This is a genomic window from Komagataeibacter europaeus, from assembly GCF_002173515.1.
Classification (GTDB): Bacteria; Pseudomonadota; Alphaproteobacteria; order Acetobacterales; family Acetobacteraceae; genus Komagataeibacter; species Komagataeibacter europaeus.
On the sequence record NZ_CP021467.1, the window covers coordinates 756280 to 810860 of the forward strand.

The following is a 54581-nucleotide window of genomic DNA, read 5'->3' on the forward strand; positions in this document are numbered from 1 at the left end:
GCGGATGAATTCGTGATCGTCCTGACGGGTGAGCTGAATATCGGTGCGAATGTCCTTGGTCCGGACGCCTGCATTGTCATGCCAAGGGGCAGCGCCTTCAGCTGGGCCGCCGCACCGGGCACGCGGGCGATCGCCATGCGCTGCGACACCAGCACGCCGGGGGCGCAGACGCCGGTGGTGATTAATCCCGACCCGGTCATGGCGCCCTCTGCCGCGCCTTCGGCGGCGGTGCTGATTGGTCCGGCGCCCACCTGCCACAGCTTCAATGACTATAAATCCGCCAATGGCGAACTGCGCTGCGGCACATGGTCCTCCACCCCCTATGCCCGCCGCGCCGTGCGCTATGACCATGCCGAACTGATGTACCTGATCGAAGGTAGCGTGACGCTGGTTGATGGCGCGGGACGGGAAAAGACGTTTGTGAAGGGCGACATCTTCTTTGTCGAACGCGGTGCTGAATGCGCATGGGACAACCGGGAGATGGTAAAGAAAGTCTATGTGATCTTCCGCCCGGCCTGATGCGGGTCATAAAGAATCTTCTGGTGCAGGTTTTTCAGACAGCCTTGGAAAATGCCGCCCTTTTAAAAAAAGGCGGCACCCGGAAACTTTTATTCTGATTTTCCAGATCATGACGGCACTGGTTTTTCCCACAATTACCATGGCTGCGGACACACCCCCGGCAGACGTCACGGCTTTTATCCATGATGCGGAAATCTGCCAGTACCTGGCCGGGGAATGGGATGGCACGCTACCCGATGCCCGGAAAAAAGACCTGACGGCAGAAACCGGCGCACATTGCGCCACCGTTGATGCACAGTAGAAAATCCTGCGCAGGAAATACAGGCATAGTAAAAACATACTGCCAAAAATAAACGCTTATGATTTCGGGTAATTAAACCCGTCCGTGACGTGAATGATACCCGTGGGGCCAATATGCCCCATATGCCACCCTTTACCCGTTCCGCGCCCCGTCATGCCGCGCGGAACCGGCAAGGGGCCTGTGACCGGTCGTACGCGCCGCGCCCCTGATCCAATCCACCCGGCCCCTTCATGGCGCAGCCCGCCATGGCCACCCCTGCCGCCGCCAGTGCATTCCCTGCATGGCGGCTTTTTTCGTTTTTTCAAGGAAATGAAATTCATGGCCATCGCCAATTTCCCCGCCGCCCTGCAGCCGGTCATCCAGCAGGGTTTCCTGTCGCGCGCGTTCCAAGACGCCCTGCAGTCGCGGCTGGGTTTCCGCTCGATCGCGGACCAGATGGAATTCCCCGCCCGCATCGGCCAGACCATTACCGACACCCGCGCGGGCCTGCTGCCACCGGCGACAACCCCGCTCAACCCCACCGCCAACACCAGCTTCGACAACGGCATGACCCCCGCCGAATGGTCGGTCGAACAGTACACGCTGACCATCAACCAGTACGGCAACACCATGGACCTAAACCAGGTGACCGAGGGTGTCGGCATCGCCAACCAGTTCCTGGCCAATGCGTCGCGCCTGGGCATCAACGCACGCCAGACGCTGGACCGCCTGGCGCGCAACGCGCTGTTTGGCGGGGCGCAGAACGGGGTGGGCGGCTACCTTGGCGGCAATACCCGCGTCACCGCCACGCTGGGGGCGGCTGGCGGCACGGTGGCGGTGGATGACATCCGCGGGTTCCAGACCATCCTGTCGGATGAGGGACAGGCCGTGTCCGTTGGCGCGTCGGCCGGCATGACCGTCACCGTCGGGGCCGGGTCGTACACGCTGGTGGGCACGACGGCGGACGCCACCAATACCTCCACCGCGCCCGACGGGATTTCGGGCACGCTGACGTTCTCGGCGTCCGTCAAGGTGGCGGATGGCACGGCAGGCAACGCGGTCATCGCCGCCACGGCCCCGCTGGTGCTGCGGCCCAACGCGCGCGCCACCACGGCGGCGCTGGCGGCGGGCGACCTGCTGAGCGTGCAGTCCATCCTTGGCGCGCTGGCCACCCTGCGTGACAACAACGTGCCGACGCCCGATGGCGGGGTGTACCACTGCTATCTGGACAATGCGCAGCTTCTGGGCCTGTTCCGGGACGAGGACTTCAAACTGCTGTATCGCGGGCAGTACGGGTCCGACACATACCAGAACGGCCAGATCTTTGACCTGCTGGGCGTGCGTTTCATCCCCACGACCGAGGCCCCGCAGCAGGCGTCCCTGGGCGCGGGCAACATCCACCGCGCCATCATCTGCGGGCAGGGCGCGCTGGTCGAAGGTGATTACGCCAATATCGGCACCCATTACGCGCCCCTGCTGGATGGCGGCGAACTGACGGATGTGGACGGCGTGTGCATGATCACCCGCCCCGCGCTGGACCGTCTGGCGCAGATCATCGCGCAGTCGTGGTCGTGGATCGGCGGCTTTGCCCTGCCGACCGACCTGACCGCCGATACCTCGGTCATTCCCACCGCGACCAACAGCTACCTCAAGCGTGGGGTGGTGATCGAAAGCCTGGGCGCCGGGGCGTAATCCCCCTGTGGGTGGCGGCACGCGTCCGCCACCTGCATCGTGCAAAACATCTAAGGACGTTTCTGGTGAAGCCTGTTTCAAAAAGCTTCGGAAAGCGCCGCCTTTGCGAAAGAAGGCGGCACCCGGAAACTTTCATCCATCCATGACAGGCGCAACCGGGGAGGCAACAGGCATGACCGATACGGATACAACCACGGCCGCCAGCGGGTCCGCCACGGATGCCGCGAATACGACGGGCGCCATCACGCCCACGCCGCCCCCCACCGCCGCAACGGTTGCCGATACGCCGCTTGTGGACGGCGAACTGGCGCAGGCGCGGCGTTACATGGGCTATCCCGCCATGGGCAGTCAGGACAGCGGCATGCAGTCGTGGCGGTTTTTCCGGGTCTACGGCTTCAACGAATGGCGGCTGCGCAACCTTGCCCCCGCCGAATGCGCGCAGGCGCGGGCGTTCATCATGCAGTGCCAGATGCTGGAAGGCGCGATCATGGCGGCGACCGCCAACCTTGACACCGATCGCGCGGCGGTATGGATCCGCAACCGCACCGAGGTCACGGACCGCTTCACCCTGTACACGCGCTGGCGGGTGCAGCTTTGCAACTTTCTGGGCATCCCGCCGGGTCCGGGCCTGCGTGGGGTGGGGGAGATCGTGATCTGATGGACCAGCCAGCCCTGTGCCACCTTGCCGCGCGTGGCTTTGCACTGGCGGCGGCCCGCGTGGGGGCGGCCACCATGCAGTACCGTCCCGCAACCGCCACCGCCCCGTGCGCCACGCCCCATGCCCGGACCATGGCGGCGTTCAGCAATGACCGGGCCTTCGGCTTTGCCGGGCCGGCGCTGTGGGACGTGCCCTTCGTCTATGCCCTGATGGATACGACGGACGTGCGGGCGGGGGACATCCTGACCTGCGGGGGCGAGACCTGGTTCATCGCCCGCGCCGAACCCTTCCGCCCGCCCCTGTGCGTGCTGTGCAACGCGGTGGTGGACATCACCACCACCGTGGCGCAGGCAGCCGACGTGGCCGCCCCCGGCGGCTATGCCACGTCAGGCGACATGACGGCGCAGGTGCCGTGCGCCACCGGCTGGCCCGCCATGATCCGTCCCGGCAGCGGGGCGGGCGTTCCCGGCCCGGCCCAGCCCGGCGCGATCCACGCGGGCGGGTTCGAGATGTTCCTGCCCGCCATTCCCGGCGTCACCATCCAGCCCGCCATGTGGGCGCGGGATGCGGGCGGCACGCGCTACACCATTGGCGGCGCACGCGCCGGGCCATGGGGCACGCGCTGCCAGCTGGGCCAGCAGCAGGTCTGACCCCATGCGGCGCGTCGTTCCATGCGGACACGGAACGCGCACCATCAGGCGAGCCGGCAGCGGGACCGGGCGCCAACCCATGACATCATGCCCCCGCCAGGGGGGAGGAGCAGGAGCCGATATGACATGGCCGACATCTCCACCATATCCACCACGATTGCGGCGGCCCTCGCCGCTGCGCTGTGCCCCGATGGCACGGCGTCGGGGGCGGTTACCGGGCGGCCGCTCGTCATCCGCCGTGGCGCGCTGACGCAGGCCGACCTGGGGGAGGCGGCCCGTACGCTGCAGCAGGGCTGTGACTTCATCACCATTGCCGACCTGGCCGAAAGCTGGGCGCGGGTGGATGAACCGCTGGGCCGCCCGTGGCGCATGGACGCGGCAGTGCCCGCCACCGTGCGCATTGCGGTCAGCAGCGTCACGGCCACCGTCACGGTGGATGCCGGGGCCACGCCATCGGGCACGGTGGGGCTGCGCGCCCGTGGCCTGCCGGGCGTTACGGGCGATGCGTGCAGCCTGCACGTGGCAACCGCGACGGATACGGCGGCCACCATCGCCGCCGCCATCGCCGCCGCCATGCCCGGCGCCACCTGCAGCGGGGCGGGCATCACGCTGCCCGCCACGGCCGTGGCGCGGGCCATCAACGCGGGCACGCTGTCGGCGCGCTGTGTCGCGCGCAGGCAGCAGCAGGTCTTTGTCATCACCGCATGGTCGGCCACCCCTGCCGGGCGCGACGCGCTGGGCTGCGCCCTGGCCGATGCGCTGGCGCTGACCGACTGGCTGACGGATGAAGGCGGCTCCACCTTCCGTATCGAGGCCCGCGCCACCACCAACGACGACACCGCCATGAACCGGGGCATCTTTTCCCGGCCCGCGCGCTTCCTCGTCACCTATGACACCGACCTGACCCGCGTGGTCCCGGCCATGCTGGCCGGTGGCACGGGCATTGGCCCCGATGTCACGCGCGGGGACGTGCTGCTGGATACCGGCGGCTGACCCGCCTGTATCCGCCATCATGACACGCGGCAGGCCGGATGCCCGCCCGTGGGAACACCGGCCAGGCGCATCATCGCGCAGGGCGCAGGCCAGGCGGAATGACACCGTGGCCCCGACATGGGCTGGCGCCTGCGGCAACGGCCTGCCTTTTGGCCACGCCATCCCGGCGGGACACCGCATGCGTGTCACCCCACACCCGTCTTTTCACGCGGCGACGCCGCGCAACAGGGAAATACAGATACCATGACCATTTACCAGTCCGGGCAGCTCAACACCAACAGCCTGAACGTGCCCGACCTGTATGTGCAGGTCCAGCGCCCGCAGACGCTGGCGCTGAACGGCGTGCCGTCGGGGCGGATCGGCCTGGTCGGCACCGCCGCGTGGGGGCCGGTGGGCACGCCGGTCATCGTGGGCGCGATGGGGGACTGCCTGTCCGCCTTTGGCCCCAAGCAGGCGCTGTCCAGCGACATCGGCACGGCGGTCAACATCGCGCTGCTGCAGGGGGCGGCGGATTTCCGCTGCGTGCGCGTGACCGATGGCACGGACGCCGCCGCCACCGGCACGCTGGACGGCGTCACCCTGACCGCGCTTCATACCGGCAGCGCGGGCAACGCCATCGCCGCCACCGTGACGCAGGATGGCATCATCACCACCAATTATACCCTGGCCATCACCCATGCGGTGCTGGGCAGCCGGACCTATCGCGGCGCCACGTGGGCCGTCCTGGCGGCGGCGGTGGCGGCCGACAGCACGGCGCTGGTGCGCGTCACGTTGCCCAGCACGGTCCCGGCGCTGGCGGCGGGCACGGTCACGCTGGCGGGTGGCGTCGATGGCGGCGTGCCGGGCACGGCGGCGTTCGTGGGCACGGATGGCGTGACGCGCACCGGGCTGTACGCCCTGCGCGGGCAGGGCTGCGCGCTGGGGCTGCTGCAGGGGGTGAGCGACAGCACGTCATGGACCACGCAGGCCGCCTTTGGCCTGTCGGAAGGGGTGTACATGATCGCCTGCGGCCCGGCGGGCGACACCATTGCCAACGCGGCGGCCATGAAGGCAGCGGCAGGCGTGGACAGCTATGCCATCAAGCTGATGTTTGGCGACTGGCTGTGGTGGGATGATGACACCAATGGCGACATGCTGGTGCCGCCGCAGGCGTTCGTCGCTGGTATCCTGGGCGGCCTGTCGCCCGAACAGTCCAGCCTGAACAGGGAACTGTCGGGCGTGATCGGCAGCCAGAAGGCGGGGCTGGTGTCCAGCGGGCAGGCCGCGACCTATTCCACGGCCGAGCTTTCGGCCCTGTTCGGCGCGGGCATCGACGTGATCTGCAACCCCGCGCCGGGCGGCAGCTACTGGGCGGTGCGCGGCGGGATCAACACCAGTTCGGATGGCGATACGGATGATGACAGCTATACCCGCCTGACCAACTACATTGCCGAAACCATCAGTTCGGGCATGGGCGCGTTTGTCGGCGCCGTCATCAGCACCACGCTGTTTGGCGATATCCGCGCCGTGCTGCTGGGCACGCTGTCCAACATGGTGGGCGGCGGCATACTGGGGGCGACAACGGATTACGCGGTGGTGTGCGACACGTCCAACAACCCGCAATCGGCCACGGCGCTGGGTTACGTGCGGGCCGACGTGCAGGTGCGCTACCAGGGCATCAACCGCTTCTTTGTCGTGAACCTGCAGGGCGGGGCGAGTGTCACGGTCAGCACCGCCACACCCGCCGCCTGATCAGCCTGCTTTCGCGCGCCGCCTTTCTTCCGACAGCACGCGACCGCACAGTTCCTTTATTTCCTCATGCGTCAGCGAGGCCGGGTGGCTCAGCCCCCGCGCGGCAATGGCGGCGAGGTCTTTTGTGGGTGGTTTTTCGGGTGTGGTGCCCATCGGGGTGCTCCATGCGGGATGAAGCAGCATGTTCACGCCCGCGTGACCCGCGCCGCCACATAAAAATACGCATGACATCCATGCACAACAATGATGGGCCACCCGCGCGGTGGCCCCTTTTTCATGGAGCAACGAATGTCCGCCAAACCCTTCAATATCGGCCGCGACTGCCGCGTGGTGCTGGTCTATGACGGTAGCCGCGTGGACCTGCCCACCGTCACGGGCTTCACCGCGCAGCAGCGCACCCACCAGCTTACATCCAACCCGCTGAACGACATGCCCATGTTCTATGACGTGCCGGGCGGGTGGGGCGGCCAGTTCACCTTCCAGCGCGACGGCGCGGGGGCGGATGACCTGTTTGCCGCCATCGAAAGCGGCTTCTGGTCGGCGGGCACGGTGGTGCTGGGCAGCATCTACCAGTACGTGACGGAATGCGACGGGTCGCTCAGCACGTATGAATTCGTGGGCGCGTCGCTGCAGTTGTCCGATGCGGGGCGTTACCAGTCCGAAACGCTGGTCAGCCAGACCATCACCTTCGCCGCCCGCGCGCGCAACCGCGTTTCCTGAAACGACCGGACGTTTCCGGGTACCGCCTTTTTTCAAAAAGGCGGCACATCCTGAACCTGCCTGAAAACGGTCACTGACAGCCAGAAGGCCCGCAGCATGAGCGAACACACCATAAAAACCAGCGATGGCCGTACCATCACCTACCGCGAACGCGGGCCGGGGGATGTGCTGGCGCTGCTGGAATTCGGCCCGGCCAGCCCGTCACCCGCATGGGTGGAATACGCGCTGATGGTGGCGTCGGTCGAGGCGATCGACGGCGTGCCCGCCATCCGTCCCACCAGCCGCGTACAACTGGAACAGCTGGCCAACCAGATCGGCAATGCCGGCATGACCGCCCTGTCAGACGCGCTGTATGGCGCGGACGGGGAAGACAGGGCCACGGCGGAAAGCACCGCGGCAAAAAACTGAGCCGGCACCCCGCCCTGATCGAGGTCGCGGCCCTGGTCAGGAACGGGGTGCCGTGGGACGTGGCCATGACCATGCCGCGCGTGCGGCGCATGGCCTTTCTTGTAGCGTTTGGCGAACTGGCGGGCGGGCGATATGACTGGACTGCGCAACAATGGGACGACCCCCATGGCTGAAATCTCCCGCATCATCGCGCGCCTGCCGCGTAACGGGCGACCGGGCATGCCGGGGCGGCTGGCGATGGTCGTGGGGCGCATCATCCGCCATGCCCGCGCGGGACGGCGCAACATGGCGTTTGCGCCACGTCCCGGCGGGCGGGGGGCGACGGCGGCCCCGGTCCCCATGATGCCGCCCGTGTCAATGGCCATGCCAATGTCCATGCCTGTATCGATGCCTGTATCCATGCCGGTGTCCATGCACGCGTCCATGCCCGCGTCCGTATCCGTGCCCGGCCGGCCTGTCCGCGCCCCGGCGGGGCATGGTCCGCCCACATCCGCCCCGCATGGCGGGAACAGGGGCGGATACGCCGTGTTCCCTTCCATGCCACGCGGGGACGGGCAGGGGTTATCCGCCCCCCCGGCCATGACCCGTCCCGCGATCCCGCCATCGTCATCACGCCCTGTCCCTGGTCCCGTGCGAGGGACACAACGCGCGACGCCATGCCTGCCCGCGCGCGCCGCCGCCATGCCATGGACCGGACAGGTTGCATCGCGCGCCATGCCCGTCGGCGCGGCAATCCCGGCATCATGGAACAGGACGGCGGCCACGGCGGTGGCTGTCACGCCACGGGGGCGCACCGCGTCCCCGGCCGTCGCGTCCATCATGCCACGGGGACACATTGCATTCCCTGTCGCCATGTCCGCCGCGTCACGGGGACGCATTGCATCCCCTGTCGCCATGTCCGTCGCGCCACGGGATCACACACCCGCCACTCCTGCGCCGCACCGGGCGCGGGACGAGGGCAAGACAGCGGCCCCCGCCATGCCGTCCGGTCGGGCCATGCCCGTTCCCATACCGCCATGGCGTCACCAGCGGACGGGTGGGGCGCGCGCGGGCATGGCGTTCCCCGCCATCCGCGCCATGGCGGGAACAGGGGGCCACGCGACAACGGGACCAGCCATGCCGCGTGCCGTAACCATGCCCATGCCCCGCGCGCCATCACGCCGCATGACCCCGTTTCCGGCATTCGTGCCGCCACATGACAGGGCATGGGGCAGGCCGCCGTTCATCAGTCCCGGTCCCATTGAACGGACGGGGGCCAGCGCGCCATCCCGGCGTGATGGCGGGCGCGGCGACAGGCTGCCGGTCATGCAGGTCACCATTCCCGTCACCCTGGACCATCAGGCGGTGGGACAGGCCATGGCCCGGATCGACACCGCCGCCGCCCGGCACGAACTGCGCGCCACCGGCACCGCGCCCGACGTGATCCGCTATCCGCAGATGCCGGGGCGTGCGGTGGGCGTGTGAATGTCCGGCGCGGGTCGTAAGCCCCGGGATGTGCTGCCGACGACAGGCCAGGGTCAAGGCGGCCCGGCGTGTTGTCGTTCCTGAAAAAGTGATGCCGCACCGTGATTGCAACGGCCACCCGCGCCACAAATGCGGTGATCGCCAGCAGGGCGCGGCCAGACCCGGAAATTTTTACCAATCGGTTATTTTGCAATACTTTCATGGTGGCAGACGATACATGCGGCAATTTCCCTTCCGGCCTGCACGGTCTGGCGTTAGACAGGGGCAATGATGGCACGGCTGCGTAATACCGCGCGCGTCGTGGCCCTTTCCCCCATTTTCCTGTTTCCATTCCATCGCGCCCACGCGTCGCCTGCGGGCGGCGGCGGGCCAGCGTGGGGAGCGTGCGCATGTCCCTGACCCTCATGAACGCACAGACGGCCATCGGTTCGATCGGGCGGCTGTGGGCATCCGCCCCCGTGACAATCGGCGGGCTGACCCTGACCGGCATGGAGGTGCCGCACCTGATCCGCGATGGCGGCACCCAGCAGGTCGCCGTCCACCGCCTGCCCGGTGGCAACAGGATCATCGACGCGGTGGGCAACGACCCCGACCGGCTGGAACTGTCGGGCACGTTTGTCGGCCCGACCGCCATCGAACGGGCGTGGATGCTCAAGCAGATGCGCATTGCGGGGCAGCCCGTGGCCTTCTGCGGGGCGGGGCTGTCGCTGCTGGTGCGCATCGTGCAGTATTCGTACGACTACACGCAAAAGGGCATCGTCATTCCCTACCGGCTGGTGCTGGAACAGCCGCCGCAGGTGGCGGCCACGGGGGGCGTCGCCTCCGGCCTGTCGGCGCTGGTGGGGGATGACGCGGGGTCCGCCCTGTCGGACCTTTCGGGCGCGCTGGATGATGTCGCGACCATTGCGGGCGACATCACCGGCCAGCTTTCGACCGTGATGGCGCAGGTCACCCCCATTGCCGACATGACCGGCGCGGGCGGCGTGTTCGCGGGCGTGCAGGACCAGCTGGGCATGGTGGGTGGCCTGTCGGGGGCCGGGGTCAACCTGGCGTCCGCCCCCGACAGCGCCGCCAGCGTGGTGGCCGGGCTGGAGGCATCGGGCGCGGGCCTGGCCACCGGCATTGGCCAGACGGGCGCCAACCTGGGCGCGATCGCCCCCGCCAATGCCGCCAGCCTGTCCACCCTGACCCAGAATGCACAGTTGCATAGCGCCGCCATCACGTCCGGCGCGCTGGTCAACCGCGCCTATGCCAACACGCTGTCGGCCACCGGCGCAACACAGGACGGCCCGCTGGTCACCGCGTAACAGGAGCGCAGACATGCCAACCACGATCAGGGTCACGGCCAGTGATACCTCGCTTTACCACGTCGCGGCCCGGCAACTGGGGGACGCCACGCAGTGGTGGCGCATCGCGCGGCTGAACGGCATGGCCGACCCCGACCTGTCGGGTTTCACCACGCCGGTCACCCTGCTGCTGCCCGCGCCCGACACATCGCAGGACAGTGGCGTGCCGGGGGTGACGTCATGACTGTCGCCACGACATCCACGCCGCCCACGTGGCGCATGCCGCGCGCGCGGGTGCTGGTGGGCGGGGTGGAACGCGCGGAAACCGGGCTGGAACAGTTCACCCTGTCGCGCACGCGCTACAGCCGCGCCGATACGCTGGACATGACGCTGGCGGTGGACCGGACGCGCATTCCGTCGGGCGGGGCGTGGTTCGACCTGCAGCCGGCGGGGCAGGGCGAAACGCTGCCCGATATCGACATTACGCTGCAGATGCGCGATGCGGCGCAGGACGGCGCGCAATGGGTGACGATGTTCCGTGGCATCGTGGACCATGTGGGCCTCAGCCCCGCCGCGACGGCAGTGCAGGTGCAGTGCCGCGACTACCTGGCGAAGCTGCTGGACATGCGGGTGCGTGACGGGTGGATGAACATGACCGGGGCCGACGTGGTCCGCGCCATGGTCACGGCCGCCGGGCTGACGCCCGATGTCACCCTGACCGACGCCATGGTGGGGCAGTTCTGGCAGGTGGAGCACAAGCGCGCCGCCGCCGCCGCCCACAGCCGCTTCCAGACCGCGTTCGACCTGGCCTGCTATGTGGCCACCGGGGCGGGATGCGACCTGTATGCGGATGGCGCCACCATTGTCTGCGCGCCATACCCGACCGCCACCACGGCAAATACCCATGTGCTGGATTATGCCGATACCGGGCCGGACAGCCCCATCGCCATGGGGGCGCATGGCCTGCATTTCGCACGGGATTACCAGGTGGGGCGCGGCGTGGTCGTGCATGTCATGAGCTGGGACAGCCGCCAGCGCAGCCGGGTCGATTATTACTGGTCCGCGACGGGCGGCGCCACGACACCGGGCGGGGGCACGGGCACGCTGCACAGCTTTGCCATGCCCGGCGCGCGGCTGGATGACCTCAAGCGGATCGCACGGCAGAAATACAACCAGATCACGGCGCATGCGCGCACCGTGACCGGCACCATCCCCGGCTGCGTGACGCTGGCGCCGCGCGACTTCATGCGCCTGACCGGCACGGGCACGACATGGGATGGCACGCTGGATGTGGATGCCGTGACCAGCAGCTTTTCATGGCAGGGCGGCTTTTCCCAGCAGGTCACCCTGCGCGCGCGCAACACCACACGGGACGGAGGAACGGATGACTGACACGCGCATGATCGCGGCCAACATGGCTGGCGCACAGGCGCAGCCCGGTTTCGGGCTGGTCAGCGCGGTGGACCCGGTAAACCATGCCGTCAAGGTCATGGCCCAGCCAGCAGGCGTCGAAACCGGCTGGCTGCCCTGGGCCGCCATGCAGGTCGGCAGCCTGCGCATCGCCTGCCCGCCCGATATCGGCACGCATGTGCTGGTCGTGCATGTGGAGGCGGACGCGGAACACGGCGTGGCCGCCATGCCGGTGTATGACGCGGTGGTCATGCCGCCCGCATCCCCCGCCACCGGCAGGCCGGCACAGCCCGGCGAGATGCTGATCGTGGCCGGGTGCGGCGCGCCGCCGGGCAATGGCGAAACCACGCCGGGAAACGCCACGCAGAACGCCCCGTGGTGGCACATCACCAAGGACACGATCTACAGCGGGGCCGGGAACGCCACGGAAACCCTGACCAATGGCGGCAAGGCGTGGAAGGTCGGCGGCGTGGCCATGACGCTGGATGGTAACGGCCTGTCCGTCACCGGCGGCCCCATCGCCACGGATAAGGACATGACCGCGCAGGGCACCGTGACGGGCCAGAAGGACGTGATCGCGAACGGCACGTCCGGCCACAGCCACACCCACCCGGTCACCGATGCGCCGGGCACCACGGGCGCGCCGTCATGAGCGCGCTGTCCCACACCATGGGCGGCGACCTTGACCTGTCGGGCGCTGGCGGCGTGGCCGTGGTCACGGGCGCGGACCAGACCCGGCAGGCGCTGCTGCGCAGGCTGTGCACCAATGCGGGCGCGTATATCTGGCAGCCCGATTACGGCGCGGGCCTGCCCGCCCGGGTTGGCACGGTGATGGATGAGGCGGGCATCCGCGCCCTTGTGCTGCAACAGATGCAGGCCGAGGCAGGCGTGGACCAGACCCAACCCGTCACCGTGACCATAACCAGCCCGAAAATCGGGGCTTATCTTCTGGCCATAGCCTACACCGACGCCACGACCGGCACGGTGCAGGAACTGACACTGAGCACCTGACAGGCGGTTCCCCGGAGCCGCCTTTTTTTATGGGAGGCCCGCTTGGCCATAACCTTCCAGTCATTCAAGACGACGCTGGGCAACATGGTGGCCGCGGCGCAGGGCGCGTGTCCTGCGCTGCTGGACCTGAATGTCGGGTCCGCCGGTCGCGCCATGCTTGAAGCCGTGGCGGGGCTGGGGCTGTGGTTTCAGTTCATTGCCCTGCAGATCCTTTCGCGCACGCGGCTTGCGACCTCCATCGGGTCGGACGTGGACAGTTTCGTGCAGGATTTCGGCCTGTCGCGCGAACCGGGGACGGCGGCGACCGGCACCGTCACCTTTACATCCTTCACGCCATCCAGCCAGTCGGCCACCATTGCGGTGGGTGCTACGGTCAAGACGGCGTCGAACCTGATCTATGACGTGGTGGCGGACAGCACGAATGCCGCATGGTCGGCAGCCGACAGCGCCTATGTCCGGCCTGCGGGCACGGCGTCCATCACCGTGCCGGTACAGTGCGAGACCACCGGCAGCACGGGCAACGTGGCGGCAGGTGCCATCTGCCTGCTGGGCACGGCCATTGCGGGCATTGACACCGTCACCAACGCCGCAGCCCTGACCAATGGCGGCGACGGGGAGACGGATGCCGCCCTGCGCGCGCGGTTCGTGGCCTACATCAACAGCCGGTCCAAGGCGACGGTGGCGGCGATCGAGAACGCAGTGACCGATGTCTCCGCCGACCTGATCTACCAGGTGGTGGAGAACGTGGACACGTCCGGCGCCTTCCTGCCCGGCAATGTCGTTGTGTTTGTCGATGACGGGTCGGGCGACGTGTCCGACAGCGTGATTGATGCTGTCTATACGGCAGTCGATGCCGTGCGCCCGGCGGCCGTATCCATCATGGTGGTGCGGCCCAATGTGGTCCGTCCGCCCGTGACCATGACGGTCAGTGTGGACAGCACCGGCAACCTCGCCACGATCGAGGCCACGATCAGCACCAACATCGCGACCTACCTCAACGGCCTCGCCATCGGGGCGGCGGCCAGTTACTCGCGCCTGATCCAGATCGCCTATGCCGCCAGCACGTCCGTCACCAACGTGACCGGCGTGACACTGGCCGGTGGGGTGGTGGACCTGCCCGCGACAACCGGCACGGCCTATCGTGCGGGGACGGTGTCCTTTGGCTGACGTGACGCAGAACGGTTTTGCCCTGCGCATCCGCAAACTGCTGCCGACCGGGTGGTTCCCGGCGGCTCCTGCAGCGGGGGAGGCGGAGCAGGCCCCGGTGCTGAACGCGCTGCTGCAGGGCTTTGGCAGCATGTTCGCATGGATATGGGCCATGCTGTCGGGAACGGCGGACCAGACCCGGCTGGCGACCATGAGTGGCGCGTTCCTGGACATGTTCGCCGCCGACTTCTTCGGCACGCTGCTGCCCCGCAACCCCGGCGAAAGTGACGACGCCTACCGCGCCCGGATCGAGGAAGCACTGTTCCCCTCGCTGGGCACGCGGCCCGACGTGGTGGACGTGATTGCCGATGAAGTCGGGACCGCCGGGCGCGTGATCGAACCGCGCAATGCATCCGACTGCAAGGGCATCGCCAGCATGGCTGCCCCCGCCATTGGCGGTGGCTACGGCTATGGCGTGTCGGCCCTGCGCTATGGCTCGCGCGCGGCACCCTTCCAGCTATTCGCCCAGTTGCCGACCGGTGACACCAGCCCGCCCGCAACGCAGACACTGGACCGCATTGCCGATGTGATGCCCGCAGGCACCATCGCGTGGGTTCAGGACGTGGAGAACCCTGAATAATGGACAGACAGATCGTCTACCCCGCGCAGATTCCGCTGGACAGCGACCAGCTGAACGCCCAGCGCAATGCGTATGTGGGTCTGGGCCAGCTTGCGGCCATGGCTTACGGCTGGTCCACCGTGGCCGCCAGCGGCTTTGCCTGCGCGCCCGGAACGGGGCTGGCCGTGACCGTCGCGCCCGGATCCCTTCTGGCGCCCGGCGTGGTGGATGCATCCGCCTACGGTACGCTTGCCGCCATCTCCAGCGCACTGGTGCGCCAGTACGCCAGCCGCGACCCCGTCACGCTGGCGGTGCCGGGGGCAGGGGCGACCTATACCGTTTATGTCACGCCCGCCACGGTCGATACGGATGATACCGTGCTGCCGTTCTACAACGCCGCCGACCCGTCCGTGACCTATGCCGGTGCCGATAACAGCGGAAAGACCGCGCCCACCGTGCGGCAGGACATGGCGCAGATCGGCATTGGCGCGTCCGTGCCGGATGGCGCCTATCCGCTGTGGACCATAACCGTTCCCGCCGGGGCCACGTCCATCACGGCGGACATGATCGCGCAGGCGGCCGGTGCGCCGTTTTACGACACCATCCCGCAGCTACAGGCGGCCAAGCAGGATGCGCTGGGCTTTACCCCCGTGCAGCAGGGCGGCGGCCCCGGCCAGACCACTGACAAGATCAACCTGGGGCAGGACGCAACCTATTCCGGCCTGCTGCGCATAGCGATTGATGGCGTGGACAAGGGCACCCTGCTGTCCGGCACGTATCTGGCCACCATCACGGGTACGACCGGCGACCTGCCGGGCATGGGGCTGTGGTTCCAGAACGCGACGCAGCGCCCGGCGTTCACCTATCAGGACGCCACGGGCGCGCCCAAAATTATCGACCTGCCCAACCAGGCGGACGTGCAGCAGGTCCAGACCAACCTGACGGCTGCGACCGCCAATCAGGCCAATGTAAATGCCACCCTGTCCGCTGATATCAGCGACTGCGTATCCGGCATTTACGGTAAGGGGGCGGGTGATTATCAGATACAGGGTCTGTACCAGCAGGAGTCCACAGGTCGCCCCATTGCGGTCTACAACAACGGAACCGCATACGTTTTCGAAGGGATCGCGATTACAGCGGACATCACAACGGTCCAATCCAACCTGACTGCATTCCAGACTTCGCAGGCAAACACCAACGGGACGTTCACCAGCGAAATCGCTGCACGCGTTCCAACGAACGCCGCGAACGATGGGGTAAATGCCCCTATCACGCTGTTCAACTACTACCTGGGCAACGGCACGCCGTGGGCTTCAGCAGATGGAGTATCCTTCAATCTGGTAAAATCCAGCCCCGCGTCCGGATGGAATTATTCGGTAAATATAACGTCCGGGAATAATGGGGGTCTGTATGTCACCGACAGCACGGGCACCCAGAACGTATATTACCCAGCATCATCCCAGAACGTAAGCGGGTCTTATAAAACGTATGTCGTTGATGGCATGCGCTTTCTGTCATTCAAGATCATGGCTTCCGATGGGCAGCAGATTGCGTTCCCGGTCGCGTTCAGCGAAGCACCTGATGTTGCCGTATCGTCAAGTGAAACCCGGGACGGCAAGGGTAACTCGGTAACCGCCAACGTTTATTACGGCACAACCACACAATCTCAGTTCAGCGTCCATCTGGCACAGTATGGCGCGGCCATCCCCTCTACAGCCCCGGTCGAAGTGACCGTTATGGCTATGGGTGCAGCATAAGGATACTGACGCATGACCGTCACAGCACAGAACTACATCCTGTACCGCACGACCGCCCTTACATACCAGCCTGCATCCTATACCGGGATTGATGGAAAAACCGTCACGCCAGCCGCCGTGACAACGCAGGCCGTCGGTTACGTAGTGGGCACGCAGATGCTGTTTTCCCTGACAGGCATTACCGTTCCAGCGGGTTTTGCCTACGCGCTGGATGCCGACGGGAAATACCCGGTGGGCAGCATCTATACGCCGCCTGCCGCGTCCTGACCGGACCCGCAATCCGCGCCTGCCCGACCGCCGTTGAGGCGGTTTTTTTATGAGAAGATGAATGAGCGAAACCACCACAATGCCACCACCCGCGCCGCAGCCATCCGCGCGCTGCGCCACGGTCGAGGATCTGGCGCGGGTGCGCGAACGGCTGGCGAAGGTCGAGGGCGGGCACGACAACCTGCGCGAAGGGCTGAATACCTTGTCCGTGCAGTTTTCCGACCTCAGGCGCGACCTGACCCGCACCGTAGCCGACAACGCAGCCCGGACGCGGCGGGAAATCATGGGACGCGTGGACGACATGACCGACACCGCCACCGCCCGCGACAGCGAAATATCCGGCAGGCTGGCCCGGATCGAGGGCGGGCTGAAGCTGACATCATGGATGACCATGACCTTCATCGTGCTGGCCACCGGCCTGCTGGGCTGGGGGCAGATTGGCGATGCCGCGTGGTCGCTGTGCAGACGCGCCTTCGGTTACGGACCATGACGGACACAGGACATGACAGCATGAATGCAGGAACCCCGCGTGGCATCCGCAACAACAATCCTGGCAACCTTGATTTCGTGGGGCAGGCCGGGGCGCATCTGGAAACCGGCGTGCCCGACCCGCGCTTTGCCGCGTTCCCGACCATGGGTGACGGCATCCGGGCGCTGCGCGACCAGCTTGCGCGCTACGGCGCGCGCGGGCTGGACACGGTCGCCGCGATCATTGGGGTCTATGCCCCGGCCCGTGAAAACGCCACGGCCACGTACATCGCCGCCCTGTGCGCGCAGCTTCACGTGGCCGCCGATACGGCTTTGGACCTGAATGACCCGGCCATCATGCGGCAGATGATCTGCGGCATTACGCGGATGGAGAACGGGCCGGGCCATGTCGGCATGGCGCAGATCGACCGCGCGCTGGATGCCCCGCCCACATGACCGGCACGGCGAGCGGCCGGGTTTTCGCCCCCCGCGTCATGACACGGCGCGGGGGGCCGGTTTTTTCAATCCCGGGACAGGCGACACGGGCCGCTGGCCCGTCGCCGGGTTCCGGCAAGGCCAGTGGGGCATGACATGACCAACAACCAGAAACCACGCGCCGCGCTGGTGGCATTCAATCAGGTCCTGTCGGGCAATACGGCCAGACTGGGCGGCCTCGGGGCCTTCGTCGTGTTCGTGCTGGACGCGGTGCCGGCGCAATACACACTGTACGCCGCGGTTTTCGTGCTGGCCTGTTCGGCCGTGTCCGCGCTGGTTCCGCCACCGCATGCAGGCAGCCGGTGGGCCGTGGCGTATCAGGTCATCACGACGATCGGCCTGAACATCGGCTGGGCGGAAAACCACTTCAAGCCGGGACAGTCGGGGGTGCGGGTGCCGCTGGTGGACAAGCCCGCCGCGAAACATGCCGTGGCCTCGGCCGGTATTCCGGTCCTGGACCGCAGGGGCCAGCCCGAAAAAACGCCAGCGAAATAGGGAAGACAGCCCCGGCGCTAGGTGGATGGCCGATGCAATCCGGGGCTGCTTTCATGATCATATGCAACTTCAAGGCAGAAATATGTCGCGAAGTGCAAACAATGCCCGCCGCGTGCGTAACCGGCGCCACGCAACTGCCCGAATGGAGGTTATTCATGCATATCAGTCTTTCCCGCCGGTCCCTGCTGCGCGCCGGGGCCGGAACGCTGGCGGCCGGCTTTCTGTCCGCCTGCACGGCCACGAAGTCCGGCACGGTCACGACCATCACCCTGAACGTGGCCGAGGTCGTGGATTACGGCAATGCCATCCTGTCCTTCGCCAGCACGGCCATCAACGTGTCGTTCATCGCAAGCGCCATGGGCACGGCGAACCTGGCGCTGGCCAGCACGGTCATTGCATCGCTGAAATCCGCGCTGGCCGCGTTCCAGTCCGCCGCCGGGTCCGGCACATCCGTCAGCTATGACAGCGCCAGCGTCAGGGCGGCGTTCGACAGCATCCTTGCCGACGTGGAGAAGGTGGATACCCTGATCATCGCGGTCATCACCGGCACGGCGGCCAACCTGTCCAGCAATGTGGTGTCGGAAGCCAGGACGGCGGCCGGGGCGGCGGAAACACTGATTTCCCTGCTGAAAGCCATGGTCGACCTGTCCGGTCCGCGCCTGCGGGGCGCATCACCACAGGCCGGGCAGGCCGCGATCGGGCGGATCGCCATTTTCGTGGCGGCACGACCATGACCACCCATGCGCTGGCGGGCGTGGGGCTGTTTGTCAGCGGAGCCGCGTTTTCGCAGGTGCTGGCGCTGGGAATCGCGGCATGGCGGGTGGTGCGGCGCAGGCGGCAGGTTGTCCGGACACTCGGCCCGCCCGCGCCGGACCCGTCCGGCACCGGGCCATCATGCCGGCCATAGCAAAGTTTCTGGCACGGCTTTTTTCAGAAAGCTTCGAAAGAACGCTGTCTTTTTGAAAAAGGCGACGCCCGGAAACCTGCATTTATCAACAAGTTATCTTCAACCGCGTCAGGATGTGGCGTCAGGCCCGCGTTTGCGCGCGGGCAGCCGCAATTCGCTGGCCAGCACGCCCGCCACGATGCACGCGGCCCCCGCCACGGATGTCGCGGGCAGCACGTCGCCCGCGATCCAGCCAACAAGGCCGCCCCATACCGGCTCGCCCGCGTAAATGATGGTGGCGCGGGTGGGGGAAACCGCTTTCTGCGCCCAGTTCATAGTCAGCTGGATCAGCACGCTGGCCGCACCCAGCCCCACGCCGCCCGCGACCCATGCCCAGGAAAAGGCGGGCAGGCTTTCACCCATGACCGGCATGGCCGCCAGCGCCAGCACGCCCGTCACCACCAGCTGCACCACCGTGATGCGCCGGCTGTCGCCACGACCGGCAAACCGCCCGATCAGGATGATTTCCCCCGTCGTGGCCAGCGCCCCCAGCAGGGTGGCGGCCTCACCGGGGCCAAAGGCGCCCGACACCGCCCCCGTGCCCGACAGCAGCATGAGGCCACAGAAGGCCAGGCCGATGCCCACCCAGCTCATCACATGGGGGGGACGGCGCAGCACGACCCATTGCAGCAGCGGCACCATGGGCACGTACAACGCGGTCAGGAAGGCGGAGCGGCTGCTGCTGATGGTCCGCAGCCCATAGGTCTGGCTGACATAGGCCACGCACATGCACAGCCCGATGGCCGTGCCTGCGCGGATTTCCGCCGCCGTCACCCCCCGCAGCATGCGGTGGAACACGGCAATGCCCATAAGCGACGCGGTGCCAAAGCGCACGCCCACGAAAAACAGCGGCCCGCAATACTGCTGCACCAGATGCACCGCCAGGAACGTGCCCCCCCAGAAGAAGGTCACGGCCATGAGCGCCACCTCCTGCCGGGATACGCGGATCAGCGATGCCATGACCCGTTTCCCTTCCTGCTGGTGGCCGGGTCGTGCGCCCGATGCGTCATGAACATCTCCATGGGTTTTTTCCCGCGCCGGGCAGGGGGCTGCCCGGCAATGCCTTCCTTTTGTTTCCATGCCGTTGTGACCCGTGCGGCGCGTGCAGGCAACCCCGCCCACGCCTGTCGTGTTGATGGCATGACCCATCAGCACCACGGACAGGGACCATGGACACGCATGACCATACAGCCATCATTCACACCGACGACCGTGGGGGAGGGATGGCTGCAGCTGGGGGAACTGGCGCTGGCGTTCGTGCTGTCGGCGCTGGTGGGGCTGGAGCGGGAGTTCCGGCAGAAAAGTGCCGGGCTGCGCACCTATACGCTGGTGGGGGTGGCGTCGGCGCTGTTCATGCTGGTGTCGAAATACGGGTTCAATAACATTCTTGACAGCGGGCGGGTGGTGCTGGACCCGTCGCGTATCGCCGCGCAGGTGGTGTCGGGCATCGGATTCATCGGCGGCGGCGTGATCTTCATGCGCCGCGACGTGGTGCGCGGGCTGACCACGGCGGCGTCCGTGTGGCTGACGGCGGCGCTGGGCATGGCGTGCGGGGCGGGGCTGATCGCGCTGGCGGTGGCGACGGTCGTGGGCCATTTCATCATCATGCTGGGGTTTCCGCGGCTTGCGCACCTTGTCCCGCGTGACCATGCGGCGCGGTCGGCGGGGCTGTTCATATCCTATCCCGACGGGCGGGGACTGCTGCGCACCATCCTGATCCGCTGTTCGCAGCTGCGCTTCACCATTCACCGCGTGCGCATCGAACCACCGGCCGGCACGGTGGCGGATACCGATGCATTGCAGGACCTGCGCGACCGCCAGCATGACACGACGGCGTCCCCCGCCGGGGACGCGGCGGCACCCGCCACGGTCACGCTGTTCATAAAGGTGCGGGGCAGGCGGCCGCTGTCGCACCTGGTGGCGGCACTGTCGGACATTGACGGCGTGATTGGCGTGGAGACCGAGGAAGCCGACAACGACCCCGACTGAACCGCGCCACGGGGCGGGGGCCGGAACGGTCAGACCGGCAGGTCCACCCCGCCATCAGCCGTGCGCGCCACCGGGGCGGTGGCCACCACCGCGCCAACGGGCAGGGGGGCGTACAGATGGGGAAACAACTGCCCCCCGCGTGAGGGTTCCCACCGCACCACCGCCGGGTCCAGCAGGGACAGGTCCACCGCCACCAGCACAAGCCCGGACCGCCCGCTGAAATGCTTGTCCAGCGTGCCCGCCACCTGGTCCGCCGCAGACAGGTGGATGAACCCGTCGGCCAGATCGGCGGGGGATCCGGCCAGGCTGCCCGCGCGGGTCAGGGCATCATGTTCATCAGGTGTCAGGATCTTGTATACGATACGATCGGTCATGGGGTCTTTCCTGTCTGCACGGCGCGACCATAGGCCATGGGCGTGGCCCCGCCAACCGGGTCAGCGCGCGGCCTGCCGTGCGTAATGCCGCCCCGCGCGTAGCACCCACAGCGCCACCAGCGCGATGCCCACGCTCCACCCCAGTATGGCGTATGACCCGGCGGTGGACAGTACCACGCCGCCGCACAGCGCGCCCGCGCCAATGCCGGTGTTGAAGCCGGTCACGCAGAAGGAGCACGCGGCCTCACGCTCCGCCGGGGCCAGTTCTATGGCGTAGCTCTGCGGTGTCAGGTTCAGCAGGGCCGCGACCACGCCCCAGATCACCATGTCCACCCAGACCAGCCCCGGCAGCCACCCCGACGCCACCAGCAGCCCATGGCAGAACACCATGGCGATGATGGACAGCCCCATTGTCGTGCCGGCCGACCACGGCAGCCGCCCGCCGGTCCAGTTGCCGCCAATGCCCGCCACGCCATAGACCAGCAGCAGCACCGGCACCAGTTTTTCCGGGCTGCGCGGAATGTCGTGCAGCAGCGGGATGATATAGGTATAGGCCGTGAAATGCGCCATGATGACCAGCATGGTCAGCACCGCGATATAGCGCAGCAATGGCTGGCGCAGCAGCACCATGATGTTGAGGTGCCTGCGTCGGGACGGCAGCGGTGGCAGCAGCGCCAGCAGCCCCCCCATGACCACCAGCGCCGCCACCCCGCATATGATGAACGCCGACCGCCAGCCCAGCCATTGCCCGATGGCCGACGCCATGGGGATGCCGCAGGCAAACCCCATCGCCACCCCGGTAAACGCCAGCGCCGTGGCGCGGGTGACCGGCAGGTCCGGCGCCAGCCTGACCGCGACCCCCGATATGATCGACCAGAAAATGCCATGCCCCAGCGCCAGCACCACGCGCAGCACCGCCATGACCGCGTAATTGGTGACGAACGCGCAGGCAATGTCCACCACGCCAGCCAGCGCCAGCAGCCCCGCCACCAGCACGCGCCGGTCCATGCCCGATGTCAGGAGCGTGAGCGGAATGGCGGTCAGCGCCACCAGCCACGCATAACCCGTGACCAGCATGCCAACCGCGCCATCGGACACATTCAGCCCGTGGGCGATATCCGTCAGCAGGCCAATGGGCAGGACTTCGGTCACCAGCCAGATGAATGCCCCGATCGAGAGCATGCCGATACGCATCATGAGCACGGACACCACAGTGGATTGACAACAGGCGCGACACCGCGCGCAGGCAACGGCGCGCCCGGCCGCTTTAGCCCCATCGAAGCGTTACGAAAAGGGGATGATCATGAAATCGTACCGGAAACGGACGAAAGGGGCTGGCTTTTGGCGTCACGACGCGGCACCCTGTCACCACGCCAGCACAGCAAGCCGTGCCATGCGCGGGTATCCAGAACAGAGGTCAAGCGTCGTGATGCGCCCCCAGAATGACAATTCCAGTCCGGCCGTGCTGCATTTCCCGCGCCGCAACATTCTTTCCCCGCGTGAGGCCTCGCACTACCTTGGTATCCGCCCGTCGCACCTGCGCGCCATGAAGTGGCTGCGCTGCGGGCCGAAACCCATCTCCATCAACCGCCAGACGCTGTATACCGAAGCGGAACTGCGCGATTTCCGCCTTGGGCTGCTCCATGCCGTGGGGGTGGAGGAACAGGGCGGTCCCTACCGCGAAATACATGGCCACCCCCCGGCACAAACGGCCGGAACGGACAGCGCGGAAGGGGAGGCACCCGCGACCGACCCGCTGCTGGTGCTGCTGTCAGCCAACCTGATCCGGCGCCGGGCACTGGGGGTTTCCCTGTGGGGCATGCTGCTGCTGGGCATTGGCATTGACCTGATCCTGTTCTGACCCGCCCGGTCGCAGGGCGCGACGCGAAGGGCAGGGGACAGGACATAAAAAAAGGGGCGTCCCGGCATGGGACGCCCCCTTTTTCGCGCTACGATGGCTGCAGATTACTGCTGCGGGCCTTCGTGGTCGTGTTCGCCGTGCTCACCACCATGCTCACCGTGCTCGCCATGTTCGCCATGTTCGCGATCACCATGTTCGCCGTGCTCACGGTCGCCGTTTTCACCGTTCTGGCCGTTTTCTTCATGGTGCTTGCCATGATGCTTGCCGTGGTGTTCGCCGTGATGCTCACCATGGCGACCCTGTTCGTTGGTGTCTTCAGCGTGGGCGACAACCGGCAGGGAAAGACCAAGGACAGCAGCCAGGAGAAGGGACTTTTTCATTATATTCAATTTCCTATTTTACCAATCGGGTTTTAGAAACCTGCCGTCGCCTTATAAAATAACAACCAGCGGCAAGGAAGCCTGTACCAGTAAATTATTTGTAACAGAGTGCATCATACCAGCGGTTATTACGGAACATTGTTGCGGATACGATATGTCATGCTTCCTCATGCACGAAACCGTCATCAGGACGGACATGGGATGCGTCATGCCCACGGGCATGGCCGCGACGGTTCTTCCATGCATGGATCAGGGCTTCGCGCCATTCTTCATGCGGCTCTTTGCGGGGGCTGGGGGTGGAGACGGCTTGCGTATTCATGATCCGGAAACCTCCTGACAAGGCGCCAGCACAGGCGCGGGCAGGGACAGCCTAACAAAAACACCGGGCCATGAATGTGATGATTGTATGAATCCCCGATCACCGCTACGCGATCATCATGCAGGTCAGGCGGGTGGCATACGCCAAATGATTACCGACGAATTAATTGTACCGACTGAAAATATCCATGCATATCTGTGTAGCGTAAGGGAATTATTCCTTTTTCATAAAACATTACCAGTAAATTCCTGATAATGGATCCTTGTGGTATCTTTTTGTAACAAAGCATCCCCTTCCATCCCCCTGTCAATTCCACAATGTTACCACTTTGTAACCCGGAGGAGACATTATGAAACGCACAATCATGCTTGCGCTGGCGCTTGGCGCATCGCTGCCGGTGGCCGCGCAGGCCCAGTCCTTTTTTGGCGGCCATGAAGAACATCGCGAAGGCCGTGAAGGCGGTTTCGGTGGGGAACACCGTGAAGGCCGCGAAGGTGGCTTTGGCGAGGGACGTCGCGAAGGTGGCTTCGGCGGGGAGCGCCGCGAAGGCCGCGAAGGCGGCTTTGGCGAAGAACGTCGCGAGGGTGGTTTCGGTGGGGAGCACCGTGAGGGCCGCGAAGGCGGCTTTGGCGGCGAACGCCACGAAGACCATCACGGCCGTCGCTAAGACAGCCGTTTCCGTTTAGCGGACTGTTCACGGGACAGGTTCCGGCCAGGCCGGTCCTTCCCGTCCTGTCGCCCGGTCTGGCGCGCATCCGTGCCCGGCCGGGCGACAGGCATGAAAGGCGCATCCGACCCGGCCGCCCCCGCCATATGGGGACCGGCGGGACAGGATGCGCCTTTCGCAGATATGCGGACGCCGCCGGCCGGGCAGGACGGCACTGGCGGCAAGCAAGGACGGGACCACGCCACCGGCGACCGGTCATTTAATCGTTGCGATCCGACATCAATATGGTCTAGGTGTGCGCGGCAGTAATCCCCTGCCGTGGCAGGGAAATTCCGGCCATCCCGGCCTGATGGAGAAACTGATGGCGTGGATAGCCCTGATCGTAGCGGGCGTGTTCGAGATAATATGGGCAACCGCCATGAAACAGTCGGAAGGTTTTACCCGCCTGTGGCCCACGGTTGTCACGCTGGTGGCGGTAACGATCAGCTTCGGCCTGCTGCTGTGGTCCATGCGCACCCTGCCACTGGGCACGGCCTATGCGGTATGGACGGGCATCGGGGCGGTCGGGGCCTTCCTGGCCGGTATCCTGATTTTTGGCGAGGCCGCCAGCCCGTCGCGCATCATCGCGGCACTGCTGATCCTTGCCGGGCTGGTCATCATGAAGTCCGCCACCACCTGATGTCATTCATCCATGTTGCCCGTAGGCGGCGTGGAGGAAGATGAAGGTGCCGCGCCCCCGCCGGGCTGCGTGCCGGGTATGCTCGGGTTGCTGGGATCCTTGCGCGGGCAGGGGTGGGAATGGCCGTGCGCGGTGTCCTGTGTCCGGCACGCGCTATCTGGCGTTCGGGATGTGGAGGTGGAGGGCGCGCCACGCTCGGGCATGGTCTCGACCGGCATCCGGGGGGGCGTGTTGCCCTGGGCGTGGGCCGCAACACCGGGGCACAGCGCAAACGCCACAAGCGACGCGATACGAAGGGGACGGGCGATCATTGTCGTTTATCCTTTGACGGTAACGTCGCGACAGGCGGCGTTGTGATGTAACGCCCGTCATTATTTCCGGTTTTATTTTATATCGACCCGCGACCGCATGAAAATCAGGCGGCCAGATCCATCGCAACCCATGCCCCGGGGCCACGTTCACCCGCCAGCACGACAACCCAGCGTGGAGGCATGCGATGACACCCGATACAGACGCCCGGAAAATCCGTTACGCCGTCATTGGCGGTGGCCAGATTTCCCAACAGGCCTTCATGCCGGGCATGGCGCGGGCGAAGAATTCCGTGCTGGCCGCACTGGTGACGGGTGACCCGGAAAAGGCACGCAGGCTGGCGGCGCGCTACGACATTCCGGCCTGTCATTACGATGACCTGCCCACGCTGCTGCGTTCGGGCCATATTGATGCGGTCTACCTGGCCACCCCCAACGCGCTGCACCGGCAGTACGCGGTGCCCGTGCTGGAGGCGGGGCTGCACCTGCTGCTGGAAAAGCCCATGGCAACCAGCGTCGCGGACTGCGAGGCCATACTGGATGCGCAGAAACGCGGCGGCGGCAAGCTCATGATCGCGTACCGCCTGCATTGCGAACCGGGGACGGTGGAACTGATCTCACGCTGTCGCAATGGGGATTTCGGGCACCTGATGGCCTTCAGTTCCATGTTCGGGCAGAATTTTGCCGAAGCCAACCATCGCGGCCATTCCGGCTACTGGTCCGGCCCGGTGCCCGACATGGGCACCTATCCGCTGAATGCGGTGCGCAACCTGTTTGCCCGCGAACCGGTGGAGGTCCACGCCGTGGGCGCGAAAACGCCGGGGCGGCGGTTCAATTTTGATGATACGGTTTCCGTCACCCTGCGCTTTGCCGAAGGGCGGATCGCGCATTTCCTGGTCAGCTATGCCTGCGCGCCGGTCGAGAATTTCTCGCTGGTCGGTGACAGGGGCAGCGTGACCGCCGGCCCATGCTACATGTTTGGCCCCAACGTCGGCATTACCTACACCACCAGCATAAACGGGCGGAAGCAGACGCACCGCCATGACCCGGTGGAGCAGTTTGGCGGGGAAATCGCCTATTTTTCCGACTGCATCCTGCATGACCGTGACCCCGAACCGGATGGGGAGGAAGGGTTGCGCGACGTGCGCGTCCTTGCCGCGGTGGAACGCGCGCTGCAGACCGGCCAGCCGCAGAAACTGGACCCCATGCCGCCCGCGCGCATGGCGCTGCCCGATCAGGTCATGACCCTGCCGCCGGTCCCGGAACCGACCGAGGGGGAGATGATCGGCATTATCCCGCAATCCGCCTGACGGCCGGTTTCCGGGTCGTCTTCTGCAAAAAAAAGGGCATGACCATGACACTGCCTTCATGGCCTGCCCGAAAAAAACCACAGGCCATGGCATGACGCCGTGGCCTGCGGTTACATGTTCTACCGGCCCGGACCCGGCTTACATTTTCGGCAGGTCGCCGTAATAGGTATCGACCTGGCTGCCGTACTGGCTGTTGGTCCAGTCGGGGGACGTGTCCTCGGCATAGGCGGGGGCGGCTTCAAGCTGTTCGCGTGTCAGGGCGACAATGTAGCCGCCGCGTTCCTTGTCGTAATGCAGGGCTTTCCACGGCAGGGGATGGTAGCTGTTGCCCATGCCCAGGAAGCCGCCAAAACTCATGATGACATAGGCGACGTCGCCATTGACCTTGTCCACCATGAAATACCTGACCGTGCCAAGTTTCTCGCCCGACGGGGAGTACACGGACGTGCCCTCGACCTTGTCGGAAGAAATCAGGTCATGCCTGCCGGCGATATCGCCGGTCATTTTGCCGGTCATGGACCCGTCTGTCGTATTGTTTGTCATTGAAGCGGACATGGTGCTTCTCCTTGCATGTCATGAAGGCCGCGCCGCCAGCGGGACGTGATCGCGCCGCGGCGGGGGCATTCATGGATAACAGGCAGGTTGGGCGGAACCCGCTAAAGGTCCCGCCCACCCGGTTACTTACGATTTGCCGTGGCTGTGCTGGCCGCCCTTGCGCCCGGCTTCCGCCGCGCGTTCGGGATCATCGGCAAAGTTGCCCGAACCGTGCTGCGTCGCCTTGGGCGTGCCGCCGGTACGGGTGCTGGCGGCGGATGTCGATTTTTCCGCCGTATGCCCGCCATGGCTGTGCTGGCCGCCCTTACGGCCGGCTTCCGCCGCGCGTTCCGGGTCGTTCGCGAAGTTGCCGGAACTGTGCTGTCCACCCTTGTGCCCGGCTTCGGACGCGCGGGCGGGATCATTGGCAAAGTTGCCGGGATTGTGCGCGGCCCCCCCACCACCACGGCTGTCGGCCGGTGCGAATGCGGGCTGGCTGGTACGTGTGTGCAGGGAGATATGATAACTCATGATCCTCACCTTTCCATATCACAGCGGCTACAGAAGGTCCTTGTTTTTCCCCGGCGCCCTGCTGGGCTTCATTGGGGAAGCAACCCCGAAAATGCGCGCTGTGGGAACATCAACGGCACATCATCCCGGCGGTTCCGCATTCCGCATATAAAATAAATAAGGCACGGTTACGCTTCGTCCGGACATAAAACAGGTCAGTTTCATAATATAATTAAGACCGAGTGCTTTATAATTCCCAGTCACGCATCACATGAAAAGCCGGGGGATGGGCGCGGGGGCGGCCGCGTTCACGCTACCGCTTCGCTGCATGACGGAAAATACACGCAATACATCTGTTATACGGCACCATTACTTACATTGCATATGCGCAACGTCATGGGCGTCATGCCGTGGCCTCGGCCAAGGGCCAGACGATCAGGCTGGCCGGCCTGATCGACAATACCGCGTCCATCACACGGCATGACCCGGGTTTTACGCGGGTCCATATGCGCGAAATGCAGGAACCGCCGGGTGTGCTGACGCGCGGGGACCGGAACCTGCGCCGGCAGGCGGTAACACTGGCCGTGCAGTATTTCCAGCAGGGATGGAAGGACAGAAGTTTCTGGTGAAGCTTTTTTCAAAAAGCTTCAAAAGACGCCGCCTTTATGAATGGCCATGCGGGCAGACCGGTCATGGGCGATCCGCTTCGTAATATTCCATAAGAAACGCCCGCATCTCCTTCTGATGCTCCTGTATCATGGTTTCCATCCGTTCCTCGATGCCGGCGCTATTATCGATTTCCATATTTTTTGTAATGGCAAACAGCCAGGCCAGTTTCAGTGAATCATATCTGCCGGTTTTCCTGCCTTTTTCAAAGAACTCGTTTCTCTTGTCGGTAAAACTCTGGTTGCCATACGCGCTGTTTTCACCCGGATTCAGCAGGGCAAGATTACCGAAACGATGCAGGATCTTCTCGTTCAGCTTGGGCAGGTTGCGGGGCGTTTGCGGATAGACGTGTTCGACCGAATTCCTGGACACGATCCGGTAGCGTCTGAACCCGTTCCTCATATCATCAGGCAGGACAGGGAATACCCCGTCGCGCGTCTTTTTCCACAATACATATTCCAGCTTCTGGAACCAGTAATGCGTGATATCGGGATATTGATCCTGCATCAGTGCGGCAATAACGCTCTCCGCCGTTTTATAGGTGGGCGTGCCGGGACCAGACAGGTCACCCGATAACAGATCGAAACTGGCGGCTTTCTGGGTATGGATGCCGTTTTCCTGCTTATCTTTCGTATTGTGCCGCACAATGCATGACAGCCGGTTATCCAGTCTTTCCAGCAGGCCCAGAACATGCGTATCCGTCGGGAACCAGTCTGCTATCCACCGATCATCTTCCCATCGGCCCTTTGCCAGTCGGCCCAGAAACGGGGTCAGCCAGTACTGCGCACTGTGGTCACCCGTAAAATACCGCACGGTCTGCAATTGCTCCAGCGCGCCAACCCTGCCATCCGCCGTGGGGAGGGCGCGGGACAGGCGTTTTTTACCGGTTTTTGTGTCCTTGATCTGCGCACGGAACATGATGGACTGGCCCGATTGTGGATCCGTAACCCGTTTCATGACCCACTGGTCAAACTGGTGGCGCACGGTCCACAGGCATTCGATAAACTGGCGTGCCTTTGTAGCTCCTGCCTCCGCCGGGGTCTTAGTACATTCCTCCAGAAAAGCCGCAAAACGTTCATTCAGGTGGGCGGGATCGACGCTGCCAATGTCGTCCTGGCCATGCTGATGACGGTAAATGCGCAATGTGTGCAGCAATAGCTGGGGAAAGGTCAGGATGGACGTGGCATGCGTCAGGACGTCCTCATCCTCCCCATCGTCCTTTTCAGGTGTCTGCTCCTGCGTGTCTGACACGTTTTCCTGCGCCACGATGTCCGACAGGGTCATGGCGGCTGTCTGGTCGGGCCTGCATCCCTCAAGACAGAATTTTTCAGGATTGAACGTTTTCAGGTCGTCATAAGAACAGTTTTCCCATTTGGCATGGGGAAACACATCGCGCAGGTTGCGTTCAAAAAAGCCGTTCATGTTTTCACAGGCCTGCCAGATGGCGTTATAATCCATCCGGCGGTCCGGGATCAGTTCCAGCAGGCGCGCCTTGATGATATCGGATGCCTCCAGCTGCACGCCGCTGGTATTCAGCGCGGTAAACAAGCGGTTGAAGTCCGTGCCCTGCGGCACGATGTTGTTGACCCATTTTACTTTACGAAACAGGTAGCGTCCAAAATCATACAATTCTGGACCTGATTTGCCAGCCAGAAAGTCCTTCGCGGTCTTCAGGCCACCCGACAGGCCCTTTACGTACGCATCCCCTGAACCCGCTTCGGACAGCCCGGACAGCCAGGCGCGAAACAGGTCGCGCACCTGTTCACGAATGGCGAAATGCAGGCGGGGTTCATCGCATTTTGTTGGATCGCAAAGAAATTTTCTCAATACGCCGTGCAGTAGCGGCAGCCTCTTGTCTGGTTCTTTTGGCTCACGCACGCGGACAAACGCCAGGAAAATCAGCATCAGCGTTGTCAGGCGCTGCTGCCCGTCGATCAGTTCATAACAGGGTGGTGCGGCATCCGTTGCGGCCGTATTTGTTGTAATCAGCGTGCCGATGAAATAATGCGGCCGGCCCGCCTTCATGGCGTTGTCTATATCCTGCAGGAATTTTTCTACATCTTCGGACTGCCAGACATACGGACGCTGGTAACTGGGTATGTCCAGACGCGCCCTGCGTATCCACAGTCTCTGTGCCGTCTGTACTTCGGTCTTTACCATTTCCATGTCAGGTGGCCCGTCCAGAAGCTGTCAATTTCCCAAAATGCTTTATCAGGGCTGTATCAAGCCCTTCTCCTATACTATCCGCCTTATTCGGGCATGGCTGGCCCAGTACGCCATATACGCTGCGGACATACCGCATCCGGACGCCATGTCCCTCCAGTCCTCTTGTATCAATGTCATAGGTATAGGCACGCAGGTAGCCCATAAGCTGCGCATGGTTGAAGCTGCTGGCGATATGGTCCAGAAGCTGGACGTCCTCCCTGCAGAATTTCTGCACGCCCGCTTCAGACACACGCTGCTTCGTCAGGCGCAGGCTGAATACAAGACGCAGCAGCCACAGCCGCGCTTCCATCAGGTTCCGTTGCCCGAACCGGCTGACATAAAGCAGGATTGCGGTTTCGTACAACGCATTTAGATACCGGCTTTCCGCTGCATCCATTATGGTGATTTCAAGCTGTGGACGCGCGTTTTCCGCCACGACACTGCCATCCGGCTGTTTCGACGGGAACAGGTCATGGTACAGCGTGCAGAAATACAGCAGGTACCGAATGGTATTGACCCCGCTGTTCAGCGGCTGGCGCATGGCATAGCCATGGTCCGGCATGGTCTGCTGCCATATTCCCGTGGGCAGGTACTGGCATACGCTCAGCAGGTACGCCTGATCCAGTTCCGACGGCTGCGTGTCGTCCCCGAATTCGGCAATGATTTCGTTACGCAGTTCCGATCGGTAGAAGTTCCTGAAATTCAGGTGCGTCCAGAACCGCCCCGCAATCAGCAGCTTGACCACATTATCCAGCGACGTGCCCGTGCTTTCCCATAACCGCGCGTAATCATCCCGCTGCCCCGACGCAATGGCGCGCAGGTGATAGGCCTTGATGATATCCGTCCCCGACAGCCGCCGCCCGCCGGTGTTCATCGTCTGGAAAAAACGCCAGGCGTCATCTTCCGACCGGGTCACGATCAGGGTGACGTTGATCTTGCCCAGCCTACAACTCAGTTTGCAATCCGGTTTGCAACCCTTTTCAGGGATAGGGTTCATTTTTTTCACGATGGAAAAATTGCGCCGGATCCGTTCATGACTGGCCGGTGCGCGATAGGTCAGGTCCAGTACAGGCCGCTGATCCCATGCCCAGCACAGGATCGCCATGGTGGTCAGGCGCTGCTGGCCATCAATGATATCCAGCACCACCTCGCCCTGATCATTTTCGTGCTGGTGCAGCACAATACTGCCAAGGTAGAACGCAATGGTCGGCTGTGGTTCTGACCTGAAATAGGCCTCCAGATCCCCCACCAGTTGCCTGACCTGCTTTTCCCCCCAGCAATAGGGGCGCTGGTAGACGGGCAGGTTCAGCTTTCCCTTCAGGTCTTTCACCTGTCCCCTGAAAAGGGACTCAAGGGTGGTCGATATGGGATCAATACCGGAAACCAACCTGACATCTTTCACACCATTATCAGGTGCTGACTCCGTATTATTTAACATATATAAAATATATCCGGTAAAATCATGATTTCATTCCGTCCTGCCAGAAAGGGCAGGGGACTGCATTGGAAAATCGTGCAGATTTATGGAAAGGTGTTTGGTGAAGCTTTTTGCAAAAAGCTTCGAAAAAGACGGCACCGGCAGGACAGCAGACGGGCAACCCGCATGAAGGGCTGCCCGCCGCCGGTTTTCGGGATTACTGGTTTTTCAGCGCGTCCGCTTCTTCCTGCCGGGTGGCGAAGGGGACTTCCTGTTTATCATCCAGTTCGTCCATGCTGCCGCCGGAATTGCCGAGGTTTTCTTCCAGAAACGCTTCCTCGATCGGCTGGCCGTTCGCGTCAAGCGGCACGGGGGAGTCCACGGGGATCTGGCCGGCGTCGGGGTTGCTTTCCATCCCGATCAGTTCCGACGCATTTTCCCTGTAGGCATCCGGCCCGCAGCCCGGCCTGCCATCGGCTTCCCACAGTTCCTTTGCCTTCGCGGTGATGCGGGCCTCGGTCTGCGGGGTGGTTTCCAGTGGGTTGACCATGTTCATATCCTTGTAAATGGACCAAAGGCGGGGCGCGTGACCCGACTGTCGTGGACCAGACATAGCGTAATCCCTTGCCCCCCGTCACCCGCAACAGGGGGCATGGCAGTCGCGCTCCCATGTGAGGGCTGCCATGCGCGTCGGGAACCCCCCTGCAACACACATGGAAAATTCCGCCCCGATATCAATGGGCGGCGTGCGGTTTCATATACGCAACCTCTGGCACGGCTCTGTTTGATAAGCCGTGATTATCATGACATGCGCAGAAGGTCTTGGACACGCATCTTTTCACTGATCTAGCACCGTGCCTGACGCGTTGTGGTTCATGCCGCGACATTCCGCGTGACAGGCAGGCCCGGCGTGGCCCTGTCCCTGCGCGGGCGTACCCTGTTCTCAGGTTTGGAAAAGTTATCGATGCAGACCGTCCATGATCCCGCGCTGCTGCTGGCGCGTTTCCAGTTCGCCTTTACCGTAGGCGTGCATATCATCTTCCCGGCGTTTTCGATCGGGCTGGCGGCCTATCTCGCCGTGCTGGAAGGGCTGTGGCTGCGAACGGGAAGACCGGTCTTCCTTGACCTGTACCGATACTGGATCAAGGTGTTCTCGATCGTATTCGGCATGGGCGTGGTGTCCGGACTGGTCATGTCGTATGAATTCGGCACCAACTGGTCGGTGTTTTCACGCAAGGCCGGGCCGATTACCGGCGTGCTGCTGTCCTATGAGGTCATGACCGCCTTTTTCCTTGAGGCAGGCTTCCTTGGCGTCATGCTGTTCGGCATGAACCGGGTCGGGCGCGGACTGCATTTTACCGCGACATGCTGCGTATCCGTCGGCACCCTGATTTCCATGACATGGATCCTGTCATCCAATTCATGGATGCAGACGCCACGCGGCTACACCATCGACCCCGCCACGGGGCGGTTCATGCCCGCCGACTGGCTGGCGATCATCTTCAACCCGTCCTTTCCCTTCCGGCTGGTGCATATGGGGCTGGCGGCGTTCCTGTCGGTGGCCTTCATCGTGGGGGCCACCGGGGCATGGCACATGCTGAAGGCGCGCAGGCGGGGCCAGAAGGCCAGTGAACCCGTGCGCGTCATGTTTTCCATGGCGATGTGGATGGCCGCCATCGTCGCCCCCATCCAGATCATGGCAGGCGACGCGCATGGGCTGAACACGCTGAAATACCAGCCCGCCAAGATTGCGGCGATGGAAGGGGACTGGGTATCGGAAGACCACGCGCCCGAACTGCTGTTCGGCATTCCCAACATGAAGACCGAACATACGGATTATGCTGTCAGACTGCCGCTGGCCGGGTCGCTGATCCTGACCCACAGCGTGAACGGCAGGGTGCCGGGGATGAAGGATTTTCCCCGCGACCAGCGGCCGCCGTCCTATGTCATCTTCTTCACCTTCCGCATCATGGTCGCCCTTGGCATGCTGATGGTGGCGGTGGGCCTGTGGTCGCTGTGGCTGCGCCACCGGGGAAAGCTGTATGAAACCCCGCTTTTCCACCGCGTCGCGCTGTGCATGGCGCCCGCGGGGTTCCTGGCGCTGCTGTGCGGCTGGATCACGACGGAGGTCGGCCGCCAGCCCTGGACGGTCTATGGCCTGCTGCGCACGTCCGACAGCGTGGCCCCCAACGCCCTGTCGTCCATGGCGGTGTCGATGACGGCGTTCGTGGTGGTGTACGTGCTGGTGTTCGGGTCCGGGATCGGGATGCTGGTGCGCCTGCTGGGCCACACGCCGCATACCGGCGAACACGGCACCAGCCCCGACCACGCCCCCGACATACTGGCTGCCCGCAGCCACCCGGCGGTCGTTGACCCCACCCATGGCGAAGGAGCCTGAGACATGATGGACGTTTCCTACTGGCTGCCGGTCATATGGGCGGTGATCCTTGTGGCCGCGATCTCGATTTACGTCATCCTTGACGGGTTCGACCTTGGCATCGGCATGCTGTTCGCGCTGGAACGCGACCGGGGACGGCGCGATGTGATGATCAACACCATCGCCCCGGTATGGGACGGGAACGAGACGTGGATGGTACTGGGGGGCGCGGTGCTGTATGGCGTGTTCCCCGGGGCCTATGCCACGCTGCTGCCGGCGTTCTACATGCCGGTCGTGGTGATGCTGCTGGCGCTGATCTTTCGCGGCGTGGCGTTTGAATTCCGCATCCTGACCCGCGATACCCCGCGTGAACGGCTGTGGGAGGGCGGGTTCATGGCCGGTTCCGCCATTGCCGCATTCTGCCAGGGGGTGATCCTGGGTGGCGTGGTGCAGGGGATCAGGGTTGTTGACGGCGCGTTTGCCGGCGGCGCGCTGGACTGGCTGACGCCGTTCAGCATCCTGTGCGGGGTGGCGGTCATGTGCGGCTACGCCCTGCTGGGGGCGACGTGGCTGGTGTGGCGCACCACGGGCGGGCTGGAAGCGGCGTGCCGCCGGTGGGCGGGGTGGCTGGCCATCGGGCTGTTCATGGGCATTGTCGCGGTCAGCGCCTGGACGCCGCTGCTGCATGCGCCCTACCTGCGGCGCTGGACCGACTGGCCCAACATCGCCCTTGTGGCCCCGGTGCCGGTGCTGGTGGTCGTGCTGGGTATCGTGCTGGCGCGCTCTCTGCGCCGGGGGCAGACGCGGGTGCCGTTCGCCTGCGCGCTAGGCTGGTTCGGGCTGTGCCTGTCGGGGCTGGGGATTACGGTCTGGCCCTATGCCGTGCCGCCGGGGCTGACGTTGTGGGATGTGTCATCACCGCCCTCCAGCCAGTTTTTCCAGCTGGTCGGCACCGCCATCATGATGCCCATCATCCTGACCTATACCATCCATTCGTATCGTGTATTTCGTGGAAAGGTGACCCAGAGCGATGGCTATCACTGATATTGTCGTGGGAAACGGGGACAGGGCGCCCCGCCACGCGGGCGTGCGGATCGCATGGTTCATCGCCATCTGGTCGCTCAGCACGGCGGTGTTCTTCGGCGCGGCCAGCCTGCTGCACCTGATCGTGCCCCATTAGGCGCTGATTCAGGAACTTCTGTCCAATGCCTGTCCAATGCCCCGCCACGAACGGGCGGGGCATCCGGCCGGTTCAGCCAACGCTGACGCTGACCTTGTGCAGTTCCGCCTTCACCTTCGCATCGGGGTGGCCGACGTGGAAGGATTCACCGGACAGCAGGCGGATGTCGGTCATGTCGGACAGCGGCAGCACGCTCCATTCGCCCGTGGGGGGCACGCGCTTTTCGTGGGCGTCCTCGCCGCGATAGATCAGGACATGCGGCGTGCCATCGCGCTCACCCAGCGCATGGGGGGAACCGGTGTAGTTCTTGCCATCGAAGGTGAAGCCGACCACGGACTTCTTCTGGATGGCGTCACGAAGCGTGTTTTCAACTGACATGCATGTTTTCCATTCTGGTTGAACCCGATACGGGTTGCCGCATGTTATAACGGACCACGCAGGATATAGCCTTTCTGGCGGCATGCAGAAGCGGCGGAGGTAATATATTGCTGCAATACTGCCCTGCATTGCACAAATTCAGGCACGGCATGGCATAAATCCCGTCCCCTGTCGTTGCGATAAAGTAAAGGACAGCCCTGCATGGAATGGACCGCATGGCAGGATTGATCTGTGTCAGGGTCGGGGCCGGATATTGGCCCCAGCATTCATGGTGCAGGGCGGACATGACCCAGACAGACCGCCCAATGACATGTATCGAGGAGCAATGACCATGATTGCACGACCGACATTTGTCGCGACACCAGTCCGTACGACCACAGCCACGGCGCGGGCGGCCGACCCGTTCGCGGTGCTGCAGCGCCAGGTGGGGCGGCTGATCGACGACTACCGCGCGCCCGACACGTTCGGATCCGGCCGGATCGGGTCCACCGACATTACCGAGGACGCAACCGGCTACCACATCTATATCGAAGTGCCCGGCTGTTCGGAAAAGGACATAACCCTGAACGCCAGCAATGGCGTGCTGAGCATCTCGGGCGAGAAGAAAAGCCCCGTGACGGCGGAGCAGAAACAGCACGTCTCCACCCGCAGCTTCGGCGCGTTTTCCGAGCATTTCAGCCTGCCCGAAGGCGTGGACGAGGACAAAATCAGCGCCCGCATCAAGGACGGGGTGCTGCAGGTGACCCTGCCGCGTCGTGAACCGGCCAAGCCGACCGAACGCAAGATCGAAATCCAGCCCGGCTGACCGCGGCGCCGGTTTTTACGGTCGCATGGCCCGGATGCCGCTGGTGTCCGGGCCATGCGCGTGTACGGTTCAGTCCAGCCCTTCCTCGCGCCGGGCCTTCTGTGCCGCCGGGCGGGCGAACACCGCGTCACGCAGGGCGCAGGCGCGGGGCCAGGCCGAAAGGTCGATCCCCAGCGGGCCGGCCCAGCTCAGGATCACGGCCATCAGCGCATCCGCCTGCGTGAAGCCCGCGGGCAGCATGTGGCCGTTGCCGCCTGCCTCCAGCAATGCTTCGACCTGCTTCAGGCGGCGGGTGACATTCGCCAGCAGCCGCTCGCGCATGACATCGGGCAGTTCCGGGGCGAACAGCGCGCCGAACGCGCCATGCACGTCCTCGCAGAACCCGATGGCTTCGAGCAGGCGGAAGAATTCGACCGTATCAGGGGCAGGATGAAGGGCGACATTGCCCGACTGTTGCCCGATATAGGTCAGCACCGCCACGTTCTGCGTCAGCACCGTGCCCGGTGCGATTTCCAGCGCGGGCACGGCCCCGCGCGGGTTGATTTTCAGGTAATCGTCCCCGCTGGCGGTCCGCTTGGCCTTCAGGTCCACCTGTTCAAGGCTGTGCGGCAGCCCGGTTTCATTCAGGATGATATGCGCGGCAAGCGAGCACGCGCCCGGCGTATAATACAGCTTCATTGCAACGGCCTTCCGTCTGGATCTGGCTGGGGCATGACGACAGCGTCCCGCCCATGTCCCGAAAACACTGGCACATGCGGCAGGCCATGAAAAGCGCGGGCCCATGACCGGCACGCAGGGCACCGACGGCCCCGCCCGATTGTAACACCGCGCAGGGAACCAACAGCCCCCCGCCACTGTTTGTGCCTGCAGGCGGGCAGCACGTGGGTTCTGCCCGGCCTGTTCCCTTTCCGCCAGGAGACCGTCTGGAAAGCCAGCCCGTGACAGCACCGGAAAACCGAAGGACGTTTCTGGTGAAGCCTTCAGGCTTCGGAAGGACGCCGCCATTCCGAAAAAAGGCGGCACCCAAAAACTTTTGTTTTTATCAGCTGGTTATCACCAGACAGTCTCCTAAAACATAAAGGCATTGCCGCATGACCTTTCCCTTCGACGCCCTGGCCGCCTGTCGCGCGGAACTGGAGGATGAAGCAACGGTCAACGACGCACGGGCCGCATTCCCCACCGCCGGGCTGGACCGCCTGCGCCAGCTTGGCGTACTGGCCGCGGCCCTGCCACAGACGCTGGGCGGCCTGGGCTTTGGCACCGAACCGCACGGGGCGGCGGGGCTTCTGCACATGCTGCGGCTGGTGGGGCAGGGCAGCCTTGCCCTTGGCCGCGTGGTGGAAGGCCACGTCAACGCCATCCGCCTTGTCGCGCTGTACGGCACGCCCGAACAACTGGCCCATGTTGCCGCGGAGGTGCATGACGGCGCGCTGTATGGCCTGTGGGTCACCGATGGCGTGACGCCGCTGCGCATGGACCAGACGGCGCGCGGCATTACGCTGCATGGGGGAAAGGCCTTTGCTTCCGGCGCGCGGCATGTCACCCGCGCCCTTGTCACGGCGCGGGCGGGGCAGGATGTCACGCGCATGCTGCTGGTGGCGATGGGGGCAGGGCGCGCCGTCCATGACGGCGGTGGCGGGCTGACCGGCATGCGTGGGGCGGGCACGGGGCAATGCGACCTGACCGGCATGACCGTGCTGCCCTCGGCCCTGGTGGGGCAGGCGGGGGACTACCTGCGCCAGCCCGAATTCTCGGCCGGGGCATGGCGCGGCATGGCCGTGGCGCTGGGCGGCATCGAACGCCTGAGCGCCCTGCTGCGCGGCCAGCTTGCCGCGCGCGGCCGCGCGGGCAGTCCGGCGCAGCAGGCGCGTATCGGCATGGCGCTGATCGCGGCGGAAACCGCCCTGCTATGGACCCGCCGCGCGGCCCTGCTCGCCACCGGTCATGACCGGTTTGCAGCAGGCGACATTTCCGCCACCGTCAACCTGGCCCGGCTTGCGGTGGAGCGCGCGGGGCTGGAGGCAATCGAACTGGTCGAACGCGGGCTGGGGCTGTCCGCCTTCGTGCGCGACAACGTGGTGGAACGGATCATCCGCGACCTGGCCACCTACCTGCGCCAGCCCGCCCCGGACGAGACATTGTGCGAAGCCGCCGCATGGTTCACGCAGCGCGACATGCCACAGCCGGACATCCGTGCATGAAGGCGGCCCACCTGCATGCGGCCCTGCGCGGCCTGCCCGTTGCCCCCCTTGCCACCATTGCGCCGGGCACCGCGCTGGTCCTGGCCCCGCACCCCGATGATGAAAGCCTGGGCTGTGGCGGGCTGATCGCCGCGTGCTGTGCGGCGGGCCGGCCGCCGCTTGTGGTCATCATGACCGATGGAGCGGCGTCCCACCCGCATTCGCGCCAGTGGCCCGCCCCGCGCCTGCGGGCAAGACGCCAGCGCGAAGCACGCGACGCCGTGGCGTGCCTGGGCCTTGCATCCGACCGGCTTGTCTTCCTTGGCCTGCCCGATGCCGCCGCCCCGCATGACGGGCGGGTCTTTACCGACATCGCCACACGGCTGGCCCATCTGGCCATCACCCATGGCTGCACCACGGTTTTCGCCCCATGGCGGGCGGACCCGCATTGCGATCATGAAGCAACGTGGAAAATGGGCGTGGCCGTGCAACGGCTTTGCGGGCTGGCGCTGCTGGCCTATCCCGTATGGGGCTGGCTGCTGCCGCCCGACAGCGAACTGGACCACCCGCCGCCGCGCGGCATGCGGCTGGACATCACCGCCCATCGCGCCGCCAAGGCCCGCGCGGTCGGCATGCATGAAAGCCAGTACGGCGGCCTGATTACCGATGACGCCGAAGGTTTCCAGTTGCCCGACAGCCTGCTTGCGGCGCTGGTGACGGATTTTGAGGTCTTTGTCCATCCATGAACGCCACAAGCTGGTCCCGGACCGTATTCGAACGCCTGCACAGCCAGCGCGCCGACCCGTGGGGCGTTGCGACGCGGACCTATGAACATGACAAGTACCGCCGGACGCTGGCCGTGCTGTCGGGCCAGCATTTCCATCAGGCGCTGGAACTGGGGTGTTCCATCGGCATGATGACGGCGCGGCTGGCGCGGCAATGCGACCGGGTGCTGGCGGTGGACGTGGCCGAAGCCGCATTAAGCCGCGCGCGCCACCGCTGCGCCGGGCTGCCGGGGGTGTCGTTCCATCGCGGGCAGCTGCCGGGCGCGTTCCCGCCGCTGCCCGCGCGGTCATGCGACCTGATCGTGATTTCGGAGATGCTGTATTTCCTGTCCCGCCGCGATATCCGCACCCTTGCCGCGCAGTGCCTGCGCGTAAGGCAGGCCGGCGCGCCGGTCATCCTGGTCAACTGGACCGGGCCGACCGATACGCCATGCACGGGAAACGAGGCCGCCCGCCTGTTCATCAATACCTGCCGCGCTGGCGGCCTGCACGTAACCCATGCCCGGCGGTACGCGCGCTACCGGATCGACGTGCTCAACGGGCCGGACATGCCGGAAGTCGCGCCGTCCATCCCTGAAACCGCCATCTGATCCCACAGGTGTTCCAGGCGAAGCTGTTTTGAAAAAAGGCGACACCTAGAAATCTTTACCCGTTTCATCCCGTGATACGCCCCGTTCACCGCACCGCCGACGTCACGACCGGGGCCGGGACCGGCATGACGCCGGGTGCGGCATGCGTCACCAGCAGGCTGTCCACGATCCGCCGCGCCGCGTCCATATGCATGGGCAGGTCGGCACGGCGTACGGGCACGCGCCGCGATACAGGGCTTAAGGCTTCTAGCCGGTCCCATGCCATGCCGCCAAACCGGGCACGTGACATATGCGCCACGCAGCCCGTGGGCAGGCGCAGCAGGGCGGCCAGATCAGCAACCGCGTCATGCCACGGGCCGGTGGCGGACGGCAGGGCGCGCAGCCGGTGCAACGCCGCGCGCGCCTGCGCGCGGCGCAGGCAGGCCCGTGGCGGTTCAAGACTGTCATCCAGCATTTCGTCCTGCCGAACCATGCGCCGCGCCATGGTGTCCGCCATGCCGCCACAGGCCCGCCCCGCCGTACGGCCCGACACGCACACCGTGACATCGGGCGCGTGACGGATGGCGGCATCCACGTGCCGCAGGGCACGCAGGAAACCCCGGTCCTCACCCAGCGGCACGGCGGGAATGCCGCCCGCGCGCCGCCACGCGGCCACCGTTACCGCAATGCTGGCGCCGGAATGTTCCGTATGGCGCGGCCACGGATCATGCAGGTCGGGATCGACCAGGTCATGGATACGGTCCAGCAGCGTGGCATAGGCGGTTTCCATGCGGTCATCTTCATGCAGGTGGGCGGGAATCAGCCGCGCTTCCTCCGCATCAATCAGGGCGCGGCCGCAGACCACGTCGGCCCCCGCGTCAAAGGCGGCAAGGGTGTGGGCCAGCCAGTCCGGCGCGACGCGGCCATCGGCATCGGTTGTCAGCAGGATGCCATCCGGCCCCGCCAGCGCCGCCGCCACCTGCATGGCCGCCCGCCGGGCCGTGCCCGCATGGGCCATGGCCGGGGGATAGGTCCGCTGCGCCACGACCACGCCAAAGGGCAGGGACGGGACCAGCGCACGCACCACGTCGCGCGTACCATCCGTGCAGTTGTTGAGCAGCAGGACAACATGGGACAGGCAGGCGCGCTGCTGTACCGCAAGGGCATGCAGGCAGGGACCAATGCGTTGTGCTTCGTTTCGCACCGGAACAGCCGCGACAAGGGGGCGGGCAGGCGGCATGGATCACCTGTTGGAAAGGGAAATGGTAAACGCAACGCGGGACGGCACGGTTGCAGGCCGCGTGACAAAGCATTACCGGCTCCGGACGGATGCAATGACCCCACGGAAGGGGGAATGCATATATGCCGTTCCGGGTGCGACGGGCCACGGTACGCATGTCGTGATGCATGACGATACAAAGGCCGCCACGTGGCCGGACCGGGACGCGCCTGTCGCCGTGACGGATCCGCGCGACATGCCGGTGCTGGCATGATTATTACATGCGGAACGGTTTTCCGGCAGCACCACGCGACCCTGCGCCCATATGGCGGAACCATCCGTCGATCAGCGTCATCACCGTCCGCCCGGCCCGATACGGGACAGTATCAACCTGCGTCGCGCATATGCGCACAGCCCCCACGGTTTTTCTTTCCCGCCCACGCCGTTACATGCCACGCGGCGGGAATGACTTGATTTTTACCATGAAATGCCGGCGGGGAAGGGAACCCGCCCATATTGGCAATGGTTCCCTGATGACAGATTTTTTATTTATTAAATTGCAGAAGTTATAAATTATACTTCATAAATTATCGGAAATAATAACAGACATTTCCGGTAATGAAGATTATTTTAAATCTTATCTGTTCATACTTTGTAAAAAAACGCTGTATCTGTCGTTTCAGGCAGATGCCGCATGCCCCCATGCTGGCCCGCCCGTGACCGATCATGCCGGAGCATCGTCCTATGTCCACCATTTCCAACATGACCCGTAACCCTTAGGGCCCGCCCACCAGCGCGTGGGAAGCGTCACACCCATTCATGCAGTAAAAACCGCATGCCAATACTGTGGCGCATGCCCACGGTGTCGCGCGGTTCTTCGTACTACAGGGAATTATCCATCCCATGAACGCCATCGTAGTGACCGCACTGCGTCGGCCCTATACCTTCGTGGTGCTGTCGATCCTTATCGTGGTCTTTGGCATCATGTCGGTATTGCGCACGCCGACGGATGTGTTCCCAAATATAAAAATACCGGTCGTATCCGTTGTATGGACCTATGGCGGCATGCTGCCAGAGGAATTCGCGGGCCGTATCATCTACAATTACGAACTGATGGTGACCTCGACCGTCGAGGGCATCGAACATATGGAAAGCAGTTCGTATTACGGGCGCGGTATCGTCAACATATACTTCCAGCCCGGAACCGATATCGGCAAGGCGGAAGCGGAAGTGACCGCCATTTCCCAGACGGTCATAAAACAGCTGCCCGAAAACATCCCCTCGCCAATGGTGATGAGCCTTGATGCATCATCCGTGCCGGTGCTGACCCTGCAGGTCACGTCGGACAGGCAGACGCCATCCGACCTGTTCAAGCTGGCCATGATCCGCGTGCGCCCGCTGCTGGTGACCGTGCCGGGGGCCGTGGTGCCGCAGGCCTATGGCGGCATGGACAGCTTTGTCATGGTGGCGCTGAACCAGCAGCAGCTTCAGGCGCATCACCTGTCGGCCATGGACGTGCAGAACGCCCTGCGCGGGCAGAATATCGTGCTGCCGGCGGGTGACCAGAAAATCTCGGCCACCGACTGGATGGTGCAGACCAACGCCACCCCGCGATCCATGAAGGAACTGGGCGATATCCCGGTCAAGCGCGTGGGCAATGCCGTGATCTACGTGCATGACGTGGCAGATGTCTATCGCGGCGGCCACCCGCAGACCAACCTGGTGCTGGTGAAAGGGCAGCAGGGGGTGGAAATCGTCGTGATGAAAAGCGGCGACGCCTCCACGCTGGATGTCGTGGCCGGGGCCAAGGCGCTGCTGCCGCGCATCCAGAAACTGCTGCCGCCGGATGTGAAGGTCAGCATCCTGGGCGATGCATCGGTCTTCGTTAAGGATTCCATCTTCGACGTCGTGCGCGAAATGCTGACGGCGGCGGCCCTGACCGGCATGGTGGTACTGCTGTTTTTGGGGTCGTGGCGGCCGACGGTCATTATCGCCACCTCCATCCCGCTGGCCATCCTGTGCGCGATCATCGGGCTGAACTGGGCGGGGCAGACGATCAATGTCATGACGTTGGGCGGCTTGGCGCTGGCGGTGGGCATTCTGGTGGATGACGCGACGGTGATGATCGAAAACATCGACGCGCATCTGGAAATGGGCAAGGCGCTGGAACCCGCGATCATCGACGCGGCCAACCAGATCGTCATTCCCACCTTTGTCGCCACCACCTGCATCTGCATTGTCTGGCTGCCGCTGTTTGGCCTGAGCGGCGTTGCGGGCTGGCTGTTCATGCCCATGGCGGAGGCCATCATCTTCGCCATGATCGCATCTTTCATCCTGTCGCGCACGCTGGTGCCGACCATGGCCAAATACCTGCTGGCCGGTCACAGCGTGGCGGGACATGGGGATTCCCACCATTGCGAACCGCAGGTCCACAACCTGCAATACCCCAAACGGCTGCCCGAACGCTTCCAGCAGGCATTTGAACGCGGCTTCAACAACTTCCGTGAAGGATATGCCGGCGTGCTGGAACGCGCGATCGCGAGGCGCGGGCGGTTCGTGGGCATCTTTCTTGGCGTCTCGGTCTGTTCGCTGGGGCTGTACCTGGTCGCGGGGCGGGATTTCTTCCCCGAAACCAAGTCGGGCACGATCCAGATGCACATGCGCGCGCCCCTTGGCACCCGGATCGAGGTGGCAGGCCGCGAGGCATCGCTGGTGGAAGACCGGGTCAACCAACTGTTCCCCGGCAAGGTGGAAAGCATGATCGAAAACTGCGGCCTGCCCGAAGGTGCGCATAACCAGGCCTTCATTCCCACGCCCACCATCGGCACGCAGGACTGTGACATCACCATTGCCCTGAAGGATGAGGAAACGCCGGTGTGGAATGACCGCACCATACTGCGCCATGACCTGTCGGCGCGGTTTCCCGGCACCGTATTCACCTTCCAGCCCGCCGACCTGACGGCCAAGATCCTGAACTTCGGTTCACCCGCGCCGATCGACATACAGATTTCGGGGCCGGACCTGCGTGACAATTATGATTACGCCCGCCTGCTGGTGAACCGCCTGCGCAGCGTGCCCGGTGCGGCTGACGTGGTGATCCAGCAGACCATGAAAACGCCGACCCTGTTCGTGCAGGGCAACCGCACCTTCGGACAGGCCACCGGCATGACGGAAGCCGACCTTGCCAACAACGAACTCATGACGCTGTCGGGCAGCCAGACGGTGGACCCGCAATACTGGCTGGACCCGGCCACGGGCATCACGTTCCCGCTGAACGTGTATGTGTCACAGGACCAGCTGACGCATTTCAACAACCTCATGACCATTCCGGTGGACAAGGGCGATGGCGACCCGCAGGGACGGCACATGCAGCTGCTGGGCGGTATCAGCAATGTCAGCGCCACCGGCACGCCGGGGCAGGTCTCGCACTTCAACTCCATGCCTGAAGTGGACATCTATGTCTCCGCCGAGGGCGCGGACCTGGGACAGGTCACGACCGGCGTGCAGCGCGTGCTGGACCAGACGCGGGGCAACGTGCCCTCCACCGCCGCCGTGGTGGTGCGCGGGCAGACCGAAACCATGCGCCATGCCTATGTCGAACTGGTGTTCGGGCTGGTGGTGTCGGTGCTGCTGATCTACCTGCTGATCGTGGTCAATTTCCAGTCTTGGCTGGACCCGTTCATCATCATCACCGCACTTCCGGGCGCGCTGGCCGGTATCGCGTGGGCGCTGTTCGTGACGCATACCCGCCTGTCGGTCCCGGCATTGACGGGGGCGATCATGTGCATGGGCACGGCGACCGCCAATTCCATCCTTGTGGTGTCCTTCGCCCGCGAACGGATCGAGGAACATGGCGACGCGCTGCGTGCGGCGCTGGAGGCGGGATACGGCCGTATCCGCCCCGTGCTGATGACGGCGCTGGCCATGGTGATCGGCATGGTGCCCATGGCCATGAGCAATTCCCAGAACGCGCCACTGGGCCGCGCCGTCATTGGCGGGCTGCTGGTGGCCACCGTCTCCACGTTGCTGTTCGTGCCGTGTGTCTACGCAATCCTGCACAACCGTCCGTCCCGTGCCCGGGAGGAAATGAAGTGATGTCCACCCAGAAAAAACGAAAAGTCATCATGCTGGCCGGCGCCGCCGTTATCGTGGGGTGGTGCGGGTACCTGCTGGTCGGGCGCGTGCAGCATGCGGCGGCCCTGCGGCGGGAGGCCGCCATTGCCTCCGTGCCCGATGTCATGGTCATCTCGCCCCGCCGCGAGGCACGTCATGTCAGCCTCGAGCTGCCCGGCACGGTGGAGGCCTGGTACCAGGCCCCCATCTATCCGCAGGCATCGGGCTACGTGCGGATGTGGTACAAGGATTACGGCGCGCGCGTCGCGGCAGGCGACGTGCTGGCGGAAATCAACACCCCCGGCCTTGATGCCCAGTTCGCGCAGGCGCAGGCCGACCTGCAGTCATCACAGGCGAAATACGACCTGGCCGTGGTCACCGCCCAGCGCTGGCGGCTGATGGGCAAGTCGCAGGCAGTATCGGGCCAGTCGGTATCGGTTCAGGACGCGAACGAGAAATCCGCCGCCGCGGATCTTGAGGCCGCGCGCCACAACCTTGACCGCTACGCGGCACTCGAACGCTTCAAGGTCATTGTCGCCCCGTTTGACGGCGTGGTGACGGAACGCGACATCAACGTGGGCGACTACGTGCATGAAGGGGGCGGCAACCTGAACGCCACGGGCGCGGCCAGCGAACTGTTCAGCGTGGCGGACACGCACCAGATGCGGCTGTTTGTCTCGATCCCCGAAAACATGTCCTACATCCTCCAGCCCGGCCTGCAGGCCAGCGTGCAGGTGCCGCAGTTTCCCGATCGCAGGTTCGAGGCGAAGTTCCTGACCGTATCGGGCGGCTACGACCCCGACACCCGCACCAGCGTGAGTGAATTCGTGATCGACAACACCGACCACGCCCTGTGGCCCGGAACCTTCGCCGCCGTCACCCTGACCGCGCCCGAACAGGCAACGCACCTGACCATACCCACCGGCGCGCTGGTGTTTCAGGAACACGGCATGCAGGTGGCCGTGGTGGACGGGCAGAACCACGCCCGTTTCCACACCATAACCGTGGGCCGCATGGGCGATGGCGCGACGCAGGTGCTGTCGGGTGTCACGCCCGATGACCGGATCATCGACAACCCGCCCGCCGACCTGCTGGAAGGCGAGAGCGTGCGCGTGACCCGGCCCGTGGCCGGATACAGCAACGACACCGATGAAAAGGACGACGAATGATGGCCCGTACCATCCGCCGCGCCACGGGCATGGGCGGCGCGTGCGCCCTGTCGCTGCTGTCACTGGCGGGGTGTGACCTGGCCCCCGCCTATCACGCGCCGCATTACGTCATTCCCGCGACATGGCAGGGGCAGGCCCCGTTTGGCGTGGCCCACCCTATGGACGACACCATTCCCGCGCAGTGGTGGCACAGCTTTGCCGACCCGCAGCTTGATGACCTTGAAACCGCCGCCATGGCCCATAACGGGGACCTGCAGGCCGCCAGCGAACGCTTTTTGCAGGCGCGCGCGATCGTAAGCGAGGCGCGGGCCGACCTGCTGCCGCATTTTGGCGTGGCCTTTGGCGGCAGCAACAACAAAAGCTCGGCCGAGCGGCTGTTCCGCTACAAGGGACCGATCACGGATTCAGATGAATTCTATGGCGGCATGGCATCGTGGGAACCGGATTTCTGGTCCTCCATCCGCAACCGGGTGCGGTTGCAGAAGGACTATGCACAGGAACAGGCGGCGGAATATGCCGCCGCCAGGCTGAGCCTGCAGGCCGAACTGGCCAGTGATTATTTCACCCTGCGCGGGCTGGACGCGCAGGCGGCGATCTATACCCAGTCGATCCGGTATTACCAGGAATCCCTGCGCGTGACCCAGACCCGGCTGGTGGACCAGGCGGCGTCGCAGCTGGATGTGGCGCGCGCGCAGAACCAGCTTTATACCACGCAGGCCCGCCTGCTGGACATTCAGGCCCAGCGCGAGGTGATGGAACACGCGGTGGCCGTGCTGGTCAACGTGGCCCCGTCATCCTTCCACATCGCGGCGGATGCCCACCTGAATGCCACCCGCTTCGGGCTGTCGGCCCCCATGCCGTCGGACCTGCTGCAGCGCAGGCCCGATGTCGCGATCGCCGAACGCCAGATGGCGCAGGCCAACCGCGCCATCGGCATCGCACGCGCCGCGTTCTATCCGCATGTATCATTCCAGATGAACGGGGGGTTTGATGATAACGGCTTCAACCTCGCCAACCTTGCCAATTCCATGTGGTCCTATGGCGCGACCGTGACCATGCCGGTGTTCGAAGGCGGCCTGCGCCGTGCGCAGCTGCAGCAGAGCTGGTCCGCCTACCGTGAAACCCGCGACCATTACCGTGTCACCATCCTGAACGCGTTTCGCGATGTGGAGGACGGGCTGTCGCGCACCAACCGGCTGGATGGGGAAAACGGCCGCCTGCGCGCCGCCGTGGGTGCGGCCAGCCAGACACAGGACATTACCATGAACCTGTACAAGGGCGGACTTGCCACCTATCTGGACGTGCTGATCGCGCAGGTCAGCACGCTGGACGCGCGCATACAGCAGGCCGAGGTCCAGACCCGTTACCTGCAGGCGCAGGTCGGCATGATCCGTGCGTGTGGCGGGGGATGGGATGCGGCCAGCCTGCCCGCGCCCAACAAACTGTTCGGGGTTGATCCGCTGCAGTATTCCGGCCTGCATAACGCACCCCCCGTGGGCGACGTGCCAGCACCGCACAGCCACGGCCCCGACCCGGATGACAACCTGACCCGGCCGCTGCTGTCGCCGGGCATGGGGCAGTAGCAAAAACAGATAAACATTTCTGGGTGCCGCCTTTTTTTTTCAAAAAGGCGGCATTTTTGAATCTTTTTGGGAAAAAGCTTCACCAGAAACTTCTTTATTCATGACTGGCTGTCATGCCGCGGCCAGCGGGTCATTCCAATGCGTAAATATAGAACCTGCAAATACACAAAACCCGTCAGCAGAACCGGCGTTACCTGAACCCGGACATACCGGGCATATATGAACGCGGGACATGCGATTATTTGCGCAACCGTAAATAACCGCATCACGCCGCTTCATATCCCCACAGACACGGAGCAGGACAATGGGCACAAATCGCGGCGTGGTCTATCTTGGGCCAGAACACGTGGAAGTGCAGGATATCGCCGACCCGAAAATGGAAACGCCAACGGGCCGCCGGATCACGCATGGCGTCATCCTGAAGGTGGTTTCAACCAACATATGCGGGTCGGACCAGCATATGGTGCGCGGCAGGACGACCGCGCCGAAAGGCATGGTGCTGGGCCATGAAATTACCGGCGAAGTGATTGAATGCGGCAGTGATGTCGAAATGATCCGGAAGGGGGATCTGGTCTCGGTCCCCTTCAACGTGGCCTGCGGGCGGTGCCGGTGCTGCCGCGAAGGGGATACGGGCGTGTGCCTGACGGTCAATCCCGGCCGGGCGGGTGGCGCGTATGGTTATGTCGACATGGGCGGCTGGATCGGGGGGCAGGCGAAATACGTCATGGTGCCCTATGCCGATTTCAACCTGCTGCGCTTTGCCGACCGGTCCATGGCGATGGAGCGCATCCGCGACCTGACCATGCTGACCGATATCCTGCCCACCGGCTTCCACGGGGCCGTGACGGCGCGGGTGGGCGTGGGGTCGGTGGTGTATGTCGCGGGCGCGGGGCCGGTGGGCATGGCGGCGGCGGCATCTGCCCGCATCCTTGGCGCCGCGGTGGTGATGGTGGGCGACCTGAATGAAGAACGACTGGCCCATGCCCGCAAGGTGGGGTTCGAGGCGGTCGACCTGCGCCAGCATGACCGGCTGGGGGACATGGTGGCCCAGATTGCAGGCACGCCGGAGGTGGACAGCTTCATCGACGCGGTCGGTTTCGAGGCAAAGGGATATGGCGGCAACGCAAAACCCGCCATCGTGCTGAACCAGGCCATGGAGGTGACCCGCCCCGCAGGGTCGGTCGGGATTCCGGGGCTGTATGTCACCGAAGATCCCGGCGGGGTGGATGACGCGGCAAAAACCGGCAACCTGATCCTGCGCTTCGGGCAGGGTTGGGCCAAGAGCCTTGAATTCCATACCGGCCAGACGCCGGTGCTGCGCTACAACGCGCGTCTTATGAACGCCATCCTGCACGGGCGGCTGCCCATTGCCGACATTGTCAACGCAACCGTCATCCCGCTGGAGGACGCGCCGCAGGGATACCGTGATTTCGACAGCGGCGCCGCGAAGAAATTCGTCCTTGACCCCCACGGCATGCTGGCGGCGTGAAGGCCGCCGTATCAGGGTGCGTCGCGCGCATCCGCCATGGCCACGTTGCGGTCCACCTGATCCAGCGCCGCCGCGTGCTGCGCGCCCCAGCGGTAGAGCATTTCCAGCGGTTCAACAAATTCCCGCCCCAGATCCGTCAGCCGGTATTCGACCACCGGCGGCATGACCTGCATGATCTCGCGTTCCACCAGCCCCATGCGTTCAAGGTCGCGCAGGGTCTGGGTCATCATCTTTTTCGACAGGCCGGGCAGGGCGCGCTGAAGCTGCCCCGGACGCGACGCGCCGCCGCCAAGGTGCAGCGTATGCATGATCATGGTGGTCCATTTGCCCGAAAACAGGCGCAGCAGGCGGCGCGGCGCGCAATCCTGCGCAAATGGCGCGTGGCGGTAGACGTCGGGCAGGGGGGCGATATCCATGGGCGGCCTCATGGGAACGTTCAGGTAACCAGGGCACGAAAAGGTGCCGGATTGCCTTTTATGGCGTTTGCCAACAGCGTGTGAAGCCCACACCCCATTCATGGAGGATCACAATGTCCCACAGGGCGCTTGTCATCGGCGCGACCGGTATTGTCGGCCAGAACCTTGCCAACCGTCTGGTCGCGGAGGGCTGGAGTGTCTACGGTCTGGCGCGGCGGACGGAAAACCTGCCCGGCACCATCATGCCCGTCGCGGCCGACGCGCTGGACCCGGAATCCCTGCGCGCGGCGCTGGGCGGTATCGTGCCGACGCATGTGTTTTTCACGACATGGACCCGCCGCGAAAGCGAGCGTGAAAACTGCATCGCCAACAGCGCGATGGTCCGCAACGTGTTCGCCGCCCTGCCGCGCCCGCACGCACTGGTGCATGCCAGCCTGGTGACCGGGCTGAAACACTACCTTGGCCCGTTCGAAGCCTATGCACAGGGGAACCCGCCACAGACGCCGTTCCGGGAGACCATGCCACGGCTGGCGGTTGAAAATTTCTATTACAGCCAGGAAGACGCCCTGTTCGAGGCAGCGGAGCGGCTGGGCATTGCATGGACGGTCCACCGCCCGCATACGGTCATTGGCTACGCGATCGGCAACCTCATGAACATGGGCACGACGCTGGCGGCCTATGCCACGCTGTGCCGCGAGACGGGGCTGCCCTTCGTCTTTCCCGGATCGCCCACCCAGTGGGAGAGCCTGACGGACGTGACCGACGCCCGGCAGCTGGCCAGCCAGATCCTGTGGGCGGCCACCAGCCCTGCCGGGCGAAACCGGGCGTTCAATGTCGTCAATGGCGACGTGTTCCGCTGGAAATGGCTGTGGGGCGAACTGGCGGCATGGTTCGGCATTGACGCGGCGCCGTATCCCGGCCACGCCACGTCACTGGAACACATGCTGGCGGACAGGGGGCCGCAATGGACCGATATCGCACGGCGGCACGGCCTGCGCGAAGTCGCACTGGGCCAGCTTGCTTCCGCATGGCATACCGATGCCGACCTTGGCCGTCCCGTCGAATGCGTGACCGATATGAGCCTGAGCCGCAGGCTGGGCTTTACCGGATACCAGTACACACCTGATTCCTTCCTTGACCTGTTCGAACGCCTGCGGGCGGGGCGATACATTCCCTGAGGGCGTGTTGGAAAAGGTCGCCTTTTGATAAGAGACTGTTTGAAAACAACACGTTGCTAAAAAACAAAAGTTCTGGGTGCCGTCTTTTTTCAAAAAAGGCGGCACCTGGCAACTTTTATTTACCAGTATTCTGTTTTCAGACAGTCCCCACCAAGACAGGCGCGATGCCATGCCTTAATCAAACGGACCGGACATTGATCCAGCCCATAAAATATGAACATGGAATTCAGCTTTCCCTGCTGCGGCATTTGGAAAGTATGCGGTAAATGGTCGCCTTGTGTACATTGAACCGATCCGCCACTTCCGCAACCGGCAGGCCATCCTGCGTGACCATTCTATATATAGCGGCACTTTCCGCCGGATCGACCTTGGCCGGACGCCCCATGTGAATGCCGCGCTGGCGGGCGTTCAGGCGGCCCATCGCCGTGCGTTCGCGGATCAGGGCACGTTCAAAATCGGCTATGCCCGCGAATACCGTCATGACAATGCGGCCTTCGGACGATGTCGTATCCACCCACGGTTCACAGATGGAGCGTAGCCCGACATCCCTGCGCCGCAAGGATTCCGCAATTTCCAGCAGGTGCTGCGTCGAACGCGCAAGCCGGTCAAGCCGGTACACGGTGACGATATCGCCCTTCGTGACCTCCTGCAGAAGACGACGCAGCGCGGGCCGCTTCTTTTCATCTTCCAGCAGGGAATCTTCGTAGACCGCTTCACAGCCCGCGTCATGCAAATGCCACACCTGAACGTCAAGGGTGCATTCATCCGTACTTACACGCGCATAACCGATCAGCATTCTATCATCAAATCAGAATTAAATTCCAATCACCTGTCGTAATCAAAAAAGGTGAAAGTGAACAGGCGTCATATGGCGAAAATGCATAAGTCTGTTTTATTTTCCTTCAGGGTGATGTAATTCTAAGGAATATATTCCCATAATTCAATTAAAAACGCATTTATTAAATACGCTGAAATATGTTGCGTTAACGGCAAGTAATAGAGTATCTGAAATACAGTTTATCAAAACTCTTAAACTTATGCAAAACAGGATACCGGGTTTCATGGTGCGCCGCACAGACAGACTTCACGACCTGCCCGGCAAGCGGCCGGATCAGGAAATTCGTGGTGGTTCTTTTGTCCTGCGGCGCACCCTGATGGAAATCGCGCGAAACGCATCCATGTTCGACAGCAATTGCGGCGCTTCGGAACGGCAGGTGATCGGGACGGGGACATGGCTGCGGAATTCGCTGGTCGATATTGCCCGGTCCTGCCAGCGTGACTATGTGCTGCGTGGCGGCACGGTGGAATTCGACAGTACGGGCGCGCTGCATATCCTGTGGGTGCGCATCATGGTGGCGACGCATGGGGGCCGCCTGATCCTTGGCCCGAAATCAGCCGATCCCGGCCTGCTGCTGCTTGATGTCAGCCTGGATGATGAAACCGCCGACGCCACCGTATCCATCGTGTTCCAGGGTGTCGCCAGCCTGACGGTCACGTACGATGGCGATACGGACATGACCCTGATCGGCCTGCTGGCCGGCACGCCAACCGAACTGGACTGCAATGCGTGGGCGGTCGCCAGACTGCGGGGCAATGCCTGTGGCCTGTCGGAAGAAAACAGTCGGTCCATTGCAGGGGACAATGATTCCACCCCCTTGTACATCCGTCATTACGTGGCGGGGGAGACAGGGGAAATCTGCCTTGTCATCGGTCAGTAAGACGCGGCCTGAAAACCGTTCACTGATCAAAAACGACAAAGGCTTCCGGGCCGCCAGCCCGCGCGGACCACAATGTGATCGACCGGGTCGCCTGTAGCCGACAGGACGCGGATTACGGCCAGTCAATGCCCATGGCGGCAGGGGACAGGGGCGGCAGGCCCGGCGCGCGTCCTGCTTTTTATCAAACCATTCGCGCACTGGGCCATTAACCGTCATGCATGGGCCACCGCGCATCCCGCGCGGCACGGCACGACGGCCCATGCAGGAAACGGAGTGGCCACCATGAACAGGACCGTCCTCATCACCGGTGCCGGAACAGGCTTTGGCAGGGAAATCGCCCTGCGGCTGGCGGCGCGGCAATGGACCGTTATCGCGGGCGTTGAAATCCCGTCCCAGATCTTCCAGCTGGAACATGAAGCCGAACAGCGCGGCGTGGTCGTGCAGGTTGAAAAGCTGGATGTAACCGATGCAGCGGACCGCGCGCGGTTCAGCATGCTGGATGTTGACGTGCTCCTCAATAACGCGGGCATCGGGGAAGGCGGGTCCATGGTTGACATACCCGAAGCCCACCTGCGCCGGCAGTTCGAGGTCAACGTGATCGGGCCGGTCATGCTGACACAGGCCATCGCCAGACGCATGGCGACACGCAGGGCGGGAAAGATCGTTTTCATGTCTTCATGCGCGGGGCTGACCGCCGACCCGTTTACCGGGGCCTATTCCGCATCGAAACACGCCATCGAGGCGATTGCGGAAGCACTGGGCAAGGAACTGCAGGAATTCGGTGTCGCGGTGGCGACGGTCAATCCCGGCCCGTTCCTGACGGGTTTCAATGACCGTATCTTCGATGCATGGAAAAGCTGGGACAAAAGCCGTTCGGACAACCTGTTCGATTACGAACACATTGCCTATCCCTACAGGCAGTTTGACATCAAGCCGGTCGTCGATACCACCATCGGCGTGATCGAGGGCACGATTGACACCTATCGCAACGTTAAACCCGGACAGAATGTCGAAATGCAGCGCAGGCAGATGGATGACGCATGGACCCGCAGATATGATGAGAACCTGGGCAAACGCTTCGCGCTGGTTGAAACCTGCTATGATATGCAACCCGGCACGCCAGTAGATGAATAACGCGTTCCCCTGACAGCGGGCGTATCAATCCGGTCGCCGCGCCAGTTCCAGCCA

Annotated in this window: 65 protein-coding genes (2 of these 65 only partly in view); 48 read left to right on the forward strand and 17 right to left on the reverse strand. The window is 64.1% G+C overall.

Features of this window, described 5'->3' with window-relative positions:
* The 7 genes from S101446_RS03305 to S101446_RS03330 all read left to right on the forward strand — a co-directional run.
* Positions 1–519, forward strand: partial view of a cupin domain-containing protein gene (locus tag S101446_RS03305; protein ID WP_087607597.1) — the 3' portion only. It extends 177 nt beyond the left edge of the window; the window shows 519 of its 696 coding nt (coding positions 178–696); its start codon lies off the left edge, out of view; its stop codon occupies positions 517–519.
* 109 nt (positions 520–628) lie between these two features.
* Positions 629–820 carry a hypothetical protein gene (locus S101446_RS17610; RefSeq protein WP_157684804.1) on the forward strand — a complete coding sequence of 64 codons (192 nt, stop codon included), beginning with the start codon at positions 629–631 and terminating at the stop codon, positions 818–820.
* A 318-nt stretch (positions 821–1138) separates the two neighbouring features.
* A complete protein-coding gene (locus tag S101446_RS03310; RefSeq protein WP_087608817.1) occupies positions 1139–2491 on the forward strand; it encodes a DUF4043 domain-containing protein in 1353 nt (450 codons plus the stop codon).
* Between the two features lie 142 nt (positions 2492–2633).
* On the forward strand, positions 2634–3149 hold the full coding sequence (locus S101446_RS03315; RefSeq protein WP_244184453.1) for a hypothetical protein: 516 nt from the start codon (positions 2634–2636) through the stop codon (positions 3147–3149).
* Positions 3149–3799, forward strand: coding sequence for a hypothetical protein (locus S101446_RS03320; RefSeq protein ID WP_087607599.1), 651 nt, complete (start codon positions 3149–3151; stop codon positions 3797–3799). Before S101446_RS03315 ends, S101446_RS03320 begins: the two co-directional genes overlap by 1 nt.
* A gap of 126 nt (positions 3800–3925) precedes the next feature.
* Positions 3926–4792, forward strand: a complete 867-nt coding sequence (locus S101446_RS03325; RefSeq protein WP_087607600.1) for a hypothetical protein — start codon at positions 3926–3928, stop codon at positions 4790–4792.
* A gap of 243 nt (positions 4793–5035) precedes the next feature.
* The gene (locus tag S101446_RS03330; RefSeq protein ID WP_087607601.1) at positions 5036–6523 is read left to right on the forward strand and encodes a phage tail protein; all 1488 of its coding nucleotides are present in this window, start codon (positions 5036–5038) and stop codon (positions 6521–6523) included.
* Here the strand turns inward: S101446_RS03330 and S101446_RS03335 are convergent, their stop codons facing one another.
* A complete protein-coding gene (locus S101446_RS03335; protein WP_155820350.1) occupies positions 6524–6676 on the reverse strand; it encodes a hypothetical protein in 153 nt (50 codons plus the stop codon).
* 135 nt (positions 6677–6811) lie between these two features.
* Between S101446_RS03335 and S101446_RS03340 the strand changes: the two genes are divergently transcribed.
* The 19 genes from S101446_RS03340 (at position 6812) to S101446_RS17965 (ending at position 18976) form a co-directional block, all read left to right on the forward strand.
* Complete coding sequence (locus S101446_RS03340) at positions 6812–7243, forward strand: hypothetical protein (protein ID WP_019091668.1); 432 nt, start codon at positions 6812–6814, stop codon at positions 7241–7243.
* A gap of 96 nt (positions 7244–7339) precedes the next feature.
* Positions 7340–7651, forward strand: coding sequence for a hypothetical protein (locus S101446_RS03345; RefSeq protein ID WP_019091669.1), 312 nt, complete (start codon positions 7340–7342; stop codon positions 7649–7651).
* Positions 7652–7698: 47 nt separating this feature from the next.
* Positions 7699–7824: a hypothetical protein gene (locus S101446_RS18595; protein WP_268762529.1), complete on the forward strand. Its 126-nt coding sequence runs from the start codon at positions 7699–7701 to the stop codon at positions 7822–7824.
* Positions 7817–9115 carry a hypothetical protein gene (locus tag S101446_RS03350; protein ID WP_157684805.1) on the forward strand — a complete coding sequence of 433 codons (1299 nt, stop codon included), beginning with the start codon at positions 7817–7819 and terminating at the stop codon, positions 9113–9115. The genes S101446_RS18595 and S101446_RS03350 overlap by 8 nt, the downstream gene beginning before the upstream one ends.
* A 389-nt stretch (positions 9116–9504) precedes the next feature.
* Positions 9505–10422, forward strand: coding sequence for a hypothetical protein (locus S101446_RS03360; protein WP_157684806.1), 918 nt, complete (start codon positions 9505–9507; stop codon positions 10420–10422).
* A 13-nt stretch (positions 10423–10435) separates the two neighbouring features.
* Positions 10436–10645 (forward strand): hypothetical protein, encoded by a 210-nt coding sequence (locus S101446_RS03365; RefSeq protein WP_087607604.1) that lies wholly within the window; start codon positions 10436–10438, stop codon positions 10643–10645.
* Positions 10642–11793, forward strand: coding sequence for a hypothetical protein (locus tag S101446_RS03370; protein ID WP_087607605.1), 1152 nt, complete (start codon positions 10642–10644; stop codon positions 11791–11793). Before S101446_RS03365 ends, S101446_RS03370 begins: the two co-directional genes overlap by 4 nt.
* Positions 11786–12463: a phage baseplate assembly protein V gene (locus tag S101446_RS03375; protein ID WP_087607606.1), complete on the forward strand. Its 678-nt coding sequence runs from the start codon at positions 11786–11788 to the stop codon at positions 12461–12463. The genes S101446_RS03370 and S101446_RS03375 overlap by 8 nt, the downstream gene beginning before the upstream one ends.
* Positions 12460–12822, forward strand: coding sequence for a phage tail protein (locus S101446_RS03380; protein ID WP_087607607.1), 363 nt, complete (start codon positions 12460–12462; stop codon positions 12820–12822). The genes S101446_RS03375 and S101446_RS03380 overlap by 4 nt, the downstream gene beginning before the upstream one ends.
* Positions 12823–12864: 42 nt before the next feature.
* The gene (locus S101446_RS03385) at positions 12865–13989 is read left to right on the forward strand and encodes a baseplate J/gp47 family protein (RefSeq protein WP_087607608.1); all 1125 of its coding nucleotides are present in this window, start codon (positions 12865–12867) and stop codon (positions 13987–13989) included.
* A gap of 1 nt (position 13990) precedes the next feature.
* Positions 13991–14608, forward strand: a complete 618-nt coding sequence (locus S101446_RS03390; protein ID WP_244184456.1) for a hypothetical protein — start codon at positions 13991–13993, stop codon at positions 14606–14608.
* Positions 14608–16344 carry a hypothetical protein gene (locus S101446_RS03395; protein WP_087607610.1) on the forward strand — a complete coding sequence of 579 codons (1737 nt, stop codon included), beginning with the start codon at positions 14608–14610 and terminating at the stop codon, positions 16342–16344. Before S101446_RS03390 ends, S101446_RS03395 begins: the two co-directional genes overlap by 1 nt.
* A gap of 12 nt (positions 16345–16356) precedes the next feature.
* The gene (locus tag S101446_RS03400) at positions 16357–16611 is read left to right on the forward strand and encodes a hypothetical protein (RefSeq protein WP_010510045.1); all 255 of its coding nucleotides are present in this window, start codon (positions 16357–16359) and stop codon (positions 16609–16611) included.
* A gap of 61 nt (positions 16612–16672) precedes the next feature.
* Positions 16673–17101, forward strand: a complete 429-nt coding sequence (locus S101446_RS03405; protein WP_010510043.1) for a hypothetical protein — start codon at positions 16673–16675, stop codon at positions 17099–17101.
* Positions 17098–17535: a structural protein gene (locus tag S101446_RS03410; protein WP_087607611.1), complete on the forward strand. Its 438-nt coding sequence runs from the start codon at positions 17098–17100 to the stop codon at positions 17533–17535. Before S101446_RS03405 ends, S101446_RS03410 begins: the two co-directional genes overlap by 4 nt.
* Positions 17532–17669, forward strand: a complete 138-nt coding sequence (locus S101446_RS18180; RefSeq protein ID WP_208620548.1) for a hypothetical protein — start codon at positions 17532–17534, stop codon at positions 17667–17669. The genes S101446_RS03410 and S101446_RS18180 overlap by 4 nt, the downstream gene beginning before the upstream one ends.
* A gap of 1 nt (position 17670) precedes the next feature.
* Positions 17671–18069, forward strand: a complete 399-nt coding sequence (locus S101446_RS03415) for a hypothetical protein (protein ID WP_087607612.1) — start codon at positions 17671–17673, stop codon at positions 18067–18069.
* Between the two features lie 155 nt (positions 18070–18224).
* Positions 18225–18803 (forward strand): hypothetical protein, encoded by a 579-nt coding sequence (locus tag S101446_RS03420; RefSeq protein WP_019091580.1) that lies wholly within the window; start codon positions 18225–18227, stop codon positions 18801–18803.
* The gene (locus S101446_RS17965; protein ID WP_167376414.1) at positions 18800–18976 is read left to right on the forward strand and encodes a hypothetical protein; all 177 of its coding nucleotides are present in this window, start codon (positions 18800–18802) and stop codon (positions 18974–18976) included. Before S101446_RS03420 ends, S101446_RS17965 begins: the two co-directional genes overlap by 4 nt.
* A 108-nt stretch (positions 18977–19084) precedes the next feature.
* On the opposite strand, the gene S101446_RS03425 is transcribed toward S101446_RS17965, so the two are convergent.
* Positions 19085–19975 (reverse strand): DMT family transporter, encoded by an 891-nt coding sequence (locus S101446_RS03425; RefSeq protein WP_010510034.1) that lies wholly within the window; start codon positions 19973–19975, stop codon positions 19085–19087.
* A 60-nt stretch (positions 19976–20035) separates the two neighbouring features.
* Between S101446_RS03425 and S101446_RS03430 the strand changes: the two genes are divergently transcribed.
* Positions 20036–21004, forward strand: coding sequence for an MgtC/SapB family protein (locus tag S101446_RS03430; RefSeq protein ID WP_087607613.1), 969 nt, complete (start codon positions 20036–20038; stop codon positions 21002–21004).
* A 29-nt stretch (positions 21005–21033) separates the two neighbouring features.
* On the opposite strand, the gene S101446_RS03435 is transcribed toward S101446_RS03430, so the two are convergent.
* On the reverse strand, positions 21034–21378 hold the full coding sequence (locus S101446_RS03435; protein WP_010510031.1) for a DUF952 domain-containing protein: 345 nt from the start codon (positions 21376–21378) through the stop codon (positions 21034–21036).
* A 60-nt stretch (positions 21379–21438) separates the two neighbouring features.
* Positions 21439–22575, reverse strand: a complete 1137-nt coding sequence (locus S101446_RS03440) for an MFS transporter (protein ID WP_244184458.1) — start codon at positions 22573–22575, stop codon at positions 21439–21441.
* Between the two features lie 232 nt (positions 22576–22807).
* Here S101446_RS03440 and S101446_RS03445 point away from each other — a divergent pair, with 232 nt between their 5' ends.
* Both S101446_RS03445 and S101446_RS03450 read left to right on the forward strand, forming a co-directional pair.
* On the forward strand, positions 22808–23239 hold the full coding sequence (locus S101446_RS03445) for a hypothetical protein (protein ID WP_010510027.1): 432 nt from the start codon (positions 22808–22810) through the stop codon (positions 23237–23239).
* Positions 23240–23367: 128 nt separating this feature from the next.
* Positions 23368–23655, forward strand: a complete 288-nt coding sequence (locus S101446_RS03450; RefSeq protein ID WP_244184460.1) for a hypothetical protein — start codon at positions 23368–23370, stop codon at positions 23653–23655.
* 121 nt (positions 23656–23776) lie between these two features.
* Here the strand turns inward: S101446_RS03450 and S101446_RS17970 are convergent, their stop codons facing one another.
* Positions 23777–23938, reverse strand: a complete 162-nt coding sequence (locus S101446_RS17970; protein WP_010510023.1) for a hypothetical protein — start codon at positions 23936–23938, stop codon at positions 23777–23779.
* Between the two features lie 349 nt (positions 23939–24287).
* Here S101446_RS17970 and S101446_RS03455 point away from each other — a divergent pair, with 349 nt between their 5' ends.
* Together S101446_RS03455 and S101446_RS03465 are read left to right on the forward strand one after the other, a co-directional pair.
* Entirely contained in the window at positions 24288–24605 is a 318-nt protein-coding gene (locus S101446_RS03455; protein ID WP_087607616.1) for a hypothetical protein, read from the forward strand.
* A gap of 361 nt (positions 24606–24966) precedes the next feature.
* Positions 24967–25284, forward strand: a complete 318-nt coding sequence (locus tag S101446_RS03465) for a DMT family transporter (RefSeq protein ID WP_010510019.1) — start codon at positions 24967–24969, stop codon at positions 25282–25284.
* A 2-nt stretch (positions 25285–25286) separates the two neighbouring features.
* Here the strand turns inward: S101446_RS03465 and S101446_RS03470 are convergent, their stop codons facing one another.
* Positions 25287–25595 (reverse strand): hypothetical protein, encoded by a 309-nt coding sequence (locus tag S101446_RS03470; protein ID WP_019086331.1) that lies wholly within the window; start codon positions 25593–25595, stop codon positions 25287–25289.
* A gap of 185 nt (positions 25596–25780) precedes the next feature.
* Here S101446_RS03470 and S101446_RS03475 point away from each other — a divergent pair, with 185 nt between their 5' ends.
* Positions 25781–26902, forward strand: a complete 1122-nt coding sequence (locus S101446_RS03475) for a Gfo/Idh/MocA family protein (protein WP_019086330.1) — start codon at positions 25781–25783, stop codon at positions 26900–26902.
* A 138-nt stretch (positions 26903–27040) separates the two neighbouring features.
* On the opposite strand, the gene S101446_RS03480 is transcribed toward S101446_RS03475, so the two are convergent.
* Positions 27041–27445: a PRC-barrel domain-containing protein gene (locus S101446_RS03480; RefSeq protein WP_010510013.1), complete on the reverse strand. Its 405-nt coding sequence runs from the start codon at positions 27443–27445 to the stop codon at positions 27041–27043.
* A 138-nt stretch (positions 27446–27583) separates the two neighbouring features.
* A complete protein-coding gene (locus S101446_RS18735) occupies positions 27584–27967 on the reverse strand; it encodes a con-10 family general stress protein (RefSeq protein WP_010510011.1) in 384 nt (127 codons plus the stop codon).
* 389 nt (positions 27968–28356) lie between these two features.
* On the opposite strand from S101446_RS18735, the gene S101446_RS17975 reads away from it, so the two are divergent.
* Entirely contained in the window at positions 28357–28575 is a 219-nt protein-coding gene (locus tag S101446_RS17975) for a hypothetical protein (RefSeq protein WP_167376402.1), read from the forward strand.
* A 61-nt stretch (positions 28576–28636) separates the two neighbouring features.
* Here the strand turns inward: S101446_RS17975 and S101446_RS03490 are convergent, their stop codons facing one another.
* The 3 genes from S101446_RS03490 to S101446_RS03500 form a co-directional block, all read right to left on the reverse strand.
* Entirely contained in the window at positions 28637–30778 is a 2142-nt protein-coding gene (locus S101446_RS03490) for a DUF262 domain-containing protein (protein ID WP_087607618.1), read from the reverse strand.
* 1 nt (position 30779) lies between these two features.
* Positions 30780–32147, reverse strand: coding sequence for a DUF262 domain-containing protein (locus S101446_RS03495; protein ID WP_157684807.1), 1368 nt, complete (start codon positions 32145–32147; stop codon positions 30780–30782).
* 304 nt (positions 32148–32451) lie between these two features.
* Positions 32452–32784 (reverse strand): DUF2934 domain-containing protein, encoded by a 333-nt coding sequence (locus S101446_RS03500; protein WP_010510006.1) that lies wholly within the window; start codon positions 32782–32784, stop codon positions 32452–32454.
* A gap of 414 nt (positions 32785–33198) precedes the next feature.
* Between S101446_RS03500 and S101446_RS03505 the strand changes: the two genes are divergently transcribed.
* The 3 genes from S101446_RS03505 to S101446_RS03515 are packed head-to-tail and all read left to right on the forward strand — an operon-like array spanning position 33199 to position 35791.
* Positions 33199–34632, forward strand: coding sequence for a cytochrome ubiquinol oxidase subunit I (locus tag S101446_RS03505; RefSeq protein ID WP_087608818.1), 1434 nt, complete (start codon positions 33199–33201; stop codon positions 34630–34632).
* Positions 34633–34635: 3 nt separating this feature from the next.
* Positions 34636–35655, forward strand: a complete 1020-nt coding sequence (cydB, locus tag S101446_RS03510; RefSeq protein WP_087607620.1) for a cytochrome d ubiquinol oxidase subunit II — start codon at positions 34636–34638, stop codon at positions 35653–35655.
* The gene (locus S101446_RS03515) at positions 35642–35791 is read left to right on the forward strand and encodes a hypothetical protein (protein WP_010509999.1); all 150 of its coding nucleotides are present in this window, start codon (positions 35642–35644) and stop codon (positions 35789–35791) included. Before cydB ends, S101446_RS03515 begins: the two co-directional genes overlap by 14 nt.
* A gap of 72 nt (positions 35792–35863) precedes the next feature.
* Here S101446_RS03515 and S101446_RS03520 read toward each other — a convergent pair whose 3' ends face one another.
* The gene (locus S101446_RS03520; protein ID WP_010509997.1) at positions 35864–36169 is read right to left on the reverse strand and encodes a hypothetical protein; all 306 of its coding nucleotides are present in this window, start codon (positions 36167–36169) and stop codon (positions 35864–35866) included.
* A 331-nt stretch (positions 36170–36500) separates the two neighbouring features.
* On the opposite strand from S101446_RS03520, the gene S101446_RS03525 reads away from it, so the two are divergent.
* Positions 36501–36974, forward strand: coding sequence for an Hsp20/alpha crystallin family protein (locus tag S101446_RS03525; RefSeq protein ID WP_231290007.1), 474 nt, complete (start codon positions 36501–36503; stop codon positions 36972–36974).
* Between the two features lie 69 nt (positions 36975–37043).
* Here S101446_RS03525 and S101446_RS03530 read toward each other — a convergent pair whose 3' ends face one another.
* Complete coding sequence (locus S101446_RS03530; RefSeq protein WP_010509994.1) at positions 37044–37652, reverse strand: glutathione S-transferase N-terminal domain-containing protein; 609 nt, start codon at positions 37650–37652, stop codon at positions 37044–37046.
* Between the two features lie 413 nt (positions 37653–38065).
* Here S101446_RS03530 and S101446_RS03535 point away from each other — a divergent pair, with 413 nt between their 5' ends.
* From S101446_RS03535 to S101446_RS03545, 3 genes are read left to right on the forward strand one after another with little or no spacing between them, the layout of a single operon-like run.
* Positions 38066–39175 (forward strand): acyl-CoA dehydrogenase family protein, encoded by a 1110-nt coding sequence (locus tag S101446_RS03535; RefSeq protein ID WP_087607621.1) that lies wholly within the window; start codon positions 38066–38068, stop codon positions 39173–39175.
* Positions 39172–39900, forward strand: a complete 729-nt coding sequence (locus tag S101446_RS03540; protein ID WP_087607622.1) for a PIG-L deacetylase family protein — start codon at positions 39172–39174, stop codon at positions 39898–39900. The genes S101446_RS03535 and S101446_RS03540 overlap by 4 nt, the downstream gene beginning before the upstream one ends.
* On the forward strand, positions 39897–40529 hold the full coding sequence (locus S101446_RS03545) for a class I SAM-dependent methyltransferase (RefSeq protein ID WP_087607623.1): 633 nt from the start codon (positions 39897–39899) through the stop codon (positions 40527–40529). The genes S101446_RS03540 and S101446_RS03545 overlap by 4 nt, the downstream gene beginning before the upstream one ends.
* 85 nt (positions 40530–40614) lie before the next feature.
* On the opposite strand, the gene S101446_RS03550 is transcribed toward S101446_RS03545, so the two are convergent.
* Positions 40615–41748, reverse strand: a complete 1134-nt coding sequence (locus S101446_RS03550; RefSeq protein ID WP_087607624.1) for a glycosyltransferase — start codon at positions 41746–41748, stop codon at positions 40615–40617.
* Between the two features lie 94 nt (positions 41749–41842).
* Here S101446_RS03550 and S101446_RS18340 point away from each other — a divergent pair, with 94 nt between their 5' ends.
* The 5 genes from S101446_RS18340 (at position 41843) to fdhA (ending at position 50081) form a co-directional block, all read left to right on the forward strand.
* The gene (locus S101446_RS18340) at positions 41843–42001 is read left to right on the forward strand and encodes a hypothetical protein (protein ID WP_244184463.1); all 159 of its coding nucleotides are present in this window, start codon (positions 41843–41845) and stop codon (positions 41999–42001) included.
* Between the two features lie 629 nt (positions 42002–42630).
* A complete protein-coding gene (locus S101446_RS03560; RefSeq protein ID WP_010509981.1) occupies positions 42631–45822 on the forward strand; it encodes an efflux RND transporter permease subunit in 3192 nt (1063 codons plus the stop codon).
* Positions 45822–47009, forward strand: a complete 1188-nt coding sequence (locus S101446_RS03565) for an efflux RND transporter periplasmic adaptor subunit (RefSeq protein ID WP_010509980.1) — start codon at positions 45822–45824, stop codon at positions 47007–47009. The genes S101446_RS03560 and S101446_RS03565 overlap by 1 nt, the downstream gene beginning before the upstream one ends.
* A complete protein-coding gene (locus S101446_RS03570) occupies positions 47006–48592 on the forward strand; it encodes an efflux transporter outer membrane subunit (protein ID WP_029335561.1) in 1587 nt (528 codons plus the stop codon). The genes S101446_RS03565 and S101446_RS03570 overlap by 4 nt, the downstream gene beginning before the upstream one ends.
* A gap of 304 nt (positions 48593–48896) precedes the next feature.
* Positions 48897–50081, forward strand: coding sequence for a formaldehyde dehydrogenase, glutathione-independent (gene fdhA, locus S101446_RS03575; RefSeq protein ID WP_087607626.1), 1185 nt, complete (start codon positions 48897–48899; stop codon positions 50079–50081).
* Between the two features lie 11 nt (positions 50082–50092).
* Here the strand turns inward: fdhA and S101446_RS03580 are convergent, their stop codons facing one another.
* Positions 50093–50497, reverse strand: coding sequence for a winged helix-turn-helix transcriptional regulator (locus S101446_RS03580; RefSeq protein WP_244184465.1), 405 nt, complete (start codon positions 50495–50497; stop codon positions 50093–50095).
* A gap of 113 nt (positions 50498–50610) precedes the next feature.
* Between S101446_RS03580 and S101446_RS03585 the strand changes: the two genes are divergently transcribed.
* The gene (locus S101446_RS03585) at positions 50611–51675 is read left to right on the forward strand and encodes an SDR family oxidoreductase (RefSeq protein WP_019086315.1); all 1065 of its coding nucleotides are present in this window, start codon (positions 50611–50613) and stop codon (positions 51673–51675) included.
* Positions 51676–51901: 226 nt separating this feature from the next.
* On the opposite strand, the gene S101446_RS03590 is transcribed toward S101446_RS03585, so the two are convergent.
* Complete coding sequence (locus S101446_RS03590) at positions 51902–52471, reverse strand: recombinase family protein (RefSeq protein ID WP_087607628.1); 570 nt, start codon at positions 52469–52471, stop codon at positions 51902–51904.
* A 265-nt stretch (positions 52472–52736) separates the two neighbouring features.
* On the opposite strand from S101446_RS03590, the gene S101446_RS03595 reads away from it, so the two are divergent.
* Together S101446_RS03595 and S101446_RS03600 are read left to right on the forward strand one after the other, a co-directional pair.
* On the forward strand, positions 52737–53393 hold the full coding sequence (locus tag S101446_RS03595; RefSeq protein WP_087607629.1) for a hypothetical protein: 657 nt from the start codon (positions 52737–52739) through the stop codon (positions 53391–53393).
* Between the two features lie 282 nt (positions 53394–53675).
* Positions 53676–54527, forward strand: a complete 852-nt coding sequence (locus tag S101446_RS03600) for an SDR family oxidoreductase (RefSeq protein ID WP_208620549.1) — start codon at positions 53676–53678, stop codon at positions 54525–54527.
* 24 nt (positions 54528–54551) lie between these two features.
* Here S101446_RS03600 and S101446_RS03605 read toward each other — a convergent pair whose 3' ends face one another.
* Positions 54552–54581, reverse strand: partial view of a LysR family transcriptional regulator gene (locus S101446_RS03605; RefSeq protein WP_087607631.1) — the 3' end only. It continues 846 nt past the right edge of the window; only the last 30 of its 876 coding nucleotides appear in the window; the start codon falls outside the window, past its right edge — the gene reads right to left on this strand; the stop codon is at positions 54552–54554.

Bases quoted from the DNA above. Each gene is read 5' to 3' on its own strand.
- S101446_RS03560 (WP_010509981.1), top strand. From the start codon at position 42,631: ATGAACGCCATCGTAGTGACCGCACTGCGTCGGCCCTATACCTTCGTG.
- S101446_RS17970 (WP_010510023.1), bottom strand. From the start codon at position 23,938: ATGAATACGCAAGCCGTCTCCACCCCCAGCCCCCGCAAAGAGCCGCAT.
- fdhA (WP_087607626.1), top strand. From the start codon at position 48,897: ATGGGCACAAATCGCGGCGTGGTCTATCTTGGGCCAGAACACGTGGAA.
- S101446_RS03380 (WP_087607607.1), top strand. From the start codon at position 12,460: ATGAGCGCGCTGTCCCACACCATGGGCGGCGACCTTGACCTGTCGGGC.
- S101446_RS03435 (WP_010510031.1), bottom strand. From the start codon at position 21,378: ATGACCGATCGTATCGTATACAAGATCCTGACACCTGATGAACATGAT.
- S101446_RS03315 (WP_244184453.1), top strand. From the start codon at position 2,634: ATGACAGGCGCAACCGGGGAGGCAACAGGCATGACCGATACGGATACA.
- S101446_RS03550 (WP_087607624.1), bottom strand. From the start codon at position 41,748: ATGCCGCCTGCCCGCCCCCTTGTCGCGGCTGTTCCGGTGCGAAACGAA.
- S101446_RS03600 (WP_208620549.1), top strand. From the start codon at position 53,676: ATGAACAGGACCGTCCTCATCACCGGTGCCGGAACAGGCTTTGGCAGG.
- S101446_RS18340 (WP_244184463.1), top strand. From the start codon at position 41,843: ATGACCCCACGGAAGGGGGAATGCATATATGCCGTTCCGGGTGCGACG.
- S101446_RS03595 (WP_087607629.1), top strand. From the start codon at position 52,737: ATGGTGCGCCGCACAGACAGACTTCACGACCTGCCCGGCAAGCGGCCG.
- S101446_RS03505 (WP_087608818.1), top strand. From the start codon at position 33,199: ATGCAGACCGTCCATGATCCCGCGCTGCTGCTGGCGCGTTTCCAGTTC.
- S101446_RS03395 (WP_087607610.1), top strand. From the start codon at position 14,608: ATGGACAGACAGATCGTCTACCCCGCGCAGATTCCGCTGGACAGCGAC.
- S101446_RS03425 (WP_010510034.1), bottom strand. From the start codon at position 19,975: ATGGCATCGCTGATCCGCGTATCCCGGCAGGAGGTGGCGCTCATGGCC.
- S101446_RS03540 (WP_087607622.1), top strand. From the start codon at position 39,172: ATGAAGGCGGCCCACCTGCATGCGGCCCTGCGCGGCCTGCCCGTTGCC.
- S101446_RS03430 (WP_087607613.1), top strand. From the start codon at position 20,036: ATGGGTTTTTTCCCGCGCCGGGCAGGGGGCTGCCCGGCAATGCCTTCC.
- S101446_RS03340 (WP_019091668.1), top strand. From the start codon at position 6,812: ATGTCCGCCAAACCCTTCAATATCGGCCGCGACTGCCGCGTGGTGCTG.
- S101446_RS03330 (WP_087607601.1), top strand. From the start codon at position 5,036: ATGACCATTTACCAGTCCGGGCAGCTCAACACCAACAGCCTGAACGTG.
- S101446_RS03360 (WP_157684806.1), top strand. From the start codon at position 9,505: ATGTCCCTGACCCTCATGAACGCACAGACGGCCATCGGTTCGATCGGG.
- S101446_RS03530 (WP_010509994.1), bottom strand. From the start codon at position 37,652: ATGAAGCTGTATTATACGCCGGGCGCGTGCTCGCTTGCCGCGCATATC.
- S101446_RS18735 (WP_010510011.1), bottom strand. From the start codon at position 27,967: ATGAGTTATCATATCTCCCTGCACACACGTACCAGCCAGCCCGCATTC.
- S101446_RS03375 (WP_087607606.1), top strand. From the start codon at position 11,786: ATGACTGACACGCGCATGATCGCGGCCAACATGGCTGGCGCACAGGCG.
- S101446_RS03565 (WP_010509980.1), top strand. From the start codon at position 45,822: ATGTCCACCCAGAAAAAACGAAAAGTCATCATGCTGGCCGGCGCCGCC.
- S101446_RS03515 (WP_010509999.1), top strand. From the start codon at position 35,642: ATGGCTATCACTGATATTGTCGTGGGAAACGGGGACAGGGCGCCCCGC.
- S101446_RS03455 (WP_087607616.1), top strand. From the start codon at position 24,288: ATGAAACGCACAATCATGCTTGCGCTGGCGCTTGGCGCATCGCTGCCG.
- S101446_RS03440 (WP_244184458.1), bottom strand. From the start codon at position 22,575: ATGATGCGTATCGGCATGCTCTCGATCGGGGCATTCATCTGGCTGGTG.
- S101446_RS03445 (WP_010510027.1), top strand. From the start codon at position 22,808: ATGCGCCCCCAGAATGACAATTCCAGTCCGGCCGTGCTGCATTTCCCG.
- S101446_RS18180 (WP_208620548.1), top strand. From the start codon at position 17,532: ATGACCGGCACGGCGAGCGGCCGGGTTTTCGCCCCCCGCGTCATGACA.
- S101446_RS03500 (WP_010510006.1), bottom strand. From the start codon at position 32,784: ATGGTCAACCCACTGGAAACCACCCCGCAGACCGAGGCCCGCATCACC.
- S101446_RS03370 (WP_087607605.1), top strand. From the start codon at position 10,642: ATGACTGTCGCCACGACATCCACGCCGCCCACGTGGCGCATGCCGCGC.
- S101446_RS03410 (WP_087607611.1), top strand. From the start codon at position 17,098: ATGACGGACACAGGACATGACAGCATGAATGCAGGAACCCCGCGTGGC.
- S101446_RS03420 (WP_019091580.1), top strand. From the start codon at position 18,225: ATGCATATCAGTCTTTCCCGCCGGTCCCTGCTGCGCGCCGGGGCCGGA.
- S101446_RS03320 (WP_087607599.1), top strand. From the start codon at position 3,149: ATGGACCAGCCAGCCCTGTGCCACCTTGCCGCGCGTGGCTTTGCACTG.
- cydB (WP_087607620.1), top strand. From the start codon at position 34,636: ATGATGGACGTTTCCTACTGGCTGCCGGTCATATGGGCGGTGATCCTT.
- S101446_RS17610 (WP_157684804.1), top strand. From the start codon at position 629: ATGACGGCACTGGTTTTTCCCACAATTACCATGGCTGCGGACACACCC.
- S101446_RS03585 (WP_019086315.1), top strand. From the start codon at position 50,611: ATGTCCCACAGGGCGCTTGTCATCGGCGCGACCGGTATTGTCGGCCAG.
- S101446_RS03470 (WP_019086331.1), bottom strand. From the start codon at position 25,595: ATGATCGCCCGTCCCCTTCGTATCGCGTCGCTTGTGGCGTTTGCGCTG.
- S101446_RS03350 (WP_157684805.1), top strand. From the start codon at position 7,817: ATGGCTGAAATCTCCCGCATCATCGCGCGCCTGCCGCGTAACGGGCGA.
- S101446_RS03475 (WP_019086330.1), top strand. From the start codon at position 25,781: ATGACACCCGATACAGACGCCCGGAAAATCCGTTACGCCGTCATTGGC.
- S101446_RS03525 (WP_231290007.1), top strand. From the start codon at position 36,501: ATGATTGCACGACCGACATTTGTCGCGACACCAGTCCGTACGACCACA.
- S101446_RS03465 (WP_010510019.1), top strand. From the start codon at position 24,967: ATGGCGTGGATAGCCCTGATCGTAGCGGGCGTGTTCGAGATAATATGG.
- S101446_RS03405 (WP_010510043.1), top strand. From the start codon at position 16,673: ATGAGCGAAACCACCACAATGCCACCACCCGCGCCGCAGCCATCCGCG.
- S101446_RS03590 (WP_087607628.1), bottom strand. From the start codon at position 52,471: ATGCTGATCGGTTATGCGCGTGTAAGTACGGATGAATGCACCCTTGAC.
- S101446_RS03310 (WP_087608817.1), top strand. From the start codon at position 1,139: ATGGCCATCGCCAATTTCCCCGCCGCCCTGCAGCCGGTCATCCAGCAG.
- S101446_RS03520 (WP_010509997.1), bottom strand. From the start codon at position 36,169: ATGTCAGTTGAAAACACGCTTCGTGACGCCATCCAGAAGAAGTCCGTG.
- S101446_RS03365 (WP_087607604.1), top strand. From the start codon at position 10,436: ATGCCAACCACGATCAGGGTCACGGCCAGTGATACCTCGCTTTACCAC.
- S101446_RS03415 (WP_087607612.1), top strand. From the start codon at position 17,671: ATGACCAACAACCAGAAACCACGCGCCGCGCTGGTGGCATTCAATCAG.
- S101446_RS03400 (WP_010510045.1), top strand. From the start codon at position 16,357: ATGACCGTCACAGCACAGAACTACATCCTGTACCGCACGACCGCCCTT.
- S101446_RS03570 (WP_029335561.1), top strand. From the start codon at position 47,006: ATGATGGCCCGTACCATCCGCCGCGCCACGGGCATGGGCGGCGCGTGC.
- S101446_RS17965 (WP_167376414.1), top strand. From the start codon at position 18,800: ATGACCACCCATGCGCTGGCGGGCGTGGGGCTGTTTGTCAGCGGAGCC.
- S101446_RS03325 (WP_087607600.1), top strand. From the start codon at position 3,926: ATGGCCGACATCTCCACCATATCCACCACGATTGCGGCGGCCCTCGCC.
- S101446_RS03545 (WP_087607623.1), top strand. From the start codon at position 39,897: ATGAACGCCACAAGCTGGTCCCGGACCGTATTCGAACGCCTGCACAGC.
- S101446_RS03490 (WP_087607618.1), bottom strand. From the start codon at position 30,778: ATGGAAATGGTAAAGACCGAAGTACAGACGGCACAGAGACTGTGGATA.
- S101446_RS03580 (WP_244184465.1), bottom strand. From the start codon at position 50,497: ATGGATATCGCCCCCCTGCCCGACGTCTACCGCCACGCGCCATTTGCG.
- S101446_RS03335 (WP_155820350.1), bottom strand. From the start codon at position 6,676: ATGGGCACCACACCCGAAAAACCACCCACAAAAGACCTCGCCGCCATT.
- S101446_RS03535 (WP_087607621.1), top strand. From the start codon at position 38,066: ATGACCTTTCCCTTCGACGCCCTGGCCGCCTGTCGCGCGGAACTGGAG.
- S101446_RS03345 (WP_019091669.1), top strand. From the start codon at position 7,340: ATGAGCGAACACACCATAAAAACCAGCGATGGCCGTACCATCACCTAC.
- S101446_RS03480 (WP_010510013.1), bottom strand. From the start codon at position 27,445: ATGACAAACAATACGACAGACGGGTCCATGACCGGCAAAATGACCGGC.